The organism is Micromonospora sp. NPDC050397 (genome assembly GCF_044901685.1).
In the GTDB taxonomy this organism is placed as follows: domain Bacteria; phylum Actinomycetota; class Actinomycetes; order Mycobacteriales; family Micromonosporaceae; genus Micromonospora_G.
In genome coordinates this window covers 170,852-228,522 of record NZ_JBJDPS010000002.1, presented here as the reverse complement: position 1 = coordinate 228,522, position 57,671 = coordinate 170,852, and the positions used below count along the sequence as shown (strand labels likewise).

45 protein-coding genes and 1 riboswitch (2 of these 46 running past the window's edge) are annotated in these 57,671 nt (G+C 71.9%); of the genes, 14 read left to right on the top strand and 31 right to left on the bottom strand.

Translation table 11 applies throughout. From position 1 onward, the window contains the following. Nucleotides 1-2,174: the 5' portion of a putative bifunctional diguanylate cyclase/phosphodiesterase gene (locus tag ACI2K4_RS07115; protein ID WP_404509461.1), read on the bottom strand. It extends 130 nt beyond the left edge of the window; the window shows 2,174 of its 2,304 coding nt (coding positions 1-2,174); it begins with the start codon at nt 2,172-2,174; its stop codon lies beyond the left edge, outside the window. 258 nt (nt 2,175-2,432) lie between these two features. Here ACI2K4_RS07115 and ilvD point away from each other — a divergent pair, with 258 nt between their 5' ends. Continuing rightward, nucleotides 2,433-4,280 carry a dihydroxy-acid dehydratase gene (gene ilvD, locus ACI2K4_RS07110; RefSeq protein WP_404509460.1) on the top strand — a complete coding sequence of 616 codons (1,848 nt, stop codon included), beginning with the start codon at nt 2,433-2,435 and terminating at the stop codon, nt 4,278-4,280. Between the two features lie 552 nt (nt 4,281-4,832). Here ilvD and ACI2K4_RS07105 read toward each other — a convergent pair. Genes ACI2K4_RS07105 through ACI2K4_RS07090 form a run of 4 tightly spaced genes read right to left on the bottom strand, consistent with a single transcriptional unit; the run spans nt 4,833 to nt 10,578 of the window. Next, nucleotides 4,833-7,313 carry a glycoside hydrolase family 2 protein gene (locus ACI2K4_RS07105; RefSeq protein ID WP_404509459.1) on the bottom strand — a complete coding sequence of 827 codons (2,481 nt, stop codon included), beginning with the start codon at nt 7,311-7,313 and terminating at the stop codon, nt 4,833-4,835. 31 nt (nt 7,314-7,344) lie between these two features. Continuing rightward, nucleotides 7,345-8,247: a carbohydrate ABC transporter permease gene (locus tag ACI2K4_RS07100; RefSeq protein WP_404509458.1), complete on the bottom strand. Its 903-nt coding sequence runs from the start codon at nt 8,245-8,247 to the stop codon at nt 7,345-7,347. Continuing rightward, a complete protein-coding gene (locus ACI2K4_RS07095) occupies nt 8,244-9,254 on the bottom strand; it encodes a carbohydrate ABC transporter permease (RefSeq protein ID WP_404509457.1) in 1,011 nt (336 codons plus the stop codon). Before ACI2K4_RS07095 ends, ACI2K4_RS07100 begins: the two co-directional genes overlap by 4 nt. Nucleotides 9,255-9,288: 34 nt before the next feature. After that, complete coding sequence (locus ACI2K4_RS07090; RefSeq protein WP_404510286.1) at nt 9,289-10,578, bottom strand: extracellular solute-binding protein; 1,290 nt, start codon at nt 10,576-10,578, stop codon at nt 9,289-9,291. A gap of 467 nt (nt 10,579-11,045) precedes the next feature. On the opposite strand from ACI2K4_RS07090, the gene ACI2K4_RS07085 reads away from it, so the two are divergent. Together ACI2K4_RS07085 and glyA are read left to right on the top strand one after the other, a co-directional pair. After that, the gene (locus ACI2K4_RS07085; RefSeq protein WP_404509455.1) at nt 11,046-12,077 is read left to right on the top strand and encodes a LacI family DNA-binding transcriptional regulator; all 1,032 of its coding nucleotides are present in this window, start codon (nt 11,046-11,048) and stop codon (nt 12,075-12,077) included. A gap of 119 nt (nt 12,078-12,196) precedes the next feature. After that, nucleotides 12,197-12,281: riboswitch (ZMP/ZTP riboswitch) on the top strand. Between the two features lie 106 nt (nt 12,282-12,387). Next, nucleotides 12,388-13,656: a serine hydroxymethyltransferase gene (gene glyA / locus ACI2K4_RS07080; RefSeq protein ID WP_404509454.1), complete on the top strand. Its 1,269-nt coding sequence runs from the start codon at nt 12,388-12,390 to the stop codon at nt 13,654-13,656. Between the two features lie 663 nt (nt 13,657-14,319). Here the strand turns inward: glyA and ACI2K4_RS07075 are convergent. Then, nucleotides 14,320-16,989: a putative bifunctional diguanylate cyclase/phosphodiesterase gene (locus ACI2K4_RS07075; RefSeq protein WP_404509452.1), complete on the bottom strand. Its 2,670-nt coding sequence runs from the start codon at nt 16,987-16,989 to the stop codon at nt 14,320-14,322. Nucleotides 16,990-17,261: 272 nt separating this feature from the next. On the opposite strand from ACI2K4_RS07075, the gene ACI2K4_RS07070 reads away from it, so the two are divergent. Beyond that, nucleotides 17,262-17,657: a PH domain-containing protein gene (locus tag ACI2K4_RS07070; protein ID WP_404509451.1), complete on the top strand. Its 396-nt coding sequence runs from the start codon at nt 17,262-17,264 to the stop codon at nt 17,655-17,657. Between the two features lie 74 nt (nt 17,658-17,731). Here ACI2K4_RS07070 and ACI2K4_RS07065 read toward each other — a convergent pair whose 3' ends face one another. Continuing rightward, a complete protein-coding gene (locus ACI2K4_RS07065) occupies nt 17,732-18,658 on the bottom strand; it encodes a 2-hydroxyacid dehydrogenase (RefSeq protein ID WP_404509450.1) in 927 nt (308 codons plus the stop codon). Between the two features lie 118 nt (nt 18,659-18,776). Next, nucleotides 18,777-20,417 carry an ArnT family glycosyltransferase gene (locus ACI2K4_RS07060; RefSeq protein WP_404509449.1) on the bottom strand — a complete coding sequence of 547 codons (1,641 nt, stop codon included), beginning with the start codon at nt 20,415-20,417 and terminating at the stop codon, nt 18,777-18,779. 330 nt (nt 20,418-20,747) lie between these two features. Here ACI2K4_RS07060 and ACI2K4_RS07055 point away from each other — a divergent pair, with 330 nt between their 5' ends. Both ACI2K4_RS07055 and ACI2K4_RS07050 read left to right on the top strand, forming a co-directional pair. Next, nucleotides 20,748-21,935, top strand: coding sequence for a PQQ-dependent sugar dehydrogenase (locus ACI2K4_RS07055; protein ID WP_404509448.1), 1,188 nt, complete (start codon nt 20,748-20,750; stop codon nt 21,933-21,935). A gap of 285 nt (nt 21,936-22,220) precedes the next feature. Continuing rightward, entirely contained in the window at nt 22,221-23,864 is a 1,644-nt protein-coding gene (locus ACI2K4_RS07050; RefSeq protein WP_404510285.1) for a metallophosphoesterase, read from the top strand. 139 nt (nt 23,865-24,003) lie between these two features. On the opposite strand, the gene gatB is transcribed toward ACI2K4_RS07050, so the two are convergent. The 14 genes from gatB to ACI2K4_RS06980 all read right to left on the bottom strand — a co-directional run bounded on the left by gatB (nt 24,004) and on the right by ACI2K4_RS06980 (nt 40,672). Continuing rightward, the gene (gatB, locus tag ACI2K4_RS07045) at nt 24,004-25,497 is read right to left on the bottom strand and encodes an Asp-tRNA(Asn)/Glu-tRNA(Gln) amidotransferase subunit GatB (protein ID WP_404509446.1); all 1,494 of its coding nucleotides are present in this window, start codon (nt 25,495-25,497) and stop codon (nt 24,004-24,006) included. Nucleotides 25,498-25,547: 50 nt separating this feature from the next. Then, nucleotides 25,548-27,023 carry an Asp-tRNA(Asn)/Glu-tRNA(Gln) amidotransferase subunit GatA gene (gatA, locus tag ACI2K4_RS07040; RefSeq protein WP_404509445.1) on the bottom strand — a complete coding sequence of 492 codons (1,476 nt, stop codon included), beginning with the start codon at nt 27,021-27,023 and terminating at the stop codon, nt 25,548-25,550. Between the two features lie 5 nt (nt 27,024-27,028). Next, nucleotides 27,029-27,328, bottom strand: a complete 300-nt coding sequence (gene gatC / locus ACI2K4_RS07035; protein WP_329108173.1) for an Asp-tRNA(Asn)/Glu-tRNA(Gln) amidotransferase subunit GatC — start codon at nt 27,326-27,328, stop codon at nt 27,029-27,031. Nucleotides 27,329-27,396: 68 nt separating this feature from the next. Next, the gene (locus ACI2K4_RS07030; RefSeq protein ID WP_404509444.1) at nt 27,397-29,742 is read right to left on the bottom strand and encodes a putative bifunctional diguanylate cyclase/phosphodiesterase; all 2,346 of its coding nucleotides are present in this window, start codon (nt 29,740-29,742) and stop codon (nt 27,397-27,399) included. Between the two features lie 176 nt (nt 29,743-29,918). Then, complete coding sequence (gene ligA / locus ACI2K4_RS07025) at nt 29,919-32,060, bottom strand: NAD-dependent DNA ligase LigA (RefSeq protein ID WP_404509442.1); 2,142 nt, start codon at nt 32,058-32,060, stop codon at nt 29,919-29,921. A gap of 119 nt (nt 32,061-32,179) precedes the next feature. Beyond that, the gene (locus tag ACI2K4_RS07020) at nt 32,180-33,193 is read right to left on the bottom strand and encodes an ADP-ribosylglycohydrolase family protein (protein ID WP_404509441.1); all 1,014 of its coding nucleotides are present in this window, start codon (nt 33,191-33,193) and stop codon (nt 32,180-32,182) included. Nucleotides 33,194-33,270: 77 nt separating this feature from the next. Beyond that, on the bottom strand, nt 33,271-33,696 hold the full coding sequence (locus ACI2K4_RS07015) for a hypothetical protein (RefSeq protein ID WP_404509440.1): 426 nt from the start codon (nt 33,694-33,696) through the stop codon (nt 33,271-33,273). A gap of 118 nt (nt 33,697-33,814) precedes the next feature. Beyond that, nucleotides 33,815-34,840 (bottom strand): methionine synthase, encoded by a 1,026-nt coding sequence (locus ACI2K4_RS07010; protein WP_404509439.1) that lies wholly within the window; start codon nt 34,838-34,840, stop codon nt 33,815-33,817. A gap of 31 nt (nt 34,841-34,871) precedes the next feature. Beyond that, entirely contained in the window at nt 34,872-35,945 is a 1,074-nt protein-coding gene (mnmA, locus tag ACI2K4_RS07005; RefSeq protein WP_404509437.1) for a tRNA 2-thiouridine(34) synthase MnmA, read from the bottom strand. 49 nt (nt 35,946-35,994) lie between these two features. Next, nucleotides 35,995-37,173: a cysteine desulfurase family protein gene (locus ACI2K4_RS07000; RefSeq protein WP_404509436.1), complete on the bottom strand. Its 1,179-nt coding sequence runs from the start codon at nt 37,171-37,173 to the stop codon at nt 35,995-35,997. Nucleotides 37,174-37,416: 243 nt separating this feature from the next. Beyond that, nucleotides 37,417-38,376, bottom strand: coding sequence for an electron transfer flavoprotein subunit alpha/FixB family protein (locus ACI2K4_RS06995; RefSeq protein ID WP_404509435.1), 960 nt, complete (start codon nt 38,374-38,376; stop codon nt 37,417-37,419). Nucleotides 38,377-38,402: 26 nt separating this feature from the next. Continuing rightward, a complete protein-coding gene (locus ACI2K4_RS06990) occupies nt 38,403-39,194 on the bottom strand; it encodes an electron transfer flavoprotein subunit beta/FixA family protein (protein WP_404509433.1) in 792 nt (263 codons plus the stop codon). 207 nt (nt 39,195-39,401) lie between these two features. After that, nucleotides 39,402-39,788 (bottom strand): hypothetical protein, encoded by a 387-nt coding sequence (locus ACI2K4_RS06985; protein ID WP_404510284.1) that lies wholly within the window; start codon nt 39,786-39,788, stop codon nt 39,402-39,404. A gap of 32 nt (nt 39,789-39,820) precedes the next feature. Further along, nucleotides 39,821-40,672 carry a GNAT family N-acetyltransferase gene (locus ACI2K4_RS06980; RefSeq protein ID WP_404509432.1) on the bottom strand — a complete coding sequence of 284 codons (852 nt, stop codon included), beginning with the start codon at nt 40,670-40,672 and terminating at the stop codon, nt 39,821-39,823. A gap of 41 nt (nt 40,673-40,713) precedes the next feature. Here ACI2K4_RS06980 and ACI2K4_RS06975 point away from each other — a divergent pair, with 41 nt between their 5' ends. Genes ACI2K4_RS06975 through ACI2K4_RS06960 form a run of 4 tightly spaced genes read left to right on the top strand, consistent with a single transcriptional unit; the run spans nt 40,714 to nt 45,203 of the window. Further along, on the top strand, nt 40,714-41,106 hold the full coding sequence (locus tag ACI2K4_RS06975) for a YidH family protein (protein WP_404509430.1): 393 nt from the start codon (nt 40,714-40,716) through the stop codon (nt 41,104-41,106). Between the two features lie 31 nt (nt 41,107-41,137). Then, nucleotides 41,138-41,446 carry a DUF202 domain-containing protein gene (locus tag ACI2K4_RS06970; RefSeq protein WP_404509429.1) on the top strand — a complete coding sequence of 103 codons (309 nt, stop codon included), beginning with the start codon at nt 41,138-41,140 and terminating at the stop codon, nt 41,444-41,446. 27 nt (nt 41,447-41,473) lie between these two features. Beyond that, nucleotides 41,474-41,875 (top strand): PLD nuclease N-terminal domain-containing protein, encoded by a 402-nt coding sequence (locus tag ACI2K4_RS06965; protein WP_404509428.1) that lies wholly within the window; start codon nt 41,474-41,476, stop codon nt 41,873-41,875. Nucleotides 41,876-41,909: 34 nt separating this feature from the next. Next, nucleotides 41,910-45,203 (top strand): BTAD domain-containing putative transcriptional regulator, encoded by a 3,294-nt coding sequence (locus ACI2K4_RS06960; RefSeq protein WP_404509427.1) that lies wholly within the window; start codon nt 41,910-41,912, stop codon nt 45,201-45,203. Nucleotides 45,204-45,248: 45 nt separating this feature from the next. Here the strand turns inward: ACI2K4_RS06960 and ACI2K4_RS06955 are convergent, their stop codons facing one another. Together ACI2K4_RS06955 and ACI2K4_RS06950 are read right to left on the bottom strand one after the other, a co-directional pair. Continuing rightward, complete coding sequence (locus ACI2K4_RS06955; protein WP_404509426.1) at nt 45,249-46,067, bottom strand: ABC transporter permease; 819 nt, start codon at nt 46,065-46,067, stop codon at nt 45,249-45,251. After that, nucleotides 46,064-47,026, bottom strand: a complete 963-nt coding sequence (locus tag ACI2K4_RS06950; protein WP_404509424.1) for an ATP-binding cassette domain-containing protein — start codon at nt 47,024-47,026, stop codon at nt 46,064-46,066. Before ACI2K4_RS06950 ends, ACI2K4_RS06955 begins: the two co-directional genes overlap by 4 nt. A gap of 205 nt (nt 47,027-47,231) precedes the next feature. On the opposite strand from ACI2K4_RS06950, the gene ACI2K4_RS06945 reads away from it, so the two are divergent. Next, nucleotides 47,232-48,803, top strand: a complete 1,572-nt coding sequence (locus tag ACI2K4_RS06945) for a hypothetical protein (RefSeq protein WP_404509422.1) — start codon at nt 47,232-47,234, stop codon at nt 48,801-48,803. Here the strand turns inward: ACI2K4_RS06945 and ACI2K4_RS06940 are convergent. Then, nucleotides 48,786-50,432 carry an acetolactate synthase gene (locus ACI2K4_RS06940; protein WP_404509421.1) on the bottom strand — a complete coding sequence of 549 codons (1,647 nt, stop codon included), beginning with the start codon at nt 50,430-50,432 and terminating at the stop codon, nt 48,786-48,788. The two genes, ACI2K4_RS06945 and ACI2K4_RS06940, sit on opposite strands and share 18 nt — an antisense overlap. Nucleotides 50,433-50,573: 141 nt before the next feature. Then, nucleotides 50,574-51,347 carry an enoyl-CoA hydratase-related protein gene (locus tag ACI2K4_RS06935; RefSeq protein ID WP_404509420.1) on the bottom strand — a complete coding sequence of 258 codons (774 nt, stop codon included), beginning with the start codon at nt 51,345-51,347 and terminating at the stop codon, nt 50,574-50,576. Between the two features lie 92 nt (nt 51,348-51,439). Between ACI2K4_RS06935 and ACI2K4_RS06930 the strand changes: the two genes are divergently transcribed. After that, a complete protein-coding gene (locus ACI2K4_RS06930) occupies nt 51,440-51,913 on the top strand; it encodes a DUF6232 family protein (RefSeq protein WP_404509419.1) in 474 nt (157 codons plus the stop codon). A 48-nt stretch (nt 51,914-51,961) separates the two neighbouring features. Here ACI2K4_RS06930 and ACI2K4_RS06925 read toward each other — a convergent pair whose 3' ends face one another. Together ACI2K4_RS06925 and ACI2K4_RS06920 are read right to left on the bottom strand one after the other, a co-directional pair. After that, nucleotides 51,962-53,431 (bottom strand): PrsW family intramembrane metalloprotease, encoded by a 1,470-nt coding sequence (locus ACI2K4_RS06925; RefSeq protein WP_404509418.1) that lies wholly within the window; start codon nt 53,429-53,431, stop codon nt 51,962-51,964. Then, nucleotides 53,428-53,985, bottom strand: a complete 558-nt coding sequence (locus ACI2K4_RS06920) for a hypothetical protein (protein WP_404509417.1) — start codon at nt 53,983-53,985, stop codon at nt 53,428-53,430. Before ACI2K4_RS06920 ends, ACI2K4_RS06925 begins: the two co-directional genes overlap by 4 nt. Before the next feature lie 204 nt (nt 53,986-54,189). On the opposite strand from ACI2K4_RS06920, the gene ACI2K4_RS06915 reads away from it, so the two are divergent. Then, entirely contained in the window at nt 54,190-54,675 is a 486-nt protein-coding gene (locus ACI2K4_RS06915; protein ID WP_404510283.1) for a DUF6232 family protein, read from the top strand. Between the two features lie 63 nt (nt 54,676-54,738). After that, on the top strand, nt 54,739-55,440 hold the full coding sequence (locus ACI2K4_RS06910) for a hypothetical protein (protein WP_404509416.1): 702 nt from the start codon (nt 54,739-54,741) through the stop codon (nt 55,438-55,440). Nucleotides 55,441-55,498: 58 nt separating this feature from the next. Here ACI2K4_RS06910 and ACI2K4_RS06905 read toward each other — a convergent pair whose 3' ends face one another. The 3 genes from ACI2K4_RS06905 to ACI2K4_RS06895 form a co-directional block, all read right to left on the bottom strand. Then, nucleotides 55,499-56,305 carry a polysaccharide deacetylase family protein gene (locus ACI2K4_RS06905; RefSeq protein WP_404509415.1) on the bottom strand — a complete coding sequence of 269 codons (807 nt, stop codon included), beginning with the start codon at nt 56,303-56,305 and terminating at the stop codon, nt 55,499-55,501. 236 nt (nt 56,306-56,541) lie between these two features. Beyond that, nucleotides 56,542-56,952, bottom strand: a complete 411-nt coding sequence (locus ACI2K4_RS06900; RefSeq protein WP_404509413.1) for a YccF domain-containing protein — start codon at nt 56,950-56,952, stop codon at nt 56,542-56,544. Nucleotides 56,953-56,987: 35 nt separating this feature from the next. Next, nucleotides 56,988-57,671, bottom strand: partial view of a ribokinase gene (locus tag ACI2K4_RS06895; protein ID WP_404510282.1) — the 3' portion only. The gene runs 222 nt beyond the window's last position; 684 of the gene's 906 nt are visible here — the last part of the coding sequence; its start codon lies beyond the right edge, outside the window; its stop codon occupies nt 56,988-56,990.

Here is a 57,671-nt window from a genome sequence, read left to right as displayed (position 1 = left end):
GGCACCCCCCAGCCGAAGAGCTGTCCCTGGCCGAACCGGCAGCCGGCCTCGACCACCGCGGCCAGCTCCAACGGGTTGGTCACCCCCTCGGCGATCACCTCCAGCCCGAGCTGGTGACCGAGCCGCATCACCACGTCGACCATGGGCGCGAAGACCCGCCGCTCGCCGCTCTCCCGGGCCCGGATCGGCTCCTGCTCGGCGACCAGACTGTGGTCGATCTTCAGGATGTCGATCGGCAGTTTCCGCAACTGCCCGAGCGACGAGTAGCCGGCACCGAAGTCGTCCAACGCGATCCGGACCCCGGTCGCCCGCAGCGCGGCCAGCCGGCGGATCAGCTCGTCCAGGTCCGTCGCGACCGCGTGCTCGGTCACCTCCAGCACCAACCGCTGCGGCGGCACCCGGTGCGCCCGCAGCGCCTCGGCGACCTGGACCACATATTCCGGGGCGTGCAGCTCCTTCGGTGAGACGTTCACCGAGACCCAGACGTCGTGCCCGTCGGCCAGCCAGATCGACAACTGGTGGCACGCCTGGTGCAGCACCCAGGCGCCGAGCTGGGCGATCATGCCGCACTCCTCGGCCAGCGGGATGAACTCGTCCGGCCGGACACTGCCGAGTTTCGGGTGGTGCCAACGGAGCAGCGCCTCCGCGCCGACCGGGCGTACCGACGGGACGGCCACCACCGGTTGGAAGGCGAGGTGCAACTCGTCGCGCTCGATCGCGCCACGCATCTCGTGCTCCAGCGTGGTCCGGCGGCGCAGCAGGTGGTCGTACGCGATGTCGTAGCGCTCGACCCGGTTCTTGCCCCGCTGCTTGGCATAGCGCAGGGCCAGGTCCGCGTTGCGCAGCAACGACTCCACCTCGGGCGAGCTGCCCTGCCCGGCCACCCCGATGCTGACCGAGACGAAGATCCGGCCGACCGGGTGGTCGTAGGGGCGGCCGAGGATGCCGAGCAGCCGCTCGGCGACCCGCTGGGCCTCCGGCGGACGGGCCCACATCAGCACCGCGAACTCGTCGCCGCCGAGCCGGGCGGCCACGTCGCCGGGGCGCAGGTTCAGCCGCAGCCGCTGCGCAACCTCGGTCAGGATCGCGTCGCCCACGTCGTGACCGTGCAGGTCGTTGACGTTTTTGAAGCCATCGAGATCAAGACCCAGCAGTACGCACGGCGCGCCCGAATCCGACTCCTGTTGCAGGGCGCGCAGCAACCCCCGGCGGTTCGCCAACCCGGTCAACGGGTCGGTGTGCGCGAGCTCGCGGAAGTGCGCCTCGCGCTCGGCCAGCCGCCGCGCGTACGCCCGTACGTCACGCAGGGCGAGCGACTGGCGGGCGACCAGGGCGAACCCCTCCACGCTGCCGGCGACGATGCCGAGCATGGTGAAGTCGCCCATCCGGAGCAGGTGGTAGACCGCCGACACGGCCATCGCCAGCATCGGCAGGAAGGCGTAACCACTGCCGTTGCGGATCACGTCGGCGTCGACCTCGCCGACCGCCCCGGCCGGACGGAGCCCGGCGAAGATCAGGAAGAAGCCGACCGGCAGCACGGCCGCGCCGGTCAACGCCACTCCCGGACCGGCCTGGCAGATCCCGGCGGCCAGCCCGAGCCCGGCCGCACTCACCAGGACCACGCCACAGGCGACCAGGATCAGGGCCCGGCGCGGCCGGGCCGCCCGCACGCCGACCACCGAGACCATCCCGACGGCGGCGGCAGCAGCAGCCGTGGCGAGCAGGATCGCCGGGCAGCCCCTCGGGGTCGCGTCGCCGAGCAGGCGGGTCGGCTCGGCCACCAGCGTCCAGCCGACGAACCAGAGCGCGGCGCCGATCACCACCCCGTCCAGGACCAGGCGCAGCGCCGCCGACCTGCTCCGCGCGGTGCCGGGCAGCCACATCACCCCGGCGCAGAGCACCAGGGTGCTCACCGCCATGCCGATGGCGACCACGGTGGCCAGGTTCATCCGCTGCGGCTGGTGGTGCGCCCAGTGCCCGGCCATGGTGAGGACGCCGACCAGGCCGGCGATCGCACTCGCCGTGGCCAGGCCGGCTCCGCCCGCGACGAGCAGGTGGGCCTGGCGCCGCAGACCGGTTCGCCGAAGTGCCGAGAAGATCAGCACCGACGTACCGGTCACCGCCGCGAGCCCACTCACCGCGGCGACGACCACCACGCCCCAGGGGAGTTGCACGCATCCACTGTGCCGGATTCGGGCGGTCCCGTGGGGTACCGGGGGCACCCAGTTTGACCGGGAAAGACAAGTCGGGCGGGTGTGGGTGCCGTACCCGGGGCGGCGAATCGGACGGGAGTGATCAGCCAGGACTTAAGGGGCGGTCACCGCAGGCACGTCCGGTCGGCCGGGCGGCCGGGGAGGGTCGCGTGTCCCGAGTTCTGGACGCGCGACGCTGCGCCCCGGCCGGTACGGCGACGGCGGTGTAACACTGGTGCAATGCCTGACCTGCGGTCGAAGACCTCCACACACGGCCGGACGATGGCCGGGGCGCGTGCGCTCTGGCGGGCCACCGGGATGACCGACGACGACTTCGGCAAGCCGATCGTGGCCATCGCCAACAGCTTCACCCAGTTCGTACCCGGTCACGTACACCTCAAGGACCTCGGCGGCCTGGTCGCCGACGCGGTGGCCGAGGCCGGCGGGGTGGGCCGGGAGTTCAACACGATCGCGGTGGACGACGGCATCGCCATGGGCCACGGCGGCATGCTCTACTCCCTGCCCAGCCGGGAGCTGATCGCCGACGCGGTCGAGTACATGGTCAACGCGCACTGCGCGGACGCCCTGGTCTGCATCTCCAACTGCGACAAGATCACCCCGGGCATGCTGCTGGCCGCGCTGCGGCTCAACATCCCCACCGTCTTTGTCTCCGGCGGCCCGATGGAGGCCGGCAAGACGATGGCGATCGAGGGCATCGTGCACGACAAGATCGACCTGATCGACGCCATGATCGCCTCGTCGAACGACGCGGTCACCGACGACCAGCTCGGCGCGATCGAGCGCTCCGCCTGCCCGACCTGCGGCTCCTGCTCCGGCATGTTCACCGCCAACTCGATGAACTGCCTGACCGAGGCGATCGGGCTGGCCCTGCCGGGCAACGGCTCGGTGCTGGCCACCCACGCCGCCCGCAAGGCGCTCTTCGAGGAGGCCGGGCGGACCATCGTGGAGATCTCCAAGCGCTGGTACGACGGCGACGACAACTCGGTGCTGCCCCGCTCGATCGCCAGCCGGGCCGCCTTCGACAACGCGGTCGCGCTCGACGTGGCGATGGGTGGCTCCACCAACACGGTGCTGCACCTGCTCGCCGCCGCCCGCGAGGCGGAGCTGGACTTCGGCGTGGCCGACATCGACGCCATCTCCCGCCGGGTGCCCTGCCTGGCCAAGGTCGCGCCGAACTCGCCCAAGTACCACATGGAGGACGTGCACCGGGCCGGCGGCATCCCGGCCATCATGGGTGAGTTGGACCGGGCCGGTCTGCTCAACCGGCAGGTGCACTCGGTGCACTCGCCCACCCTCGACCAGTGGCTCGCCGACTGGGACATCCGGGGCGGCAGCCCCACCGCCGAGGCGGTCGAGCTGTTCCACGCCGCCCCCGGCGGGGTGCGCACCACCGAGGCGTTCTCCACCACCAACCGCTGGGCCACCCTGGACACCGACGCGGCCAACGGCTGCCTGCGGGACCGGGAGCACGCGTACACGGTCGACGGCGGGCTCGCCATCCTGCACGGCAACCTCGCACCGGAGGGCGCCGTGGTCAAGACCGCTGGCGTGCCGGCCGACCGGCTCAGCTTCCGTGGCCCGGCCAAGGTGTACGAGTCGCAGGACGACGCGGTCACCGCCATCCTGGCCAACGAGATCGTCGCCGGTGACGTGGTGGTGATCCGCTACGAGGGCCCGAAGGGCGGCCCCGGCATGCAGGAGATGCTCTACCCCACCTCGTTCCTCAAGGGCCGGGGCCTCGGCCGCGACTGCGCGCTGATCACCGACGGCCGGTTCTCCGGCGGCACCTCCGGCCTCTCCATCGGGCACATCTCCCCCGAGGCGGCCGGCGGCGGCCTGATCGCCCTGGTCGAGCCGGGCGACGAGATCGTCATCGACATCCCGACCCGCTCGATCGAACTCAACGTCCCGACCGAGGTCCTGGACGCCCGCCGCATAGCCCAGGAAAAGCGCGACAAGCCCTACACCCCCGCCAACCGCCAGCGCCCCGTCTCCGCCGCCCTGCGCGCGTACGCCTCCATGGCCACCTCAGCCAGCGACGGCGCCTACCGCCGCGTCCCCGAGTAAGGAAGGGCCCCTTGTTATCGCTTTCTGTATAGGAAGGGCCCCTTCCTAACCGCCCCGCTGGGCTGGTCGAGAGAGTACGGGGCCGCACCGGGCGAGCAGAACGAAGATCCGGCCCGGACCATAACGGTCCGGGCCGGATGTCGTCCCGCCTCGTCTAGTTGGCCGCGTCCACTCGCCGTCCAGCTCGGCACGCTCCGTACGGTGCTCACGAGCCCACGCCTCGATGTCGGTCGCCGCCCAGACATCGCCGGCCGCGATCTTGTCGATGGGCTTCGGGAAGTCCGCGCGATGCACGAGCTGCGTCAGGCTTGTCGGCCCTCTCCGACCCGTAGACCCTCGCTGCTCAACAACACTGCTAGCCGAGCAACACAGCCTGCGCCCGGATCTCGCCGGCCGCCTCCGTGATCGTGAAGACTTCGGCCGGCTATAGCGAGCCAAAATCTTCACGATCACGGGTTTGTCGAATGACCCACACCGGTGCTCCGCCGGAGACTTCCTTCTCCGGCGGAACATTTGAGCCGAGCCTCGTCACTTCACGCTACGGTGCTTCCCTCAGGCGCCCGTACGGTCGTTGACGCAGCGCAGTACGGGCCGACTGACCAGCGCTGACGCGTCGAGCGCGCCGGCCGAGTGGACGGTGAACGTCGCCGACTCCCCCGGCAGGAGCGTGACCAGGGCTTCGTCCACCTCGGCGGTCGGATCGAGCCGATCGGCCGCCAGCACCAGGTCCCGCAGGATCGTCCGAGCGGTGACCCGTACCCGGGTGACGTGGCCCGAGGCGACCTGCTCCGACTCCACGACCGTGTCGAAGCCAGCCGTCGGGTACGGGATGTCGCGGTCCTCGGCGAAGAACCAGAACGCGCGCTCGCCCGTACCGAGCGCCTCGAGAAGCAGCAGTTCGTGCAGGGGTTGGTCCGTCAGAACAACGTCGGCCGGGAGCGGAACCGTCTCGGCCGAGTGCGGTGCCACATCCAGGTCGATCGTGGTCTTGGCGGCCGGTTCGCCGCCCAGAGTCAACCGGGTCACGGTCACCGAGCTACGCCAAGCCGCCGGCCCGTCGTTCACCGCGACCACGTTCAGCCCGTCGTCGGCTGGCTGTACGGTCAGCAGCCGGTCGGCGTAGGCGCGGCGCAGCGCGTACCAGAGGGGTTTGCGCCGGCCGTCGCCGTCGACGGCGGCCCAGGAGGTGACCGGCCAGCAGTCGTTGAGCTGCCAGACGATGGTGCCCATGCAGATCGGGCGCAGGGAGCGGAAGTGTTCCACCCCGAGCGCGATCGCCCGTGCCTGGTTGAGCTGCGTCAAATAGTGCCAGTCGTCGAAGTCGACCGGGGCCGGCAGGTGGGCGTCGAGCCCGCGTCGCAGTTTCTCGTCGCCGCCGCCGGCCTTCTGGTGGTGGGCCATGCCGGGCGAGTCGGGGGCCAACGGTTCGTCACTGAGCGCCCGGCGCAGCGTCGAATAGGTGGGCGGCGCCTGGAAGCCGAACTCGGCCACGAAGCGTGGCCGGTAGTCCCGGTAGTGGGTGTAGTCGACCTGGTTCCACACGTCCCAGATGTGCATGCTGCCGTGGGTCGGGTCGTTCGGGTGGAGGTCGTGCCGGCCGGACCACGGACTGCCCGGCCAGTACGGCGTGCCCGGGTCCAACTCGGCCACGATCGCCGGCAGCAGCTCGAAGTAGTAGCCGGCGCCCCAGGTCCGGTCGCCCAACGCCTCCTGCCAGCCCCAGTCGTGCCAGCCCCAGATGTTCTCGTTGTTGCCGGTCCAGAGCACCAGGCTCGGGTGGCTGGCCAGGCGTACCACCTGCTCGCGGGCCTCGGCCTCGACCTCGGAGGCAAACGGCTCCTCCTCCGGGTACGCCGCGCAGGCGAACGGGAAGTCCTGCTGGACCAGGAAGCCCATCTCGTCGGCGAGGTCGTAGAAGTCCTCGGTCTCGTACAGTCCACCGCCCCAGACCCGGAGCAGGTTGACGTTCGCCTCGGCGGCCTGGGTGAACCGGGTGGCGAGCCGGTCCCGGGTGACCCGGGTGACAAATACGTCGTCCGGGATCCAGTTGACCCCCCGGACCACGATCGGCATGTTGTTGACCACGATGGTGAAGGCCGAGCCGTGCTCGTCCTCGCCGGTGTCGAGCAGCACGCCACGGAACCCGATCCGGCGCTGCCAGGTGTCGAGCGGCTGGCCGTCGGCGTCGCGCAGGGTCACGTCGAGCGGGTAACGGGGCTGGTCACCGTAGCCGCGCGGCCACCACAGCTCCGGGTCGGGCACGATCAGCTCCAGCGTGGCGACGGTCTCCCCGGCCGGGATGACCACCTCGGCGCGTACCCCGGCGACCGTGGCGTCGACGGTCAGCGGCGCGTCGGCGGCCCGTTCGACCCGGACCCGTACGCCGACCCGCCCGGTCCCGTCGACGACCGTGACCTGCGGGCGGACCTCGGCCAGCCGGGCGACCGCCCAGGTCTCCAGCGCGATCGGCTGCCAGATCCCGGCGGTGACCAGCGTCGGGCCCCAGTCCCAACCGAAGTTGCAGGCCATCTTCCGGATGAAGGCAAAGGGCTCCGGGTACGCGTTGGGCCGGTCACCGATCACGTCGCGCAACCCCTCGGCGTAGCCGTAGGCCGAGTCGAACCGGACCCGCAGGGTGTTCTCCCCCGGCCGCAACGCCGACCGTACGTCGAACCGGTAACTCCGGTGCATGTTCGCGGTACGCCCCACCTCCACCCCGTTGAGCGTGACGGTCGCGACGGTGTCCAGCCCGGCGCAGCTCAGGTCCACCCGTTCGGCGAGCGTGCCGTCCCAGTCGAAGGTCGTCTCGTAGACCCAGTCGGTCCGCCCGATCCAGGCCAACGCCAGCTCGTTGTCGTCCAGGTACGGGTCCGGGATCAGCCGCGCGGCGAGCAGGTCGGTGTGTACGCAACCCGGCACCGTCGCCGGCACCGGCTGCTCCGGCAGCGACCCGGGCAACTGCGGTCCGGGCAACTGCGGTCCGGGCACCGCCCGCAGCGACCAGTTCTCGTGCAGCAGACGCCGGGCGGTCACGACCGCTTCCCCTGGTTCACGTGCTGAAACGTCATGACTTGACCGCGCCTTCCATGATTCCTCGAACAATTTGCCTGCCCCCGATGAAGAGCATGATGAGCAACGGGATGGTGGCCACCAACGCGCCGGCCAGCACCCGTCGGTAGAGCACGTAGTTGCCGCTGGCCAGGTCGGAGATGGCGACCATCGACGTCGGATAATCGGTTCCGTTGAGGGTGATCAAGGGCCACTGGAAATCATTCCAGGTGCCCACAAAGGTGAGCAGACCCAGTACGGCGAGCGCCGGCCGGACCGCCGGGAGCACCACGCTGACGTAGATCCGCATGGTGGTGGCGCCGTCGATCCGAGCCGCCTCGACCAACTCGTCCGGCACCGCCTCCAGGGTGAACTGCCGCATGTAGAAGACCCCGAACGCGCTGACCAGGCCGGGCACGATGACGGCGAGCAGGGTGCCGTTCCAACCGATCTTGCCCATCACGATGTAGAGCGCCACCACGCCGAGTTGGTTCGGCACGGTCAGGGTGAGGATCACGACCACCATCAGCGCGTTGCGTCCCCGGAAGCGCAGCTTGGCGAAGGCGAACCCGGCCAGCGAGCAGAAGAAGAGCACCGAGACCGTGACGACCGAGGAGACGATCGCGCTGTTGGCCAGTGACTGAACAAAGTAGACGTCCTGGAGCGAGAAGACCTCGCGCAGGTTGGTCAGCAGCTCCCCGCCCGGGACCACCTGGGGCGGGAGCTTCGCCAGGGCGGCGTCGGTGCTGGTGGCGATGACCAGCATCCAGTAGAGCGGAAAGGCCGAGAAGATCAGGATCAGGGCCAGGAAGAGGTAGTTCCAGATGCTGCCGGGGGTGTCGGCCGGCGCCCGCCCGGTCAGCGCGGCCCGTTTCCGGCCGCCACGTTTCGACTTCGGCGGCAGCGTCGTGGCGCTCATCTCTTCCCTCCGCCGAGCCGGTTGGTGATCATCGCGTTGACCGCGGCCACCACCACGATGATCAAGAAGAGGGCCCAGGACATGGCGGCGGCGTACCCGAGGTTGAGGTCCTTCCAGCCGACCTTGTAGATGAGTTGGGCGATGGTCTGCCACTCGCCGTTCGCCCCGCCCCGGGCCGCCTGGGCGTTCTGTTCGAGCAGCATCGGCTCGGTGAAGAGCTGCAACCCGCCGATGGTGGAGAGCACCACCGTGAAGATCACCACGGGCCGGATCATCGGTACGGTGATCCGCCACAACTGGCGCCACACCCCGGCGCCGTCGACGGCGGCTGCCTCGTAGATGTCCTTCGGGATCGACTGCATCGCGGCGAGGTAGAGCAGCGCGTTGTAGCCGATCCACTTCCAGTTGACCATCGTGGCGATGACGAACCAGGACGACCACTTGGCGCTGCGCCAGTCGATCGGCTCCTCGCCACCGATGTGCAGCACCGAGAGCACCCAGTTGGCGACCCCGGTGTCCCGGGCGAAGACCGCCGCGAAGACCAGGGTGGAGGCGGTGATCGGGGTGACGTACGGCAGCAGCACCCCGACCCGGAACCAGGTCTGCGCCCGCAGCCGGCGGTTGAGCACCGAGGCGATGACCAGCGCCAGGGTGAGCTGCGGGACGGTGGAGAGCAGGAAGATGCCGAAGGTGTTGTAGAGCGCGTTCCAGAAGTCGTCGTCGGTGAGCAGTCTCTCGAAGTTGGCGAGGCCGGACCAGCCGGTCAGGGTCGGGTCGTCCAGCCGCCAGTGCCGCAGCGCCACCACCGCGTTGAAGATGATCGGGAAGACGCCGAACACCAGGAACAGCAGGAAGAACGGGGCGATCAGCAGGTACGGCGTGTAGCGGATGTCGAACCGGTGCAGCCGGTTACGCCAGCGGTGCGGGTCGGGCTCGCCCCGTACGGCGGAGCGCCCGTCCGACCCGGCGGCCGTCGTGGCCGCCGGGGTGGCTCGGGTTGTGGACATCGGACGGACCTCCAGGACCAGGGCGTACGGCCGGCTACGACTTGCTCGCCTTGTCGGCTTCCTTGAGCGCCTCGGGCCACGTCTCGGCGAGCGGCTTGCCCTTCAGGTCACCGGTCTGCATCCGGTTGAGTACGTTCTCCACCGCGACCCGGGTCGGTCCGTTCTTCCGGCCCAGGTACTGCGGGGTCAGCGTCTCCGCGGCCTTCGGGAAGATCTGCCCCACCGGGGCGTTGTTGAAGAACGGGTTCGTGAAGTCCCGGATCGCCGGGTCCTGGTAGAGCGCCGGCTGTGACGGCAGGTTCCCGACCTTCTTGAAGACCTCGATCTGCTGCTCCGGTTGGATCAGCCACTCCAGCAGCTTGTACGCCTCGTCCAGGTGCTTGCCCTGCTTGGGCACGGTGAGGAACGAGCCGCCCCAGTTGCCGCCGCCACCGGGGACCGCGGCCACGTCCCACTTGCCGGCGGTGTCCGGCGCGGTGTTCGTGATGTGCCCCTGCATCCAGGCCGGGCAGGCCAGCACCGCGAAGGCGTTCTGGGTGAAGCCGGCGTTCCACTCGGGTTGGAAGGCGGGCAGGTTAGCCGAGAGGTCCGCCGCGATCGCCTTGGCGGCGATCTCGAAGGCGACCTTGGGGCCGCCCTCCATCACCAGCGCGTCGTCGCCCGGGTTGTAGAAGCCGACCGGCTGCTGCCCCAGCACGGGGTTGAAGATGTTGGTGCCGGAGTCGATGAACTTCTTGCCGGTCGCCCTGGTGTAGATCTGGCCGGTGGCGATGAACTGGTCCCAGGTGGGCCAGAGCGCGGAGACCTTGTCCCGTTCGGTCGGCAGGCCGGCGTCCTTGAACAGGTCGGTGCGATAACACATGGCGAGGCCGCCGACGTCGGTGCCGAGCCCGATCTGGGTCTTGCCGTCCGGGGAGAGGGTCTGCTTCCACTTCCAGGGCAGGTAGCGGCTCTCGTACTGGGCGGCGCCCCGGTCGAGCAGGTTGACGAACTTGTCCGTCTGGGCACGGAACTGGACCACAAAACCCTCGTCGATGGCGGCGATGTCGGGTGCGCCGTTGCCGGCGATGAGCTTCTTCTGGAGGTCCTCGTGCTGGGCGTTGTACTCACCGGTGTTCACGCTGATCTTGATGTTCGGATTCGCGGCCTCGTACCGCGCCTTCAGATCGTTGATCCCGAAGTCACCCCAGATGCCGATCTTCAGGGTGACGGTGCCGTCGCCATCCGCGCCGCCGCCGGGGTTGCCACTGCAACCGGCGACCAGGAGCACACCCGCCGCGCCTGCGGCGACCAGCCGGACCCAACGGGCCCCGGACCCTCCCATGTTCATCCTCCACCTGGGGAAACGTTCCATACATCGAGGAACGTTGACTGAACCGGATAAGTGAAGCCACCGTACGGTTGGCCTCCGGCCATGTCAATGGCGTGTTAACGGCGTGGTCGTACCGATACCTGGAAGCGCTCCAGCTCCACCCAACCCCGCCAATTCACGCGCCACTCCACCTCTGCGGTACGCCGACCGAACCGTCCGGATCGTTATGCTTAACCGAGCAAGTGATCTGCCCGCTTCGGCTTCCTACTCCGATGGGTCGACCCTGCCGGCCGCTCACCCGGGATCGCCCGGGCACGACCGGTCCGGCACCATGGCGGTCGCGGGCCCGGAACGTTCCAGCCGACCCAGGCCGACCCGGTCCGGCCAACCAGTCCCGTCGACCAGTCCGGTCGACCAGTCCGGTCGACCAGTCCGGTCGACCAGTCCGGCCCCACCAGGCCGACCAGTGAGGAGTACCGGTGAAACGGCCCACGATCGCGGACATCGCCCGCCAGGCCGGGGTGTCCAAGGGCGCCGTCTCCTACGCGCTCAACGGCCAGCCCGGCGTCTCCGAGGCCACCCGGCAACGCATCCTCGCCATCGCGCGCGAGATCGGCTTCAACCCGAACAGCGCGGCCCGGGCGTTGAGCGGCGCCACCGCCAACGCGGTCGGGCTGGCACTGCGTCGACCGGCCCGCATCCTCGGCATCGAGCCGTTCTTCATGGAGCTGATCAGTGGCGTCGAGGCCGAACTCTCGGCCCGCTCGTACGCGCTGACCCTCCAGATCGTCGCCGACGCCGAGACCGAGATCGCCGTCCACCGACGCTGGTGGGGCGAACGCCGGATCGACGGTGTCTTCCTCTGTGACCTGCGCGTCGACGACGAGCGGGTGCCCGCGCTCGAGGAACTGGGCCTGCCCACCGTGGTGATCGGCGGCCCCGGGCACACCGGCCGCCTGGCCAGCGTCTGGGCCGACGAGGAGGCGGCCCTGGTCGAGACGGTGGAGTACCTGGTCGCGCTCGGCCACCGGCGGATCACCCGGATCGGTGGCCTGCCCGGACTGCTGCACACCGAGATCCGGACCAGGGCGTTCACCGAGGTCTGCCGGCGGCTCGACCTGACGCGTACGCGTACCGTGCCGTCGGACTACACCGGCGAGGAGGGGGCACGGGTCACCCGGCGCCTGCTCAGCTCCGCCGAGCGGCCGACCGCACTGGTCTACGACAACGACGTGATGGCGATCGCCGGCCTGGCCGTCGCGCAGGAGATGGGGCTCTCCGTCCCGGCCGATCTTTCCATCGTGGCCTGGGACGACTCCCCGCTCTGCCAACTCGTACACCCGTCGCTCACCGCGCTCAGCCGGGACATCCCCGCGTACGGTGCCCGCGCCGCCCGTCAACTCCTCTCCGCCATCGCCGGCCACCCCATCACCGCCTACCAAACGGAAACCGCCCACCTGACCCCCCGAGGCAGCACCGCCCCACCCCGCCCCCTCTCCCCGCCGATCTAGGGCAAATCCACCTGCCCCAGTGATCGACTCGCGTGGACCTGCCCTGGATCGGCGGGATGGGGCGGGTGGCGTGGGGTGGGTGTGGGGGGTGGGTGTGGGGGGTGGGCGGATAGGATCGGGGCGGTTAAGGCGACTGGCGCGGCGAGGTGGAACAGACCACCGGGGAGCGACCGAGATCGTGCACCGCGCGCCTGGGTGCACGTCAGCCGGCACCGCACGGATCGGCTCGGGCCGACCGGCGGGTCCGGTACCAGCCTTGCCCGTTCGCGCCCCGCAACCGGGCAAGCGCCGATCAGCCAGGAGGACGCTCGTGCACGTACCACCGATTTCCGCTTTGACCGCGGCCGACCCACAGCTCGCCGCCCTGATCGAGTCCGAGGCGCAGCGCCAGCACGACAAGCTGCGCATGATCGCCTCGGAGAACTACGTCTCCACCGCCGTGCTCGAAGCCAGCGGCACCGTGCTGACCAACAAGTACTCCGAGGGGTACGCCGGCAAGCGTTACTACGAGGGCCAGCAGTTCATCGACCCGATCGAGACGCTCGCCATCGAACGGGCCCGTGCCCTCTTCGGCGTGGACCACGCCAACGTCCAGCCGTACTCCGGCTCTCCCGCGAACCTCGCGGTCTACCTGGCGTTCCTCTCCCCCGGCGACAAGGTGATGGGGATGGCCCTGCCGATGGGCGGGCACCTGACCCACGGCTGGTCGGTCTCGGCCACCGGCAAGTGGTTCACCCCCGTGCGCTACCAGGTGTCCCGGGAGACCGGCCGGATCGACCTCGACGAGGTACGCGACCTCGCGCTCCGCGAGCGACCCAAGGTGATCTTCTGCGGCGGCACGGCGGTCCCCCGGACCATCGACTTCCCCGGTTTCGCCGAGATCGCCCGCGAGGTCGGCGCGATCCTGGTCGCCGACATCGCCCACATCGCCGGCCTGGTCGCGGGCGGGGCGCACCCCTCGCCGGTCGGTCACGCCGACGTGATCACCACCACCACGCACAAGACCCTGCGCGGCCCTCGCGGCGCCATGATCATGACGACCGCCGAGTACGCCAGCGCGATCGACAAGGCGGTCTTCCCCGGCCTCCAGGGCGGCCCGCACAACCACACCACGGCCAGCATCGCGGTCGCCCTCAAGGAGGCGTCGACCGACGACTTCCGGCGGTACGCCCACCAGGTCGTCGCGAACGCCCAGGCGCTCGCCGCCGCCCTGGTCGAACGGGGCTTCGAACTCAGCTCCGGCGGCACCGACAACCACCTGATCCTGGCCGACCTGACCAGCAAGGGCATCGCCGGCAAGCCGGCCGCACAGGCGCTGGACCGGGCCGGCATCGAGCTGAACTACAACACGGTGCCGTACGACACCCGCAAGCCGTTCGACCCGTCCGGCATCCGGCTCGGTGCCGCCGCGCTGACCACGCGTGGCCTGACCGAGCAGCAGATGCCCCAGGTGGCGAGCTGGATGGACGAGGCGGTCACCGCCGCCGTCAAGGACGACGAGGCGACCCTGGACCGGATCGCCGGCGAGGTGCGCGACCTGCTCGCCGCGTACCCGATGCCGGGCTTCGCCGCCGCCTGACCACCCGCCGACCCGGCCCCGGGTCCTTCCCTACCCCACACCCCCTCACGGCTGCGGGCGGGTCGGACCCGGGGCCGGGCGCTATCCCGGTCGTACCCGCTCAGTCCCGGTACGACCGGCCACCCGGGCAGATCCCCGGTATCGACGGTAGTGACGATGATGAGTACGGGCACCAGCGCCGCGGCGGACCCACCGTCCATCGGCCGACCGACCCGTGCTCACCCACCAGGCGCTTTCCGCGCCACCACGACAACCTCACGCCCCCACCAGAGCGTCAGCCCACCACCCAGCCAGATCATCCACACAGGACCCCCGAACAACCCCTCCCCCACCGAGGAGAGACTCACCACCCGCGACACCCCCCACCGTCCCGGGGCTCCACCGCCCGCGACAAACCCTCCACCGTGCGGAGGCTTCACCACCCGCGACAAGCTCGCCCACAGTCGTCCGGGAGGCGGCGTGCCCCACGACGGGATCAAGCTTGACCGCCCAGAGTGGGGTACGCCGCCCCCCCCCCCCCCCGGGGGGGGGGGGGGGGGCCCCCCCCGCGGTCAACCTCGTGCCCCCCCCGGGGGGGGCCCCCCCCCCCCCCCCCCCCCCGGACGACCACCGGAACCTGCCCCCCGGGGTACGCCGCCCCCGGACGACCCCCCCGAAACAAGCTCAGTGCGAAGGAGAAGGAAACTCCTCCAGGAAAGCCTCGACCCGCTCCGCCGTAGCCGGCCGGGCGAGCACGAACCCCTGACCGAACCGACACCCCGCCACCCGGGCCTGCTCGACCTGGTCGACCGACTCCAGCCCCTCGGCGACGATCTCCATCCCGAGCCGCCGGCCGAGGCTCACCACCACGTCGATGACGGGCTTGCCCTGCCCCTGCCAGCCACTCGGGTCCGAGACCAACGAACGATTGATCTTGAGGATGTCGACCGGCATCCGCCGCAGGTGTGCCAGGGAGGCCGGACCGAGACCGAAGTCGTCCAGCGCCGTACGCACCCCGAGCGACCGCAGCTTGCCGAGCTGGCTCACCACCGCGAGGATGTCCACCTCGCCGCTCGGCTCGGCGATCTCGATCAGCAGCCGGTCCGGCTCGAACTGGTGCAGGGTGAGCGCCGCGGCCACCCGGCCGACAAACTCCGGACCGGTCAGTTCGCTCGCCGAGACGTTGACCGACATCCAGAGCCGGCGGCCACCCCGCGACCACTCGGCCGCCTGGCGACACGCCTTGTGCAGCACCCACTGACCCAGCTCGTCGAGCAGTCCGAGATCCTCGGCCACCGGCACCAACTCCGCCGGCAGCACCGTACCGAGCGACGGGCTGCGCCAGCGGACCAGTGCCTCCGTGCCGACCGGGCGCTGGGTGTGCAGGTCGAGCACGGGCTGGTAGACCAGGTCGAACTCGCCGCGCGCGGCCGCGCCGGGCAGCTCCCGTTCGAGGTCCATCCGGCGTACGAGCTGCTCCTCCAGGTAGTTGTCGTACCACTCGATCCGGTTCCGACCGAGCTGCTGCGCCCGGCGTCGGGCCATCTCGGCCCGGCGCAGCACGTCGTCCACGCCACTGCCGCCGCAGAGCTCGGCCAGGCCGATGCTCGCCTGGATGCTGACGATCGCCCCGGGCAACTGGTACGGCTCGGTCAGCGCCCCGATCAGCCGGATGCCGAGCGCGTACGCCAGCATCGAGCCGTCGACGGTGACCACCGCGAACTCGTCACCGCCCAGCCGGGCGACCACGTCGTCCCCGCCGACACCGGCCCGCAGCCGCCGGCCGACCTCGACCAGCACCGCGTCGCCGACCGCACGTCCCCGGCCCTCGTTGATCGCCGACAAGCCGTGCAGGTCGATCACGAGCAGCGTGCCGGTGTGGCCGGCCAGCGACCGCTGCGTGACGATCGCGCGCATCAGGTCACGCCGGTTGGCCAGCCCGGTGAGCTGGTCGGTGAAGGAGAGTTGGTGCACCCGGTGTTCGAGCTGCCGGCGTTCGCCCACGTCGCGTACGTGTACCACCAGCGCGGCCACCTCCGGTACGCCGCGCTGGTCGCTGACCGTCGACTCGGTGTCCCGCCAGAGGCCGTAGCCGTCCCGCAGCCTCGCGGTGACCAGCGGTGACCGTCCGGTGGGCGACGCCGGTCCGGTCAGTACGCCGGTGAGCAGCGCGGTGACCGAGGCGGCGTCGTCCGGGTGCATCAGGTCGGCGAACGCCCGCCCCAGCACGTCGGCGTCGGCGAGGCCGAAGAGCCGGGCCGCGGCCGGCGACTGCCACCGGACCAACAGGTCGGCGTCGACCACCAGGGTGAGGTCGTTCGCCCCGGTGACCAGGGCACGGAAGTGCGCCTCCTGACTGACCAGCCGCCGGGCGTACGAGCGGATGTCGAGCACCGCGAAGACCTCGCGGACCACCAGGGTCGGGATCACCGCGAGCCCGAGCACGATCGAGGTGTGGTCGAACTCGCCGACCACCACCAGGTGGTAGACGGCGGCCAGGGTGGCGACCACGGCCGGCACGGTGAGCAACGGGTACGCGGAGAGGTGCGTCTCCGGCTCGCCCGGTGGCGGCGGCTGGGCGCCCGGATTGGCGTACCGGGTGCCGGCGGCGGCCAGGATCGGCCCGACGACCAGCGGAACCGCCGCGATCAGCGACGCCCAGTCCGGTACGTGATAGTTGAGCAGTACGCCGAGCGCCGCAATCCCGAGCACGCAGGAGCCGGCACCGGCACCGCAGAGCACCGACGCCCGGCGGTAGTTGGCCGAGCGGAGCGCGGTGACCGCGATGATCGACAGCCCGCCCGCGGCAAGCAGGGCCACGGCGAGGGCAGCCGGTGGCATCCCGCCGGTCGGCGGCATCAGCCAGCCGGCGAAGGCCAGACTGACGCCGAGGCTCAGCCCGTCGAAGCCACGACGGAACCGCATCGACACGGTGCTGGCGGCGCCCGGCAGCAGCAGCACCCCGAACAGGTGGAGCGGAAGCGCGACCAGCAGCCCGAACAGGACCAGCAGCGGGCGTCCGGTGGCGGGCACCAGCGGCAGGGCGAGCGTGGTCAGCCCGCTCGCCACCACGCCGGCACCCAGGAACCCGACGCCCCGGCAGGGCCCGAAGCTCCGTTTGGCGGCGTGGATCACCAGAGCCAGCCGGATCAGTCGGGTGGCGGCGACGGTCGAGACCACGCCCACGGCGACGGCCAGGGCGACGTACGCGGTAAGGAGGCCGGTGGAGCCGGCGAGCAGGGTGGCCGCCGCCGCCAATCCGGCGACGACTTCCGGTTTCTGGGTGGTGCGCCGGTGAGTTCCGGCGCGCGGGAGCGCCACGGACACGGCGAGGTCGCCTTCTGCAGGGGACACGGGGACGGGTGGTACGGGGTGGGGCACGTACTCGGCAGGCGCGCCCGGCAGGGGGTCGAGTCACACCTATCAACCGTCAACGATCGAGATCGTGCGGGGTTACGTCCGGGTTCGAACATTCCGAAAAGCTCCTCACTTTCGGTAATCGATCATGCACTCGATCAGTCGCCGCCGGTCACTACCCGACTACCAGGCGCTCAACGGATCTGGGTCCGCCGTCGCATGGCCGCCCGTCCGCCACCGTCGCCGTGCCGGGGTGCGAAACTAGGGGGGTGAGCAGCACCGAAACCGTTCATTTCCGGTACAGCCAGGCGATCTGGGTGGCCGCCGTGATCGCCTTCATCGGCGCCCTGCCGCTGGCCAGCGCCGCCTGGTACCTCACGCCGGTGCTCATCGTCCCGCTGCTGATCGGCATCTGGGCCTGGCGGGCCGGCACCGACGCCGACCGCGCCGGGATGAAGATCCGGGCACTGTTCGGACAACGGCTGATCCCCTGGCACGAGGTGGTCGAGCTCGGCATCGACGAGCGCCGCCGGGTGATCGCCTCGCTCACCGGCGGACGGGTCGTGTCGCTGCCCGCCGTACCCGCCGCCGACCTCCCCCGGCTCGTCGCCGCCAGCGGTCAGCACGTCCTCGGCGCTGACGACCAGCCGCCCTCGGCGCACTGACCGCCCGACCAACCCACTGCCGGCCTCCATGGCGGGGGTAGCCCGCCACCGGCCTCGGGGGCGCGGCGGCTCGTTCAGTAGCCGTCGATCACTTCGTTGACCAACGGCTCGCCCGCCGCCAGACGGCGTAACTGCTCACCGGCGAGTCGGTAGGCGCGCGGCAGCAGTCCCCGTACCGAACCACCCACGTGCGGCGTGATCAGCACGTTCGGCAGGTCCCAGAGCGGATGCCCGGCGGGGAGCGGCTCCGGATCGGTCACGTCGAGCGCGGCTGACAGTCTCCCCGTCTTCAGCTCGGCCACCAGCGCGTCGGTGTCGACGACCGGACCCCGGGCCGCGTTGACCAGCAGTGCGCCGTCGCGCATCAGAGCCAGGATCCGGGCGTCAACCAGCTTCCGGGTCAGGTCGGTGAGCGGCACCAGCAGCACCACGATGTCGGCGTCGGGCAGCAGCGAGGGCAGCTCCGCCACGCCGTACACCCCCTCGTCCGGACGCGCCGTCCGGGCCACCAGGGTCAGCTCGACCTCGAACGGCACCAGCCGGGCGACCAGGGCCGCGCCGACCGATCCGGCCCCCACCAGCAGCACCCGTTTGCCGGCAAGCTCGTCGGTCGGGGTCGCCTCGGCGTACGCCCAGCGGTGGTCGGGCTGGGCGCGGGCGAAGAGGGGGAAGGCGCGCAACTGGGCGAGGATCGCGGCGACCACCCACTCGGCGGTCGACGAGTCGTGCACCCCGCGCGCGTCGCAGAGCAGCACCCCGTCCGGCAGCCGGCCCGCCCAGACCTCCGCACCGGCGGTGAGCAACTGCACCACCCGCAGGTCCGGCAGTGCCGCCGCGAGGCCCACCACCTCGGCCGGGGCAAGGAACGGCGGCACCCAGAACCGCACCCCGGACGGGTCCGGGGGAAGCTGGTCCGGACCGGGGGCGATCTCCAGGCGTACCCCGTCGGGGATCTCCCCGAGCATCGACGGGCCGTGCTCGTGCGGAATCCATGCCCTCACAGGCGCCGACCCTAGCCGCCCGGAACGCTCAGCGCACCGGCAGATCGATCCGTTGCGCTCAGCGCGGTGGCAGATCGACCCGGGCCGCTCAGCGCGGTGGCAGATCGACCCGAGCCGCTCAGCGCACCGGCAGATCGACCCGGGCCGCCGGCTGGTAGACGTCGTAGCCGGCGACGGTCGTGGTGCGTACCGGCACACCGGTCGAGGCCAGGTGGTTGGCGACCGCCGCGCTCAACGGCGTCCCGGCGGGCAGCACGTACGCCGGGCGTTCGGCTCGCCCGACCAGGTCCCGGTACGGCTCGTACCGGTCCCAACCGGCCTCCAGGTCGTCCCTGATCACCGCGCAGACCAGCCGTTCCCGGGTGACGAAGGTGATGTTGTTGCAGGTCCAGTACTCGCTGTAGAACCGGTCGACGCCGAGTGAGTCCAACTCCGCCACCAGCTCGCGCCGCCGGTCCGCCTCCCGGCCCGACTCCGGCGCCCGCCCGACCAGCGTCGCACTGGCCGCCAGCATGCTCACCACGAGCGCACCGAACACCGCCGCGCCCACCCACCGCCCCGCGCCACCCCACCGGTAAGGAAGGGCCCCTAGTACAACGGAATCCGATAACAAGGGGCCCTTCCTTAACAGGGGCCAGAGGAGGGCGGGGGTGGAGATGAGTAGGCAGGAGAGGTAGCGGGCGCTCTCCACCGGAGTGTTGCCGGCCGCGCTGCTGGTCGCGTACGCGGCCAGGGTCAGCGCCGCGCCGACCACCAGGACCAGCCGACCGCCCTGACGTACCTGCTCGACGCCGGTGGCGGCCCGCAGCGCCCGTACGGCGAGCACGCCGGCCAGGAGCAGCAGCACCGGGTAGACCGCCCCCCACCAGAGCTGCCAGGGCGCGCACCGACCCGGCTCACAGAGCCCGGTTCCCATCGGTACGCCGAACAGCACCCCACCGTGCAGCCGGTCGGCCCAGGAGGCGGTGGTGTCCCCGCCGAGGGTGGCGTAGACGGCCAGTGATCGGTGGGCCGGCGCGGCGGTGAGGTTGTGCGCCACGATCGGCACCAGCCCGGCCAGCAGGCCACCGCCGAGCGCCCATCCCGCCCGGCCGCGCAGCTCCCGCCAGTTGGCCAGGAGCAGCAGCAGACCGGCGGCGCCAACGTACGGCAGCACCAGCCAGTCGTCCCAGAGGGTGAGGCCGCCGACCAGCCCGAACCCGGCGTACGCCAGCAGCCGCCGCCGGCCGGTGGTGACGCCGAGGCCGAGGTTGACCGCGAGCAGCACCAGCAGGGTGCCGGCCGGGTTCATCTCCGGGTAGCCGCCCCCGGCGATGAGCTGGTTCTTCAACACCCGGTCCGAGCCGAGCGCCAGCAGCCCCACCGTGGCGGTGGCCAGCCACGGGCTGTAGAGCCGGCGGGTGAGCCGCCAGACCAGGAGCAGGAAGACGGCGTACAGGGCCAGGTTCGGCAGCCGCAGGGCGAGCACGGAGGGGCCGAAGAGCGCGAAGAGCGGCGCCGCGAGGTACGACTCCAGCGCACCCATGTAGTACTGCCCGTAGAAGAAGAGCGGGAACTCCCGGCCCTGCGCGACGTGCATCGCCACCAGGCCGCTGGTCGCCTCGTCGCTGTTCGTCGGCGGCACCTCGGTCAGGAGCAGGACCAGCCGGTAGAGCAGGCCCGACAGGCCGAACGCGATCCCCACCCGGACCGCGAGCCGGTCACGCCGTCCGCCGGCTTCGACCGGGCCGGGCGAAGCCGTCAATGTCCCGATCACCATGGCCGGCAGTTTGGCACAACAACCTCCGTACCGACCTGTGCGACTCCCCGCACGACACGGAACCGGTGACCGTCCTCACGACTCAACCACCGGAGGCACGGCGAGCCGCCGGCGGACGGGCACGGCGAGCCACCGGACGACAGGCACGGCGAGCCACCGGACGACAGGCACGGCGAGCCACCGGACGACAGGCACGGCGAGCCGCCGGACGAGATCGAGCAGGCCAACCGCCTGGTCTGCGGCGGAACCGAGCCCGGGTACGCGAAGGAGAGTGCGTTCGTGAACGCGCGTGGCAAGGGTTATCCCACCGGTACGGCTAGGCTGGGGCGGGTGAGCGTTCGCCCCCCGTACCCGCGCCGCGCCCGGACTCGCGCGGCGGTCGCGTTCTGCGCGGCGGCCGTGCTGGCGACCAGCGGCTGCGCCTTCGGCGAGCCGGAGCCCGACCCCGCCGGTGAACCACCGAGCTTCCCCACCCCGTCGGTGACCGCCTCCCCGCGCACCGGCGGCATCGACCAGCAGGTCGCGGCGTCGGTGCTGGCCACCGGCCTGCGGGTGCCGTGGGGGATCTCGTTCCTCCCCGACGGCGGCGCCCTGGTCACCGAGCGGGACACCGCCAAGATCCTGAAGGTCGGGCCGGAGTCCGGGCCGGACGGGCTCAAGGTCAGCACGGTGCAGACCCTCGACGAGGTGGACGCGGCCGGCGAGGGAGGGCTGCTCGGCATCACCGTCTCCCCCGGCTACGAGCAGGACAAGACCGTCTTTGTCTACTACTCGACCAGTCAGGACAACCGGGTCGCGAAGCTGGTGCTCGGTGGTGAGCCGACCCCGATCGTGACCGGCATCCCGCTCTCCGGCATCCACAACGGCGGCCGGCTCGCGTTCGGTCCGGACGGTTTCCTGTACGCCACCACGGGCGACGCGTCCGAGCGCGGCCTCTCCCAGGACCCGAAGAGTCTCGGCGGCAAGATCCTGCGGATGACGCCGGACGGCAAACCGGCGGCCGGCAACCCGCTGCCCGACTCCCTGGTCTGGTCGCTCGGCCACCGCAACGTGCAGGGGATCGCCTGGGACGCGAACAAGCGGCTCTACGCCAGCGAGTTCGGCCAGAGCACCTGGGACGAGATCAACCTGATCGAGCCGGGCAAGAACTACGGCTGGCCGGAGGTGGAGGGCGAGGGCGGCGCGGAGACCGACGCCAAGTTCACCAAGCCGCTGGCCGTCTGGCGCACCGGCGACGCGTCCTGTTCCGGGGTTGCCGTGGTGGAGAACCTGCTCGCCGCGGCGTGCCTGCGCGGCGAACGGATCTGGCTGCTCGAGCTGACCTCCGCCGGTGGTGTCCTCGGACAGCCGCGATCCATCCTCAACGGCGAGTACGGCCGGCTCCGCACCGCCGTGACCGCCCCCGACGGCTCACTCTGGATCTCCACCTCGAACCACGACGGGCGGGGCGAACCCGCCGCCGACGACGACCGGATCATCCGCCTGGTCTTCTCCGGCGGCGGCGCCGGCCGGAGCTGACCCGACGCGTGGACGCCGGGGTCGGCAAGGCACGTGGGCGAGGGTCGGCAGGACACGTGGGCGGGGGTCGACCGGCCGCGCCGTGACCGGCGACCGGGTCGGTGCGGACGGAGTTAATCGGTCGGCCTGACCGGGTTTCCCGAGAAGCTCGGCCGGGCAGGTCATGATTTGCACATGGACAGGCACGGGGACGACGAGGAGCGGACGGCCGGCACCGATCAGGTCCCGGAGGTCCGGAAAGGGTTGGGCTCCACCTTGCGCACCACCGCCACCCGGGCCAGCTCGATGCTGCGTCGGACCGGCCGGGCCTTCCGGCCGGCGCTGCGCCTCACCGGCCGGGCGCTCCGGTCCACCCTCCGTTTCGCCGGCCGGGCGCTGACCTCGAACGGAAGCCGCCGGACCGGGATCGCCCTGAGCGTCGTCCTGGTCGCCCTGGCCGGTGTGGTCGGCGGCGTACTGCTCGCCGGCCGGATGAACGTCGACATCGGCCCGTTCCGCGCCGAGATGGCGATCACCCCCACGGTGAGCGGCGGCACCAGCGTCGACATCCCGCCGCTCGGCTCGCTCCAGATCGACAGCCACGCCGGACCGGCCCACCTCTCGGTCCAACTCGGCTCGCTCGACCTGCGACGTACCGAGGCGCTGATCGACGATCCGGCCGGCATCGCCCGGGCCAGCCAGTCCGCCGTCTCCGACGTGACCAACGGCGTCGTACGCGTCGCGCTCCGAACGATCGCGGTCGCCCTGCTCACCACGCTGATTCTCGCCCTGCTGGTGTTCCGCGACACCCGCCGGGCGGCCTGGGCCGGCGGGCTGGCGCTGTTGATCACCGGTGGCAGCCTCGGCATCGCCGCGCTCACCGTACGGCCCGAGGCGATCGAGGAACCCCGCTACGAGGGGCTGCTGGTCAACGCCCCGGCGGTGGTCGGCGACGCCCGACGCATCGCCAACGACTACGGCAAGTACGCCGACCAGGTACAACGGCTGGTCGGAAACGTCAGCAAGCTCTACACCACGGTCTCCGCGCTCCCGGTCTTCGAGCCCGCCCAGGGCACCACCCGGGTCCTGCACGTCTCCGACATCCACCTGAACCCGACCGGGTGGCAGGTGATGCGGACCGTGGTCGAGCAGTTCGACATCGACATGGTGATCGACACCGGGGACATCACCGACTGGGGCAGCGAACCGGAGGCGTCCTTCCTCGGCTCGATCGGCGTGCTCAAGGTGCCGTACGTCTTCATCCGGGGCAACCACGACTCCGCCGCCACGGCCGCCGCCGTGGCCCGGCAGCCGAACGCCATCGTGCTGGACAACACCGTCACCACGGTGGCCGGGCTGACCATCGCCGGCATCGGCGACCCCCGGTTCACCCCGGACAAGGAGACCTCGCCGAACGGGTCCGGCGCCACCCCCCAGGTGATGGAGCAGGTCACCGGCGCCGGTGAGAAGCTGGCCGCCACCGTACGGGCGACCACTCCGAAGGTCGACATCGCGCTGGTCCACGACCCGTCGTCCGGGCAGGCGCTCAACGGGGCCTGCCCGCTGGTGCTGGCCGGTCACGTACACCATCGTGAGATCGACCCGCTGCCGCAACTGCCCGGCCAGCCGCCCACCCTGATGCTGGTGCAGGGGTCCAGCGGCGGTGCCGGCCTACGCGGGCTGGAGGGCGAGAAGCCGCTGCCACTGGCGCTCTCGGTGCTCTACTTCGACCCGCAGCGGATGCTCCAGGCGTACGACGACATCCAGGTCGGCGGCACCGGCCAGGCCCAGGTGAGCCTGGAGCGGCACCTGGTCCAACCGCCGCAGCCGACCCCCACCACCAGCGCCACCCCGACCCCCGGCGCCACCATCCCCGGCCCCTCCCTGCCGGGCACCCCTCCCCCGGTCATCCCGCCGACCCCACCGCCGCCGCCCACCCCCACCCGCTGACCCCCGCGCCCCCTCCCCCGCGCCACTTCCGTGATCGCGAAGAGTCCGGCTCGCCATGACCGGCCGGACTCTTCGCGATCACGGAAACAGAACGGCGACCGTCCCCGGGGGGACGGCCGCCGTGGTGAAGTGCCGGGGGCTAGCTCAGGCGCTCCAGGATGAGTTCGCGTACGGTCTTCGCGTCGGCCTGGCCACGGGTGGTCTTCATGACCGCGCCGACCAGGGCACCGGCGGCGGCGACCTTGCCCTCGCGGATCTTGGCGGCGATGTCCGGGTTGGCGGCGATCGCCTCGTCCACGGCCGCGGTGAGCGCGCCGGTGTCGGAGACGACACCGAGCCCCCGGGCGGCCATGATCTCGGCCGGGTCGCCCTCGCCGGCCACCACGCCCTCGAGCACCGTGCGGGCGAGCTTGTCGTTGAGCTTGCCCTCGTCCACCAGCCGCTGGAGCTCGGCCACCTGGGCCGGGCTGGCCCCGACGGCGGCCAGGTCGACGCCGGACTCGTTGGCCCGCCGGGAGAGTTCGCCGAGCCACCACTTGCGGGCACTGGCCGGGGTCGTGCCGGCGGCCACGGTCTGCTCGATCAGCTCGACCGCGCCGGCGTTGAGCACCGACTGCATGTCGAGGTCGGAGAGGCCCCACTGCTCCTGGAGCCGCTGCCGGTGGACCCGGGGCAACTCGGGCAGGGCGGCCTTCAGCTCCGCGACCCAGGCCCGGTCCGGTGCGATCGGCACCAGGTCCGGCTCCGGGAAGTAGCGGTAGTCGGTGGCGGTCTCCTTGGACCGGCCGGGCCGGGTGTCGCCGGTGTCCTCCTGGAAGTGCCGGGTCTCCTGGAGGATCTTGGTGCCGGCGTCGAGCAGGGCCGCCTGGCGCAGCATCTCCGACCGGACCGCCCGCTCGACCGAGCGGAGCGAGTTGACGTTCTTGGTCTCGGTACGGGTGCCCCACTCGTCACCGGGGCGGTTGAGCGAGGTGTTGACGTCGCAGCGGAGCGACCCCTCCTCCATCCGTACGTCGGAGACGCCGAGCGAGCGGAGCACGTCGCGCAGCTCGGTGACGTACGCCCGGGCGATCTCCGGGGCGAGCGCGCCGGTGCCCGGGATGGGCTTGGTGACGATCTCCACCAGCGGGATGCCGGCCCGGTTGTAGTCGACCAGCGACTCGGTCGCGCCGTGGATGCGGCCGGTGGCGCCGCCGACGTGCAGCGACTTGCCGGTGTCCTCCTCCATGTGCACCCGCTCGATGCCGATCCTGACCGTCCGGCCCTGGACCTCGACGTCGAGGTAGCCGTCGACGCAGAGCGGTTCGTCGTACTGGCTGATCTGGAAGTTCTTCGGCATGTCCGGGTAGAAGTAGTTCTTCCGGGCGAACCGGCACCACTCGGCGATGGAGCAGTTGAGCGCGAGGCCGATCCGGATGGTCGCCTCGATGGCGGCCTTGTTCGCCACCGGCAGCGAGCCGGGCAGGCCGAGGCAGACCGGGCAGACCCGGGTGTTCGGCTCGCCGCCGAAGTCGGTCGGGCAGCCGCAGAACATCTTGGTGTTGGTGCCCAGTTCGACGTGGGTCTCCAGGCCGATCACCGGCTCGTACCGCTCGACGACCTCGTCGTACGAGGGCAGGACGATCGCGCTCATCAGTACTCCAGCTCTCGAGCGGTATCCGGGCAAATCATGTTCGAGCGTACTCAGAGGGCCGGCGGGGTGAAGGTGCCGACGGCGGACTCCAGCGCGGCGGCGACCCGGTACATCCGGTCGTCGGCCATCGTCGGCGCCATGACCTGGAGACCCACCGGCAGCCCCTCGGAGAGCCCACAGGGCACCGAGATCGCCGGACCGCCGTAGAGGTTGGTCGGGATGGTGAACAGGTCGGCCAGGTACATCTGGTACGGGTCCCCGGTGCGCGACCCGAACGGGAACGCCACGAACGGGGTGGTCGGCGAGATCAGTACGTCGACCCGCTCGAACGCCGCGTTGAAGTCGCGGGTGATCAGGGTCCGGACCTTCTGCGCCTGCCCGTAGTAGGCGTCGTAGTAGCCGGACGAGAGGGCGTAGGTGCCGAGGATGATCCGGCGCTTCACCTCGGGGCCGAAGCCCTGGTCACGGGTGAGCGACATCACCTCTTCCAGCGACTTCACCCCGTCGTCGCCGACCCGCAGCCCGAACCGCACCCCGTCGAAGCGGGCCAGGTTGGACGAGCACTCGCTCGGCGCGATCAGGTAGTACGCCGGCAGCGCGTACTGGAAGTGCGGGCAGGAGACCTCGACGACCTCCGCGCCGAGCTTGGTCAGGGTCTCGACCGAGTCCCGGAAGGCGGCCAGCACACCCGGCTCGGCGCCCTCGCCGGAGAACTCGGTGACGATGCCGAGCCGGACCCCGGTCAGGTCACCGGTGGCACCGAGCCGGGCGGCGGCGACCACGTCCGGCACCGGCTGCGGGATGGAGGTGGAGTCGCGCGGGTCGTGGCCGCCGATGACCGAGTGCAGCAGGGCCGCGTCCTCGACCGTACGGGCGCACGGCCCCGGCGTGTCCAGCGACGACGAGAAGGCGATCAGCCCGTAGCGGGAGGTGCCGCCGTAGGTCGGCTTCGCGCCGACGGTGCCGGTGACCGCGCCCGGCTGGCGGATCGAGCCGCCGGTGTCCGAGCCGATCGCCAGCGGCGCCTCGTAGGCGGCGATCGCGGCGGCGCTGCCACCACCGGAGCCGCCCGGGATCCGGGTCAGGTCCCACGGGTTGTTCGTCGGCCCGTACGCGGAGTATTCGGTGGAGGAGCCCATCGCGAACTCGTCCATGTTGGTCTTGCCGATCGGCACCGTGCCGGCGGCGCGCAGCCGGGACACGATGGTCGAGTCGTACGGCGGGCGCCAGTTCTCGAGGATCTTCGAGCCGGCGGTGGTCGGCACGCCCTTGGTGGTCAGCACGTCCTTGACCGCGACCGGCACGCCGGCCAGCGGACCGAGCGGCTCACCGGCCGCCCGGCGGGCGTCGACGTCGCGGGCGGCGGCGAGCGCGCCGTCGGTGTCGACGTGCAGGAAGGCGTGCACCCGGTCCTCGACCGCCGCGATCCGGTCGAGGTGCGCCTGGGTCACCTCGACCGCGGACGCCTCGCCACCGGCGACAAGGGCCGCGACCTCCGTCGCGGTCATCCTGGTCACGTCACTCATGCCGGTCAGGCCTCCTCGTCCAGGATCCGCGGTACGCGGAAGCGTTGTTCCTCAACGTCCGGTGCACCGGAGAGTGCCTCGGCCGGGGTCAGGCAGGGCACCACGACGTCCTCGCGGAGCACGTTGGTCAGCGGCACGGAGTGTGAGGTGGGCGGGATGTCGGCGGCGGTCACCTCACCGACCCGGGCCACCGACTGGAGGATCACGTCGAGCTGGCCGGCGAAGGTCTGCAGCTCCTCCTCGGTGACGGCGAGCCGCGACAGCCGCGCCAGGTGCGCGACCTCCTCGCGGGAGATGGCGGCCATCGGTGCCCCCTTCGTGCCTAGACGTGTTACCGGCGCAGCGTGACACGCGCGCCGTGACCCGAGCGAGTCTATTTGTCAGCCGGAGACGCGGCGTCTCCGACTCCCCCCGCGTCCACTTCCCGCGCCACGACACCCCCGGCGGCCGGAGTTTCGGCGGGCGGGGTGATCATCGAGGGCTCGACCGACGGCGGTTCGGGCAGGAACGAGCCGTCGTCCTCGTACGGCGCCACCGCGTACGGTCCGGGGGTGGTCGACGGCTCCGGGTCGACGGCCGCCGTCGCCGGGTCGGTCGGGCCGCCCTCGACCACGATCGACGCCCGGGAGCGGTGCCGCCCGCTGTTGTCCTGCACCGGGCCGGGGACCAGCGGACGGTAGCGGGCCAGCCAGGTGTTGAGTTCCTCGGCGGGCATCGGCCGGGCGTAGAACCAGCCCTGGGCCACGTCACAGCCGGCGGCGTGCAGCAGCCGCCAGGTCCGCTCGTCCTCGACCCCCTCGGCGACCACCCGCAGGCCGAGCGCGCCGGAGAGGTCGATCACCGACCGGACGATGGCGGCGTCGTCGGCGTCGGTCGCCATCCCGAGGACGAACGAACGGTCGACCTTGACCTCGGCCAGCGGCAACCGGCGCAGGTGCTGCATCGAGGAGTAGCCGGTGCCGAAGTCGTCCAGGGCGATCGCCACACCGAGCTTGTCCAGCCGGGCGATGGTGGCGAGCACCCGGTGCGGGTCGGCCATCAGCGCACCCTCGGTGATCTCCAACTGGATCCACGACGGCGGTACGCCGTACCGGCTGAGCCGGTCGGCGATCTGGTCGGCGATCTCGCCGGTGTGCAGGTCACGGACGCTGACGTTGACCGCCGCGCGTAGCCCGATGCCGGCCGCCGACCACTTCGCGAGCTGCTCCACCACGTCGTCGATGACCCGACGGGTCAACAGGCGCATCACCGCGCTCTGCTCGGCCACCCGGATCAGCTCCTCCGGGTCGACCATGCCGCGCTTCGGGTGCCGCCAGCGCAGCAGTGCCTCGACCCCGACCACCTCGCCGGTCGCGATGGCGATCTGCGGCTGGTAGTACATGGTGATCTCACCGACCTCGGCACCGGCGGTGCCCCGGTCGAGGACCCGGCGCAGGTCGGCCAGGAGGTTCAGCCGCTCGGGCGAGTTGTGGTCGGACTCGGGCGCGTACAGGGCGACGGTGTCCCCGCGGTGCTTGGCGTCGTACATCGCCACCTCGGCGTGCCGCATCAGGGTGGCGAAGTCCACGCCGTGGTCGGGGTGGAGCGCTACCCCGATGGAGCCGCTGACGTCGAGTGGCAACCCGTCCAGGACGACCGGTTCGGCCAGCGTGTTGACCACCCGCTCGGCGAGCGTACGGCCCTCGTCGGCGTCGCGCAGGCCGGTGGCGAGCACGGCGAACTCGTCCCCGCCGAGGCGGGCCACCAGGTCGCCGGGGCGGACCGTGCCGGTGAGCCGTTCGCCGACGCGTACCAGCAGGCGGTCGCCGACCGCGTGCCCGAGGGCGTCGTTGACGTTCTTGAACCGGTCCAGGTCGAGCAGGAGCAGGGCGAGGTGGCGTCCGTGCGCGCCCTTGGCCGCGTGTTCGGCGTGGATGGCGATCTGGTCGGCGACCTCGGCGAGCAGGGCCTTACGGTTGGCCAGCCCGGTGAGTGGGTCGAGGCGGGCGAGCTGTTCCTGCTCGGTGGAGAGCCGGGCCATCCGGTAGACCGCGTAGAGCGGCACCAGCACCAGCGGGATCAGCGCCGGGCTGACCCGGGCGGCGGCCACCACCACCGGGCTGAGCAGCAGCAACGATCCGGTGGAGAGCAGTTCGAAGCCGAGGCCGTGTTGGAACGCCGGCCACCACGGGCTGGCGAAGCGCAGCCGTACGGCGAGCGTGACGGAGCCGTACTTGACCGCGAACCAGGCGGCTGCCGCGCCGGCCACCATCGCGACGTCGAGCCAGGTCGGATGCGGACGGGCCCCGAAGGCGGCCTCGGCACCGAGCCGGGCGACCAGGTGGGCGGCGGAGAGCGCGCAGGCGTACTGGGCGATGTTGAAGACGGTCCGCCAGGCGGCGTGGCGCATCCGGAAGCCGGAGACCAGCACCGCCACGGCCTGTACGGCGATCGCCGGCCCGAGCCCCCAGCCGAGCAGGATGGCGAAGGTGAAGCAGATGGAGGGGAAGACGGCCGAGCTCTGGCGGCGGCCCGGCGGGGTGAAGGGTCGCGCATCGCTCAGGGTCGCGAGCGCGGCCATCACCCAGAATGCCGGCGGCAGTTGCGGAATCTGGTCGGGCAACCCGGTCAGCGGTACGACGGAGAGTCCGGCCGCCAGTACGACGACCGCCCAGACGAAACCGAAGAACGCGGTTGCCCGCCCAGGAGGAACGGAGTTCCGCAGCGCTGCGGCCTCCATGTGACCTCCCGACCCGTGGTCCCGGGGCGCGGCCACCTGCCGCGCTGTGCACACATCAAACGCCTTCCGCGTGCGGATGTGGGGGACGACAGACGCGAATCGGTTGTAGTCGTGACTAACTTGAAATACGCGGCATCTCGCCAGGGGACGACTTTAACTCAGAGCCGATCAGTCGCTTACTCTTCGTCATTTCCGGTCGTCTGTGCCGCCACCTCGGCCGCCGCCTCCGGCCCTTCGGCCAGCAGGATCTCGAACCCGGCCTCGTCCAGGACCGGCACCTTGAGCGACATCGCCTTCTCCGCCTTGCTGCCCGGGTTGTCACCGACGACCACGAAGTGTGTTTTCTTCGAGACCGAACCGCTGACCTTGCCACCGCGCGACTGCACCGCCTCCGCCGCCCGGTCCCGAGAATAGGTGGCGAGCGTGCCGGTGACCACCACCGTGATCCCCTCCAGTGGACGTGGGCCCTGTTCGACCCGTTCCTCCACCATCTCCACGCCGGCCTCGGTCCACTTGCGTACGACCTCCTGGTGCCAGCCGACGGTGAACCACTCGCGCAGGCTCGCGGCGATGGTCGGACCGACCCCGTCCACCGAGGAGAGTTCCTCCTCGCCCGCCCGCTCGATCCGCTCGACCGAGCCGAAGTGGCGGGCCAGCGCCTGCGCGGCGGTCGGCCCGACGTGCCGGATCGAGAGTGCCACCAGCACCCGCCAGAGCGGTCGGTGCCGGGCCGCGGCGAGGTTCTCCAGCAGCTTGACCGCGTTGCTGCCGAGCTTGCCGTCCATGTTCACGAAGAGCGGCACCCGGGCCAGCTTCTCCGCGTCCAGCGTGAACAGGTCCCCCTCGTCGACGATCGCCTCCGCGTCGAGCAGGGCGGCGGCGGCCTTCTCTCCCAGCCCCTCGATGTCGAGCGCGTCCCGACCGGCCAGGTGGAAGACCCGCTCGCGCAACTGCGCCGGGCAGGACCGGGCGTTCGGGCAGCGGATGTCGATGTCGCTCTCCTTGGCGGGAGCGAGCGGGGTGCCGCAGGCCGGGCACTGGGTCGGCATCTCGAACGGGTGGGCGTCGGCCGGACGCAGGTCGACGACCGGGCCGAGCACCTCCGGGATGACGTCGCCGGCCTTGCGCACCACCACCGTGTCGCCGATCAGCACCCCCTTGCGCGCCACCTCGCGGGCGTTGTGCAGGGTCGCCAGCGCCACCGTGGAGCCGGCCACGCGGACCGGCTCCAGCACCGCGAACGGGGTGACCCGACCGGTACGCCCGACGTTGACCTCGATGTCGAGCAGCTTGGTGGTGACCTCCTCGGGCGGGTATTTGAAGGCGATCGCCCAGCGCGGTGCCCGGCTGGTGGAGCCGAGCCGGCCCTGGATGGCGACCGGGTCCACCTTCACCACCACACCGTCGATCTCGTGCTCGACGTCGTGCCGGTGCTCGGCGTAGTAGTCGACGTAGTCCCGCACCCCGGCCAGGTCGGGCACCACCCGCCAGCGGTCGCTGGTCGGCAGTCCCCAGGCCCGCAGGGTCGCGTACGACTCCGACTGGGCCACCGGCTCGAAGCCTTGCCGGGCGCCGATGCCGTGCACCACCATCCGCAGCGGGCGCGACGCGGTGATCCTCGGGTCCTTCTGCCGGAGGCTGCCGGCGGCGGCGTTGCGCGGGTTGGCGAACGGCGGCTTGCCCTGCTCGACCAGGGACGCGTTGAGGTCGGCGAACTCCGCCACCGGGAAGTAGATCTCCCCGCGCACCTCCAGCAACTCCGGCACCTCGGCACCGTCGGCCAGCCGCTCCGGCACGCTCCGGATGGTCCGTACGTTCGGGGTGACGTCCTCGCCGGTGCGGCCGTCGCCCCGGGTCGCGGCCCGGACCAGCCGGCCGTTCTCGTAGGTCAGGTTGATCGCGAGGCCGTCCACCTTCAGCTCGCACAGGTAGCTGACCGCCCCACCGGCGTCCCGCTCGACCCGCTCGGCCCAGGCGGTCAGCTCCGCCGGGTCGAAGGCGTTGTCCAGCGACATCATCCGCTCGGCGTGGGTGACCGGGGTGAACAGGGTGGAGAAGGTGCCGCCGACCCGCTGGGTGGGCGACTCCGGGGTGCGCAGCGACGGGAAGCTTTCCTCCAGCCCCGCCAACTCGCGCAGCAGCCGGTCGAAGTCGGCGTCCGGGATGCTCGGCGTGTCGAGCACGTAGTAGCGGTACTGGTGCTCGGTGATCTCGGCGCTGAGCGCGGCGTGCCGCTCCCGGTCGGCCGGACCCGGATCGGCGCCGGCCGCCGCCTCCTGAGCCGCGCTGACCTGCTGCGGGATCGCTTCGTCTGACACCAGTTGACCTCCGGGCTCGTGTTACCCCCGCACCGTATCGGGCCGGGCCGACATCGTGGGTCCGGGGCGCCGGAGTCGGCGTCGGCGCAGGTGACCGTCGCGCTCACCCCGTCGGCCGGTCAGTCCCAGGTCACCCCGAGGGCGGCGAGTTGGTCGGCGTACTCGATCCGGTCGAGCCAGCCGGCCGGGAAGATCGCCAGTCCCCCGGCCGCCCCGAGGAAGGCGCCGGTCAGGGCGGCGATCGAGTCCGAGTCCCCCGAGGTGGTCGCCGCGCGGGCCAGCGCCGCCACCGGGTCGCCCGGGTGCCGCAGGGCGCAGAGCAGGGCGGTGGCCAGCGCCTCCTCGGCGATCCAGCCCTCACCGGTGGCCAGACAGGGGTCGCCGCCGTCGTCCGGTCGGGAGAGCGCGACGTCGAGCCGGTGGAGCGCGTCCAGGCACTCGTCCCAGCCCCGGGCGACGAACTCGGCCGGGCTGCCGATGCCGGGCCGCTGCCACAGCCAGCCCAACCAGTCGTCCCGGTAGACCGCGCGTTGCCCGATCGCCCGGCGCCGCAGCAGGTCCGGCAGGTCGGCCAGCGCCGCGCCGTCACACAACACCCGGACCGCGTACGCGGTCAGCTCGCTCGCCGCCAGCGCGGTCGGGTGCCCGTGGGTCAGCCCGGCCTGGAGTTGCGCCACCCCGGCGAGGGTGTCCAGGTCGTAGCCGGGGACCAGGCCGACCGGGGTGACCCGCATGTTCGCCCCGCAGCCCTTCGAACCGGCCACGGTCGCGGCCTGCCACGGGCCGCCCTTGGCCAGTTCACCACAGGCCCGCAGGCAGGTCATGCCCGGCGCCCGGTTGTTGTCGGGGCTGGCTGCCCAGTCGAGGAAGCGGGCCCGCAGCAACGGCTCCAGCGCCTCCGGGGTGGCGTCGGGTGCGTCGTGGAGCGCCCAGCCGACCGCGAGCGCCATCTGGGTGTCGTCGGTGACCAGCGCGGGGTTGCCGGGCAGGTCCCGGGGGCCACCGGGGCCGTAGCGCGTCTCGATCTCGGCGACCGTCATGAACTCGGTCGGTTTGCCGAACGCGTCGCCGTACGCCAGCCCGAACAAGGAACCCGAAGCCACCGCCGACCGAGCCGGCCCTACAACGTCCATCCGATGATCATCCACGGAGGAGTCAACGCGTTCACGTTTTGTCGGCGTTCGGTCAGTGCCGCCCGCGCCCGCTGGGGTCAGACGTCCTGCAGCTCCCGGATTACCGGACTCTTCGGGATGAACTCGGGCCATCCGGCCGTGCTGCATCCGGCAGCGTGCAACGCGGCACGGAGATCTGGCAGCAGCAACGAGAGTGCCCCTTCGATCTCATCTGCCTCGATCGTGGCGGCGAAGTCCGCGACCCGGTCAGCGAGCCGCGCCGCGAGGCTGACCTCACGACCTATCCGGTCCAACTGATCGATCACTTCATCGAGGAACGCCTCGAACTGCTCATCCGAGCCATGCGGGTTGCTTTCGAAGGTCAGCTCGACTCCCAGGTGGACGACTTTCACTTCGCCTCCCAACACGTACTCCGCTTCAACTGGGCCCGAACTGTCACAGTGCTGCTGCGATTCGACGGCATCGATGAGACGATCAAAACACATTTGCAGTCGTATGGACACTTCGCCTTGAAGTGTTTACCGCCTCGGCCGATCGTCCAACCCTGCTCTTCCAGTTCCCTGAATAGGTCTCTGTACTCCTTGTACGTCGGCCGCTCTGCGAACTACGGGACAGGCGAACTCAGACCTCGTAGAGGCGGGTGCCGGCCTCGCGGGCGGCGGTGAGGGCGGCACGGGCGTACTCCGGGCTGGCCCCGCCGAGGCCGCAGGTGGGAGTCACCACCACCTGCTGGGCCAGCCGGGGGCGGGGAAAGCCGAGCCGGTCCCAGAGAGTGCGTACCCGGTCGGCGACCTTCTCCGCCGACGGGCCCCGGCCAGCCGCAGACGGTCCCCGCCCGGCCGGCGGCGGCGTCGACGGGACGGCACCGACGAGCAGGCCGAGACCGGACTCGATCGCCTCACCGAGCGGGTCGAGCTGGGTGATCAGGTTGAGGTCGAAGGCGGCCCCGGTCGCCCCCGCGGTCCGGAACAGCTCCAGCGGCACGTCCGGGGCGCAGCAGTGGAGCAGCACCGGGGTGTCGACCGCGTCCACCACGACCCGGAGCAGGTCGCGGGCGGTGCCCGTCTCGACCGGCCGGTACGCGCCGAAACCGCTCTCGGTCGGCACCCGACCGGCGAGCACCTGCGGCAGCGACGGCTCGTCGAGTTGCAGCAGTACGGTCGCCCGGGGCAGCCGGCGACGTACGTCGGCCACGTGGGCGCGCAACCCCTCGGCGAGCGAGCCGGCGAGGTCACGTACGGCACCGGGGTCACGGAGCAGCCGGCCGCCGATGGCCAGGTCGACGTTGGCGGCCAGGCTCAGCGGCCCGGCGGACTGGATCTTGATTGATCCGGTGAACCCGTCGGCCTGCTCGGTGAGCTGGTCCAGGTCCCGCTCCATCAGGTCGTGCGCGCGGCGCAGCTCCCGGCCGGCGCGGGCGGCCACCCGCCACCGCCCGGCGTACAGCTCGATCGGCAGGTCGACCAGGAACCCGCCGGTACGGCCGATCAGGTCGGCACCCGGTCCCCGGTCGGGCAACTCCGGCAGGTGCGGCAGCGCCGGCAGCTCGCCCAACACGATCCGCTGCGCCTCCGCGATGTCGGTGCCGGGCAACGAACCGATACCGGTGGCCGAACCGGGGGGCCAGGGCCAAGACTGATCGCTCACAGGCCGAAGGCTAGTGCACGGCCGGGGTGTCTCAGCCGGTGATGGTGGCGGAACCGAGCACCACGTCGCCGGCCGGGTCGGGCCGGTAGGCGACGATCGCCTGACCTGCGGCGACGCCACGGACCGGGCGATGCAGTTCGGCCCGGAGCGTGTCGCCGGTGACCCGTACGGTGGCGGGCACCACCTCGCCGTGCGCCCGGAGCTGGACCTGGCACTCGGTCGCCTCGGTCGGCAGCGCGGCACCGGTCCACACCGGACGTCGGGCGTCGACCGCGCTCGCCTCCAGCGCCTCGACCGGGCCGACCGTCACGGTGTTGGTCTTCGGGGTGATCGAGAGCACGTAACGCGGCTTGCCGTCCGGCGCCGGCACGCCGAGCGAGAGCCCCTTGCGCTGCCCGACGGTGTACGCGTACGCACCCGCGTGGGCGCCGACCACCGCACCGGTACGGGCGTCGACGACGTCACCGGGGGCCTCGCCGAGCCGGTCGGCGAGGAACTTGCGGGTGTCGCCGTCGGCGATGAAGCAGATGTCGTGCGAGTCCGGCTTCTCCGCCACCGAGAGCCCACGCTCGGCCGCCTCGACCCGGACCTGCGCCTTGGTCGAGTCGCCGAGCGGGAACACCGCCCGGTCGAGCTGCTCGCGGTTGAGCACCGCGAGCACGTACGACTGGTCCTTGGCCAGGTCGACGCTGCGCCGCAGCAGCCCGTCCGCGCCCCGGCGGGCGTGGTGGCCGGTGACCACGGCGTCGAAGCCCAGGGCGATCGCCCGGTCCAGCACCGCGGCGAACTTGATCTTCTCGTTGCAGCGCAGGCAGGGGTTCGGGGTACGACCGGCCGCGTACTCGGCCACGAAGTCGTCCACCACGTCCTCGTGGAACCGGTCGGCCATGTCCCAGACGTAGAACGGGATGCCGATCACGTCGGCGGCCCGCCGGGCGTCCCGCGAGTCCTCCAGCGTGCAACAGCCGCGCGCCCCGGTCCGGTACGTCTGCGGGTTGCGCGAGAGCGCCAGGTGCACGCCGGTCACGTCGTGCCCCGCCTCCACCGCCCGCGCGGCGGCGACCGCCGAGTCGACGCCACCGGACATAGCTGCCAGTACCCTCACCGGGAAACCCCCTTCAACCTGTTCGAGGGTAGCTCTGCCGTCCGCACGCTCAGCGCCGGGCGGACCTGGTCGCGCCGGCCCGGCGGGCCCGCTCGACCACGGCGGGCAGGGCCTCGATCAGCGCGTCGACGTCGCGCTGGGTGGAGGTGTGCCCGAGCGCGAAGCGCAGCGACGACCGGGCCCGGTCGTCGTCGGCCCCCATCGCGAGCAGCACGTGCGAGGGCTGGGCCACCCCGGCCGAACAGGCCGAGCCGGTCGAGCAGGCGACGCCCTGGGCGTCCAGCAGCATCAGCAGGGCGTCCCCCTCGCAGCCGGGAAAGGAGAAGTGCGCGATGCCGGGCAGCCGTTCGGCCGGGTCGCCGTTGCTCACCACGTCCGGGACCACCTCGACCAGCCGCTTGGCCAGGTCGTCGCGGAGGGCGGAGACCCGGGCGGCGTACTCCCGCTGACCGGTCACGGCGGCCTCGACGGCGACCGCGAAGGCCACGATGCCGGCCGCGTCGAGGGTGCCGGAGCGGACGTCGCGTTCCTGGCCGCCGCCGTGCAGCAGCGGGGCGCACGGTACGTCCCGGCCGAGCAGCAGCGCACCGACGCCGACCGGGCCACCGAGCTTGTGCCCGGTGAGGGTGAGCGCGGAGACCCCGCTCGCGGCGAAGTCGACCGGCACCTGACCGACCGCCTGGATCGCGTCGGTGTGCAGCGGGATGCCGCGCTCGGCGGCGAGTTTGGCCAGCGCGGCGACCGGTTGCAGGGTGCCGACCTCGTTGTTCGCCCACATCACGCTGACCAGGGCGGTCTGCTCGCCGTACGCGTCGAGTTCGGCGGCGAGCGCGGCCGGGTCGATCCGACCGGCGGCGTCCACCGGCAGCAGCGGGGTCTGCGCCCCCTCGTGCTGGCCCAGCCAGTGCAGCGGGTCGAGTACGGCGTGGTGCTCGACCGCACTGGCGACCACCCGGTTCCGGCTGGAGTCCGCGCCACGACGCGCCCAGTAGATGCCCTTGAGCGCGAGGTTGTCGCTCTCCGTACCGCCGCCGGTGAAAATCACCTCGGAGGGGCGGGCGCCGAGCACGGCGGCGACCCGTTCCCGGGACTCCTCCACCCGACGACGGGCCGAACGGCCGGCGGCGTGCAGCGAGGAGGCGTTGCCGACCTCGCGGGCCGTGGCGACGTACGCCTCCAGCGCCACGTCGAGCATCGGCGTGGTCGCGGCGTGATCCAGGTAAGTCATCGCCCCAAGCCTATCCGCACCAGTAAGGAGCGCGCCGCCGGCCGCTCCACTCTTCTCGGCCCAGTTTCGGGCGATCGGCCCGTCGCCCGGTTCGACGTGAGTTGGGATGAGGAGTCGGATATCCCATCGTCGGAACCGCTGGGCGCGTACGCCGAAAGTGGCCGCCCGGATCCGGACGGCCACCCTTCGCGAACCAAGACCCGCTCCTTACCTCGGCTGTCGAGGCCGGTCGGAGCGGGGCCGCTACTTCCGCTTGCGGATCTCCTCGGCGGCCTGCGGTACGACCTTGAACAGGTCCCCGACCACGCCGAAGTCGGCCAGCTCGAAGATGGGCGCCTCGCCGTCCTTGTTCACCGCGACGATGGTCTTCGAGGTCTGCATGCCGGCCCGGTGCTGGATCGCGCCGGAGATGCCGAGCGCCACGTAGAGCTGCGGCGAGACCGTCTTGCCGGTCTGTCCGACCTGGAACTGGTGCGGGTAGAAGCCGGAGTCGACCGCGGCCCGGGACGCGCCGACCGCGCCGCCGAGCAGGTCGGCCAGCTCCTCGACCAGCTTGAAGTTGTCCGCGTTGCCGACGCCGCGACCGCCGGAGACGACCACCGACGCCTCGGTCAGCTCGGGGCGCGAGCCCTTCTGCTCGGCCACCCGGCGGACCACCTTGGTCAGCGTGTCGGCCGCGCCGAGTTGGACCTCGATCCGCTCCACCTCGGGGGTGGCCGGGGCCGGGCTCGGGGTGACCGAATTGGGACGCAGGGTGACCAGCGGCAGGCCCCTGGTGACCTTCGACTTCACGATGGTGGAGCCGGCGAAGGCGACCTGGGTGGCGGTCCCGTCGGCGGCCAGTTCGACCACGTCGGTGAGGATGCCGTTGTCCAGCTTGACCGCCAGCCGACCGGCGATCTCCTTGCCCTCCTGGGTGGAGGGGAGCAGCACGGCGGCGGGCTGCACCCGCCGGACCAGGTCGGCCAGGACGGTGGCCTTCGGCGCCACCAGGTGACCGTCGATCTCCTCGCTCTCGGCGGCGTAGATCTTCGCGGCGCCGTACTCGCCGAGTTTGGCGGCGAGCGCGTCGGCGGCACCGGGACCGCCGAGGACCACGGCGGAGGGCGTACCCAGCTCGCGGGCCAGGGTGAGCAGTTCGAGGGTGACCTTCTTGACACCGAACGTTGTGGTGGCCTCGACCACGACAAGCACTTCAGCCATGACCGTCTCTTCTCTCTCGACCCTGCTCAGACGAACTTCTCGGTGGCGAGGTACTCGACCAGCGCGACGCCGCCGGAGCCCTCGTCGGTGACCTTGGCGCCACCCGAGCGCGCCGGCCGCTTGCTGTGTTCGAGCACGACGCTGGTCGCGCCGGCCGCGCCCACCTCGTCCGGGGCGACCCCGAGGTCGGCCAGGGAGAGCGTCTGCACCGGCTTCTTCTTCGCCGCCATGATCCCCTTGAACGAGGGGTACCGGGGCTCGTTGATGGTGTCCCAGACCGAGACGACCGCGGGCGTGGTGGCGCTGACCACCTCGTAGCCCTCCTCGGTCTGGCGCTCGGCGGTGAGCACGGCGCCGTCGGCCCCCGGCTCGACGGTCAGCTTGCGCGCGCCGGTCAGGGCGGCGACACCGAGGCGCTCGGCGAGCATGTGCGGCAGCACCTGGACCCGGCCGTCGGTCGACTCGGCGCCACAGATCACCAGGTCGGCGTCGAGGGTGCCGAGGGCGGTCGCGAGCACCCGGGAGGTCGCGACGGCGCAGGACCCGTGCAGCGCGTCGTCGAGCACGTGTACGGCCTTGTCCGGCCCCATCGACAGCGCCTTGCGGATCGACTCGGTGGCCCGCTCGGGGCCCATGGTCAGCACGGTGACCTCGCCGCCGTGCGCCTCCTTGATCCGCAACGCCTCTTCGATGGCGTACTCGTCCATCTCGTTGATGACGTTGTTTGCCGACCCCCGGTCGGTGGTGTTGTCGTCACTGCGCAGGTTGCGGTCCGCGCCCGAGTCGGGCACCTGCTTGACGAGTACGACGATGTTCATCGCGCTTCGACGACCCTCCTGTTGGTGTTGCCGGCCTCGCCCGGTTCCGTGGCGCAGCGTCCCGCGATCCTTAACGATCGGTCAACCGTGGCGCGCTGTGGGGTTGCCCACCCGGCTATGTTACCTGCCAGTAGCATTGCTTTCCCGGGCACTCAGAGTGACACAGCTCACCGACGTGGGATCGGTCCGGGTCGGTCGCGCCGCCGTTCAGGAAGCGTGTAACGCATCCCTGATCTTGTCGAGCATCGCCGCCTCGGCGCCGCTCACCCCGTCGGCGGCCCGGGCCACCTCGTCCCCGGCCCGCAGCACCGTGTTCCGGTAGTTCTCCACCTCGCCCGGCACCTTGGCCCGCAGGATCTCCACCGCGCGACGCAGCGCCGGCAACGCCACCGCCTCCACCTCGCCGGGTTTCACCTCGGTCGAGTCGGTCGAGAACCGGGGCAGGCCACCGGTGGTGAGCACCTCGCGGACCAGGCCGGTGCTGTCGGCGATCGCGCTGGAGGCGGCGAAACTTTCCCTGACCATGGAGAGGACGCCGGGATCGGCGTTGGAGACCAGGAAGACCGCGCCGAACGCCGCCCTCTTGAGGGTCATCCTCTCCTCGTCGGTGAGCGGCTCGGACACGGTTAAGGAGTGTAGACGTACGGGGTGGTCGAGGTGACCGCGACAAACCCGAGTCGCTCCAGGATCGGCCGGCTCTCCGCCGAGGCGTCCACCTGCAACAGGGTGAACCCCCGGGCGTCGGCGAGCCGGGCCCGGTAGGTGACCAGCGAACGGTAGATCCCCCGGCTGCGCCACCGGGGCAACGTCGAACCGCCCCAGAGGGTGGCGAAACCGGTGCCGGCGACGTACCGGACCCAGCCGGCGCTGACCACCCGGCCGGACTCGACCTCCTCGGCCACCACCACGGTCAGCGCCTGCGGCCACACCTGCGAGCCGTCCGCGCCCGCCGCGACGTGCGACACGGCCGGGTCCGCCGCCAGCTCCCGCTCCAGGCCGTCGGCCAGCCAGTCGCGCGGCTCGTCCCAGACGATCGACTCCATCTCCGCGATCCGGTCCAGGTCCGCGCGGGCGGTCACCTCACGCAGCCGTACGCCCGGCGGTGGCACCGGCAGCGTCGCCGCCAGCGCCGCGACCGGCCCGATCAGGACGGTCTCCTCCTCCTCGGGCACGAACCCGGCGGCCCGCAACCGCTCCGGCAGGTCGGCCGGCTCGTCGTGGCCGTGCAGCTTCCACTCCACCGGCTCGCCGCGGGCGGCGAAGATGTCGCGCTGCCGGGCGATCAGCTCGTCCAGCGCCGCACCGGTCAGGCCACCGAGGGTGCGGTAACCGAGAAAGCCGCCGTGGTCGAGACCGAGCATCCGCACCAGCGGACCGTCCCGCTCCACCGTCACCCCGGCCGGCAGCGGATCGGGCACCCGGTCCCGGAGCTGGTTGTCGTACGCGGTCCGCAGGGTGGAGACGTCCAGATCAGTCACCCACCCAGGCTACGGGCGGCGTCGACCGGATAATTCGGGTCGTGCGCGAAAGAATCCGGCAGTGGTGGAACCCAGGACGGTTGCAACGGGTGGGCACCCGACCCGACTACCGGTTCTCCCTGGCCAACGAACGGACCTTCCTGGCCTGGCTGCGTACCGGGCTGGCGCTGATCGCCGGCGGCCTCGCCATCGCCCAGTTCCTGCCCCCGCTGCCCATGACCCACCTGCGCGAGGCACTCGCCGTCGCGCTGCTGCTGCTCGGCGGCGCGGTCGCGCTGCACGCCGTCGACCGCTGGGTACGCACCGAGCGGGCCATCCGGCTCGGCACCGAACTGCCACCGTCCCGTTTTCCCGCCCTGCTCGCCCTGGTGGTCGCCCTCGGCGCCCTGCTGCTCGTCGCGACGGTGCTGCTCAGAACCGGCGGAGCCGGATGAACCCGGTGCTGTCCCGGACAGGCGGAGCCGGATGAACCCGGACCGGGACCCGGGCCTGCAGCCGGAGCGGACCCGGCTGGCCCGGCGGCGTACCGGACTGGCGATCGCCGTGGTCGCCGTCCTCTCCGTACGGTTGGCGCTCGCCCCGGGCTCGGTGGCCGCACTCGCGTTCGGTGCGGTGGTGGCGGTCGGGCTGCTGCTCGTCGGCGGCACGGTCATCCGGCGGGCGACCCGGGCCGGCGCCCGTCCGGTCGGTGGCCGGACCATGCCGCTGCTGGCGCTGGTCGCGGTCGGCTACGCCGGACTCGGTGTGCTGCTGGTGCTCGGCGCACTAGGTTGAGTCCATCGCGTGGGTCATCATTGCCCCATGGCCCGCCTGATGATATTCGTCTTCGTCGCGCAGATCATTCTCGCCGCTTGCGCGCTGATCAGTTGCCTGTCGGCGGACAAGAGCGACATCCGCGCCCTGCCCCGATTCGTCTGGGTGCTGATCATCCTCTTCTTCCCGCTGCTCGGCTCCATCGCCTGGTTCTTCGCCGGCCGCCCGGTCGCCACGCCGCCGGGCGGACGCGCCGGGCGGGGACCGGACCGGTACCGGCCGGTCGCCCCGGACGACAATCCCGAGTTCCTCGGCTCTCTCGCCGCCGAACAGGCGAAGAAGGACCGCGAGCTGTTCGAACGCTGGGAGGAGGACCTGCGACGCCGGGAGGGCGAGATCCGGCGGCGTGAGTCCGACCCGCCGATCGAGGAGAAGCGGCCCGAGGCGTAACCAGCCGGCGGTGTCGGCGGGGCAGAATCGCGGTGTGCGGATCGCGCTGCTCGGCCCCCTGGAGGCACACGCCGACTCCGGCGTGCCCCTGGCGCTGAGCGGCACGCGACTGCGTCGGCTGCTGATCCTGCTCGCCCTGGACGCCGGTCGGGTGGTCAGCACCCGGCGACTGATCGACGGGCTCTGGGCCGGTGAGCCGCCGGCCGGCGCGCACAACGCACTCCAGGCCCTGGTCTCCCGGTTGCGGCGGGCGATGCCGGAGGCACCCGTCGAGTCGCACCCGACCGGCTACCGGCTGGCCGTACCGCCGGAGATGGTCGACGCCCACCGGTTCGAACGGCTCGTCGGCGCCGCCCGGGTCCTGCGGCCGACCGAGCCGGCCCGGTCGCTGGCCCTGCTGCACGAGGCACTCGACCTGTGGCGTGGTCCGGCACTGGCCGACGCCACCGACGCCGACTTCGCCCGGGTGCCGGTCGCCCGGCTACAGGAACTCCGGCTGGCCGCGACCGAGGAGCGGATCGAGGTCCAACTCGGCCTCGGCGCGGCCGACGAAGTCGTACCGGAGCTGCGAGCACTGGTCGCCGCCCACCCGGTCCGCGAACGCCTCACCGGACAGCTCATCAGGGCGCTGCGTGCCGCCGGGCGCGAGGCGGAGGCGCTGGTCGCGTACGAACGGTTGCGCGGCACCCTCGCCGACACCCTCGGCACCGACCCCTCGCCGGAACTCGCCGCGTTGCACCTCGCCCTGCTCCTCGACCCCTCGGTCGGATCGACCGGGGGCGGATCGACCGGGGGCGGATCGGCCGGGGGCGGATCGACCGGGGGCGGATCGACCGGGGACGGGCCGCACGCGGGCGGGCTGGAAGGGGGCGGGCCGGCGCGGGACAATCTGCCCGCCGCGCTGACCAGTTTTGTCGGGCGGGAGTGGGCGGTCGAACGGGTCGGCGCGCTGGTCTGCGACTCGCGGCTGACCACGCTGACCGGGCCGGGCGGCGCGGGCAAGACCCGGTTGGCGATCGAGTCGGCCCGGCGGTTGGTGGACCGGCAGCCGGACGGGGTGTGGCTGGTCGAACTCGCCCCGGTCACCGATCCCACGGAACTGGCGCAGAGCGTGCTGACGGTGCTCGGGCTGCGCGAGCACGCGCTCGTGCTCGGGGCCCGCAACCATGCCTCGGCCGAACCACCCGACCCGAGCACGCGCCTGGTCCGGGCCCTGGCCCACCGCCGCGCGCTGCTGGTCCTGGACAACTGCGAGCACCTGGTCGGTGCCGCCGCCACCCTGGTCGACCGGCTGCTGACCGCCTGCCCGGGACTGCGGGTGCTGGCCACCAGCCGGGAACCGCTCGGCATCACCGGCGAGGCGCTCTGGCCGGTCGAACCGCTCGGGCTGCCGCCGCGCGACGCCGACCCGGTGACCGCGCTGACGTACCCGGCGGTGCGGCTGCTGGCCGACCGGGCCGGGGCGGTCCGGCCCGACTTCGCCGTCGACGGTGGCACGGTCGCCGACGTGGTAGGGATCTGCCGGTCCCTGGACGGTCTGCCGCTCGCCATCGAGCTGGCCGCCGCGCGGCTGCGTACGCTCACCGCCGGTCAGTTGGCGGCCCGGCTCGACGACCGGTTCCGGCTGCTCACCGGCGGCAGCCGGACGGCCCTGCCCCGGCACCAGACGCTCCGGGCGGTGGTCGACTGGAGTTGGGAACTGCTCGACCAGCCGGAGCGGGCACTGTTGCGCCGCCTGGCGGTCTTCACCGGCAGCGCCGGCCTGGCCAGCGTGGAACGGGTCTGCGCCGGCCCCGGCCTCGACCCGACCGAGGTCTTCGACCGGCTCTGCGCGCTGGTGGACAGGTCGCTGGTGCTGGTCGTCGGCGACGGCGGCGAGCCGCGTTACCGGATGCTGGAGACGATCCGGGCGTACGGGTTGGACCGGCTCGCCGAGGCGGACGAGACCGGGACGGTCCGGCGGGCGTACGTGACCGAGTTCCTCGACCTCGCCGAGGCGGCGGACGCCCGGCTGCGCGGCCCGGAACAGTCGCCCTGGCTCGGCCGGCTGACCGCCGAGCACGACAACCTGCACGCCGCGCTGCGCTGGGCGATCGGCACCGGCGACGCGCTCACCTCGATCCGGTACGCCGCCGCGCTCGGCTGGTACTGGTGGCTGCGCGGGCACCGGACCGAGGGGGCCGAGCTGGCCGAACAGGCACTCGCCCTGCCCGGGGCCGCCTCGACACCGGCCGGTTTCCGAGCCGTGGCGTACGCGACCGGGGCGCTGAACGTCCTCGCGGCGCGGGCCGACGTGGGGCGGGGCGGTGCCTGGATGGCCCTGGCCGGGCAGCTCGCCGACCGGCACGGGCACGACCACCCGATGCTGCGGTTGGCGACCCCGCTGAGCCTGATCTTCGAGCACGACCCGGAGGCGTCGGCAGCGCTACGAACCCGCTTCGACGACCCGGACCCGTGGGTACGGGCGGTGGCGCACGCCTTCCACGCCGGCACCGAGAGCAGCCTCGGCCAGCCGAACGAAGCCGTACGGGCCGACGCGCTCGCCGCCCTGGCCGCGTTCCGCGAGGCGGGCGACCGCTGGGGTACCACCCTCGCCCTCACCTCGGTGGCGGGGCTGGCCGCCCGGGACGGTGACCACGCCGGCTCGGCCGCCGGGTACCGGGCCGCGCTGGCCGAGATCGAGCCGCTCGGCACCTCCGAGGACAAACCGGAGATCCAGGTCCTGCTCGCGCTCGAACTCTGGCAACTCGGCGAGCGGGAGGCGGCGCTGGCCACCCTCGCCGAGGCGGAACAGATCGCGGTCCGCCTCGGCTCGGCGTCCTGCCAGGCCGCGGTCTCGCACCGGTGGGGGGACCTGCTCCGGGCCGAGGGCCACTGGGCGGCGGCCCGGGCGCGCCTCCAGCGGACCGTCGACCTGGGCGCCGGGGTGCCGGTGCCGCCGCAGTGGCACGCCATCACCGCCACCTCGATGGGCTGCGTCGACGCCGCCGAGGGCGACTTCGCGGCGGCCCGCGCCCAGCACGACCGGGCACTGGGCCTGGCGCTGGGGTCGCGCGACGCACCGATCGTCGCCGTGGCCCTGGTCGGTTTCGCCGACCTGGCACTGCTCACCGAGAACCCCTCGGCGGCGGCCACCCTGCTCGGCGCGGCGGCCGACGTACGCGGCGGACCGGACCGCACCGTGCTGGACGAGCAGCGCGTCGGCCGGGCCGCGCGCGACGCACTGGGCGAGGTCGACTTCGCCGAGGCGTACGCGCGCGGCGCCGGCACGAAGCTCGCGAGCACCCCCGAACTGGTCCGCCGCCTGCTCGACGGGCTGACCGGCTGACCTCCCGACCGGCTGAGCGCCGACCGGCTGGGCGGCGGCGGTCGCTCAGGTTCGCCGTTTGAAGGCCCGCAGCGACAGCGGCGCGAATACCGCGGTGAGCACAAGCCCCCAGAGCACCGACTGCCAGACCGGTCCCGCCACCGGCCCACCCACCAACAGGCCCCGGACGGCGTCGGCGAGCACGGTGACCGGGTTGACCTCGACCCACGCCTGGAGCCAGCCGGGCATGGTGTCGGTCGGCACAAAGGCGTTGCTGGTGAACGAGAGCGGGAAGATCACGACGAAGCCGAAGATCTGCACCTTCTCCGGCTCCCTGGCCAGCACCCCGACCAGCACCGAGATCCAGGACGCGGCCAGGGAGAAGAAGAGCAGCAGCAGGAACGCGCCGAGCAGCCCGAGCGCCCCGTTGCCGAGCCGGAACCCGAGCACCAGCCCGACCCCGACCAGCAGCGCCATCGACCAGACCTGCTTGACCGTGTCGGCCAGGATGCGACCGGCCAGCGGGGCCCAGCGGGCGATCGGCAGCGCCCGCAACCGGTCGAAGACCCCCTTGGTCAGGTCGACGTTGAGCCCGAAACCGGTGCTCATGGTGGCGAAGAGCGCGTTCTGTACGACGATCCCGGCGAGCGCGAACCGCAGGTACTCGCCCGGGGAGCCGGAGATCGCCCCGCCGAAGACGTACGTGAAGAGCAGCACGAACATCAACGGCTGGACGCTCAGGTCGAGCAGTTCCAGCGGGTTGTGGCGGATCTGCACCAGGCTGCGCCAGGCCAGGGTGAGGGTGTGCCGCAGGCCGGCGACCGGGCCGACCCGGCGGGTCGGTGCCAGGACCGGGCCGGGGCGGGTGGTGGCGACGGCGGTCACGACAGACTCCCCTGGTTGTTCGCCGACTCGGGCCGGTGACCGGTCAGGGCGAGGAAGACCTCGTCCAGGCTGGAACCGCGCAGGGCCAGTTCGCCGACGTCGACGCCGGCCTCGTCGAGGCGCCGCACCACGGCCGGCAGGAGCGCCCGGTCGCGTACCGGGACGGTGGCGCCGCCCTGCGCCAGGTCGGGTTCGACCCCGGCGGTCTCCCGCAGCAGCGAGCTGAGCAGCGGCAGGTGCGCCGGGTCGGCCGGCCGGACGGCCAGGACCTGTCCGCTGGTACGTGCCTTCAGCACGTCCGGGCTGCCGGTCGCGACCACCGTCCCGTGGTCGACCACGGCGATCTCGTCGGCGAGATGGTCCGCCTCCTCCAGGTACTGGGTGGTCAGCAAGACCGTCACCCCCTCCTCCGCGACCAGGCTTCGGACGATCTCCCACAGCTCGGTCCGGCTGCGCGGGTCGAGCCCGGTGGTGGGCTCGTCGAGGAAGAGCACCTGCGGACGCCCGACCAGGCTCGCGGCCAGGTCCAACCGGCGGCGCATCCCACCGGAGTAGGTCCTGGCGGGCCGGTCAGCGGCGTCGGAGAGGTGAAAGTCGGCGAGCAGTTCCCCGGCCCTGGCCCGCGCGGTGGCCCGGCGCAGGCCGAGCAGCCGGCCGATCAGCAGCAGGTTCTCCGCCCCGGTCAGGGTCTCGTCGACCGAGGCGTACTGACCGGTCAGGCCGATGAGCTGACGAACCTGGTGGGCCTGGCGGAACACGTCGTAGCCCCCGACGCTGGCCCGACCCTCGTCCGGCTGGAGCAGGGTGGCGAGCACCCGTACCGCGGTGGTCTTGCCCGCCCCGTTCGGCCCGAGCAGGCCGAACACGGTGCCGGTCTGGACCACGAGGTCCACCCCGGCCAGGGCGGTTGTCGCCCCGAAGCGTTTCACCAGGCCGTCGGCCTGGATCGCATAACTCATCACGATCTCCCTCATCCGATCTCGAGCCGAGCCTGCCGGCGGCCACTGATCCGGGCCTGACATCCGCCGGCTCACGCTGACCGGGCGCTGACACGCCGAGGGCTGCCCGGAATACGCCTGCCCGTACCATGACGCCTGGTCCGCGTCCGGCACCGGCCGTACGGGGGTCCTGTTGCCCGCACGACGCGCTGGAGAGACGGCGGAGATGGACGACGAGGCACCGGTCGAGACCCGTACCGCCAGCGCACCGGCTGGCCCACCCCCGGCCGATCCACGCCCACGCCGGCTGCCCGTGCTGGGGCTGGTCACGTACGCCGCCGCGCAGCTCGTGCTGCTCTTCTGGTGGGTGGCGTACTACCCGGGCCTGTTCAGTCCCGACTCGCTCAACTACATGTGGCAGTCGACGACGGGCAACTGGAACACCCACCACCCGGTCACGTACACGGCTTTGGTCTGGCTGTCGCTCCAGTTGACCAACGGGGTCGGGGCGCTCACCCTGTTGCAGACGGTCGCGCTGGCCGCCGGGCTGACGTACGCGGTGACCGGTCTGCGGCGGCTCGGCGGACCCGCCTGGCTCTGGACGGCCTCGGCCGTCGTGCTGGTCGCCCTTCCCCCGATCGGCTCGTTCACGCTGGCGGTGTGGAAGGACGTTCCCTTTGTCATCTGCCACGTCTTCCTGCTCGGCACGGTGGCCCGCCTGGTCGCCCGACGCCGCGAGGGCCGCACGCCGACGTTCTCCCGTGGCCTCTGGCTCGCCCTGCTGGCCGAACTGACCCTGCTCTGCCTGTTCCGGCAGAACGGGTTCATCGTGACGGCGGTGCTGATCGCCGTCTGTGTGCTGCTGCTGCGCGGTGTCGCGGTACGGATGATCGTCGCGGGAGCCACCGCGATCGCGATCGCCCTGCTGACCAACTGGCTCCTGCTCCCCGCGCTCGGGGTGAAGGACTCGGGTTCCCTGGTCGCGCTGGAGACCCTCTTCGGTGACATAGCGGTCGGTTACGCCGACGACCCGGCGAGTTTCTCGGCGACGGAGACGGCCGTGATGGCCCAGGTCGCGCCGCTGACCCACTGGCGCGACTCGGCGGACTGCTACTCGGTCGACCCGACCGTCTGGGACCCCATCTTCGTCCGTCCGAACGCCGCCGAGCACAAGTCGGAGCTGGTGTCGATCTGGGTACGGCTGTTGCAGCGGTCGCCCGGCACGGTGCTCCAGGCCCGGTTCTGCCGCAGCTCGATCGCCTGGCAACCAGCGTCGACCGGAAACGTCGCCCGCAACCCGAACCCGTGGTCGGTGCGCACCTACGTCCAGCGGGACCCGCTGTTCCAGGCCAGCCCGGCCCGGCACGCCGCGTACTCGGACCCGCTGAGCCGTCGGGCCGGCGACCTCGCGGTCAAGTTGAGCGGTTACACGGTCACCCCGGAGTGGCTCTGGTGGCGCGGGGCAAGCTGGGCGTACGTCGCGTACCTGGTGGTCGGCCTGGTGGCCTGGCGCCGTCGGGACCGTACGGTGCTCGCCCTGGCCGGGCTCTCCGCCGGCAACCAGCTCTCCGTCCTGGCGATCAACAACATGCAGGGCGCCCGGTACATGTTCGTGCCGTACGTCCTCGGCGTCATCCTGCTGCCGCTGCTCGCCACCGCCCGCCGCCCGGCCGAGGTCGTGGCGACTCCGGCCGAGGTCGTGGCGAGGGACGAGCCGGAGTCGACGCCGGCCGTGGCGCCGGAGGCCGCGCCCGGGGCGGACACTCCGGCGCGGGCCGGATCAGGCCAGGTTGGATGAGCGCGGGTACGCGTCCGCCGGGTCGGTCAGCACGTTGACCAGGTAGGGCACCCCGGAGTCGAACGCCCGCTTCAGCGCGGGACGCAGGTCGCCGGCCTTGGCCACGGTCTCGCCCGCTCCGCCGAGCGCGGTCACCACGTCGTCGTAACGCAGTTCGGGTTGCAGGTCGGCGGCGACGTCGTAGCCGTACATGGCGTTCATCGGGTGCTTCTCCAGCCCCCAGATGCCGTTGTTGCCGACCACGATCACCACCGGCAGTTTCTGCCGGGCCAGCGACTCGACGTCCATCAGCGAGAATCCGGCCGCCCCGTCGCCCATCAGCACGCAGATCTGGCGGTCCGGGTGGGTCACCCTGGCCCCCATCGCGTAACCCATGCCGGTGCCCAGGCAGCCGTACGGACCGGGGTCGAGCCAGGTGCCGGGGATCGACGGCTCCAGGTAGCGGCCCGCGTACGAGACAAAGTCGCCGCCGTCGCCGATGGTGACCGCGTCGGGGTCGAGCACCTTGCGCAGTTCGCCGTAGACCCGGGCCGGTCGGATCGGGTCGGACTCGGCCGCCATCTCGTCCGCGTCACGCTTGCGCGCGGCGCTCTCGACCGAGCGCAGGTCGGCGATCCAGGAGCTGTGGTCCTCCCGGTCGCCCTGGTGGTCGGCGAGCATGCCGAGGATCAGCCCGAGGTCGCCGGTGGGGGTGGCGGCCGGCTGGACGTGGGTGGCCCGCTGGCTGGGCGCGTCCACGATGTGCACCACCTGCGCGTCGCCGAAGTCGCCGAAGCCGAGCCGGAAGTCGAGCGGGGTGCCGATCACCACCACCAGGTCGGCGCCGTTGAGCGCGGTCCGGCGGGCCTTGGCGAAGGCAAGCGGGTGCTCGGGCGGGAGCGAGCCGCGACCCATGCCGTTGGTGAAGACCGGGACCTGGAGTGCCTCGGCGGCCTCGCGCAGCGCGGCGGTGGCGTCACCGGCGTAGACGTCGGAACCGGCGATGATCACCGGCCGCTGGGCGCTGGCCAGCAGCCGGGCGGCCTTGTTCACCTCGTCGGGGTCCGGTTCGAGCGGGTTGATCCGCCCGGCCTCCGGTGCGGTCGCCTCGGCGGAGGAGAAGACCACCTCCAGCGGCAGGTCGAGGAAGACCGGCCCACGGTGCGGGCTGAGCGCGGCGGTCAGCGCGGTGCCGATCGCCTCGGGGATCTCGTCGGTGCTGGTCACCGTCGCGGCGTGCTTGGTGACCGGCGTGACCAGGGGGAGGTGGTCGATCTCCTGGAGGCTGCCCGAGCCCCAGCGGAACGCGGGCGCCCGGCCCCCGATCACCATCACCGGCGAGCCGTTGAAGTGGGCGCTGGTCAGCCCGGAGATACCGTTGGTGACACCCGGTCCGGCGGTGAGCACGGCCAGCCCGGGTCGCCGCCGCAGCTTGGCCACCGCCTCGGCGGCGAAGACCGCGGACTGCTCGTGCCGTACGTCGACGATGCGCATCGGCGGACGGCCCGCCGCGTCGGTCTCGGTGCGGTGAGCGGCGTCGTAGAGCGGGAAGACGTGGCCGCCGGAGAGGGTGAACATCTCGGTGATGCCGTACGCCCGCAGCGCCGCCAGCGCCAAGTCGCCGCCGTGACCTTCTATCCGCTCCGTCATCGCCGCTCCCTCGTCGTCGTGGTGGGTGCACAGGCTATCGGCCGATCCGGAAAAGATGAAAGAGACTCGCCTATGTCCGGTACGGTCCGCCACGCCCCGCTGAGCCCGACCACCACCCGCTCCGCCGCCCCGACCCTCGGGTCAGCGGCCGGTGAAATCGGGCTTCCGCTTGGCGACGAAGGCGGCCATGCCCTCGCGTCGGTCCTCGGTCGCGAAGAGCGCCGCGAAGAGCTGACTCTCCCAGGCCAACCCCGAGGCCAGGTCCATTTCCAGGCCGCCGTCGACCGCCAGCTTCGCCGCCCGCAGCGCCTGGGCCGGGCCGGAGAGGTACGGCCGGACCATGGCCACCGCCTCCGCGTACACCTGGTCGGCCGGCACCACCCGGTCGACCAGCCCGATCCGCAGTGCCTCCGCCGCGTCGACCATCCGCCCGGACATGATCAGATCCTTGGCCCGCGCCGGTCCGACGAGCCGGGCCAGCCGCTGGGTGCCGCCCGCGCCCGGGATGATGCCGAGCTTGATCTCCGGCTGACCGAGCTTCGCGTCCTCCGCCGCGATCCGCCAGTCACAGGCGAGCGCCAGTTCGCAGCCGCCGCCGAGGGCGTAGCCGGTGATCGCCGCGACCACCGGCTTGGGGACCCGGGCGAGGGCACCGAGCGCGCTGGAGAGCTCGACCGCGCGCGCCGCCATGTCCACGTACGACATGTCGGCCATCTCCTTGATGTCCGCGCCAGCCGCGAAGACCTTCTCGCCGCCGTAGACTATGACCGCGCGGACGTCGTGGTCCGTGGCAGCCGCCGTCGCCGCGGCCCGCAGCTCCTCCTGGACCTGGGTGTTCAGGGCGTTCATCGGCGGGCGTTCCAGCCGGATCGTGCCGATACCGTCGCTGATCTCCAGCCGGACGAAGTCGCCCACACTCCACCTCCACATCGAAGTCCGCGTACCCACACTACGATGCCGCTCGTTGGGTATGTTGTCTGGTGTCCCCGTGACCAGGACGTGAAGAAATGATCACCTATTACGACGACCGGTCCGTACGGGTCACCTCCGAGGCGATCCGGGTTGCCGGGCGGGCGTACCCGTTGGGGGAACTGGCCGAGATCTGGCACCAGCGGGGCGATCGGTCCTGGCGGGTGCTCGCCAACCGGGGCGCACTCGGGATCGGTCTGGTCGGACCGGTGGTCGCCGCCCTGATCGGCATCGCGCTGGCAATCCGCTTCCACTCCTCGATCACGGTCACCCTGGCGATCGTCGGCGCCTCGTGCCTGGTCGGTTTTGCCGTCGGCCCGGTCGCCGACCTGCTCCTCGAACACCTGGACCGGTCGTACACCAGGGGCTCGCACCGGCTGGAAATCTGGGTACGCTGGCACGACGAGCCGGTCCGACTGCTCCAGACCACCGACGCGCTCCGGTTCGGCCAGATCTACCGGGCACTGCAACGCGCGGTGGAGCAACGCCAGCGCACGCCACGCCTGCGCTGACCAGCCCCTGACCAGCCAGATCAGGCGCAGATCGGGCGCCGACCAGGCTCAGATCAGGTCGGGGTAGATCCAACGGACCAGCAGGTCGACCAGCCACGGATAGGCGCTCAGCGCCACCGCCAGGGTGGCCAGCCACAACTCGCGCGCCACCGGCCCACGTCCCCGCGCCACCACCGTCAGCAGCCACGCCACGAGCAGTCCGGCGGCCAGGGCGGCCGGCCAGAGCACCAGTCCGAGCACGGCCAGCCCGATCGCGGACCGGGTCAGCAGCACCGGCACCGGGGCTGGCCCGGCCACCACCGCGGGCACCTCCGGCGAGCCGGTCAGCTCCCAGAACGCCACCCGGGCCTCGGCAAGCTCGGCCGCCACCCGCTGCCTCCTCGTCAACCTCCGGATCGTCCAACCCGGTGCCGGCCAGCCGACCGGCGCCCCGACCCCGTACGGGGACGGCGGGACCGGTAGCTCGGGTGGCAGGTCGACCAGGCGCAACTGAGACCGTTGGACCCGACGCGCGACGCCGGCCGTCGACCGACCGTGTGCCCGACCGACCGCCCTCGCCGCCCGGCCACGACCGCCCAGGGTGGCAAACGTGGCGGCCTCGGCTCCCGTCGCCAGGGCGGCACCACCCGCACCGAGCCGATCGGCGAGCGCGGCCGCGTCAGCGCGCCGGAACCGGACCAACCAGTGGATCGAGGCGGCGGCGGGAATGCCGATCACCAGCAGGTAGCCGGTGAAACCCGAGAATCCCGGCAGGCCGTCGAGCGCCTCGGTGACCGTGACAGCCACCGGCGAGTTCACCGCGGCATGCGTCAACCAGGCCAGCGCCGAGGCGCCGACCAGCACCGCCACCCGCCGCGTCCGGGTCCGGTCGGTGCGCACCACGAAGTACGCGACCCCGGCGCCCGCCACCGCGGTGAAGAGCGGATGACCCACCGCGCCGGGAAGGGCGAACCGGAGCGCGAGCATCCGTAACGCCGCGCCGACGTGGTCGGGCAACGTCTCGTCGGCGGCGATGACGGCGTAACCGAGGTCCTCGACGGCGGCGAAGCCGACACCGATCACCGCACCGTAGACCGCCCCGGCGAAGACCGTACGCAGATGGGGGCGGGCGGCCAGGAACAGGAACACCACCCCGGCGACCTTGGCCAGTTCCTCGGCCGGCGGGGCGACCACCGCCGCACCCCAGACACTGGCGAAGTCCGGCGTGAAGAGCCGTCCGAGCAGGTTGTCGATCGTGTAGCCGGCACCACCGCCGACGCCGACCGAGACCGTGGCACCCCAGAGCAATGCCAGCGCCACCAGCCACCAGGGTCGGTGGCCGAGCCGGTCGAGCCACCGGATCAGCACCAACCACCCGATCGCGTACGCGGCCACGAGCGGGAGGCTCACCAGCGCCGACCGGGGCGCGGTCAGGCCGACGAACACTCCGGCCAGCAGCAGGAGCGCGCCGGTGCTGCCGGTGACCGCGAGCAGCAGCCAGAAGCTCGGCGTACGGACCGCCGACCACGGGCGGCTCACGAGGCGTCCGGTTCGACCGCGATGCTGGTCACCGCCGCCCAGACCGGTTCCGGCAGCTCGGCGCAGCTCTCCGCCGGAGTCGCCAGCACCACCACGCCGACCAGGTGCCCGGTGAAGACCGCGTAGCAGCCGGGCCGGACGTCGTCCGCGACACCGCGCAGCGAACCGCGCTCGCCGGAGAGCCCCGAGGTGGTGCGGACCCGCTCCGGCGCGCCCGCCGGCAGCAGCCCGTCGTTCCGGTCGAGCTTGTGCCGGGCGTGCGCGACGTACGGCTCGACCGGGCCGGTCACCTGCTGGGCGGTGACCCGGAGGCGTACCGTGTCGGCCTGGAACGTGACGGCCCCGCTGCCCGGTCGCGAGTCACCGAGGTCCAGTCGCGCCCCGGTCGGTGGCACGATCGTGGCGCCGAACCCGATGTCCAGCCGATCGGCCGGCAGTGGCGGGCCCTCCTGCGGCAGCGGCAGGGCGACCAGCGCGGGCACCCCGACCAACGCACCCAGACCGGCGAGCAGCAGCAGCGCGGCACCGGCGTTTTTCCAGCCCGTCAGGCCCACGGCACCCCTCGTCGTACGTCCGCTGCCGGTCGCGGTCCGGGCATCGGACGTACGCGCGCGGCGTGATCCGCCCACGTTACCGATCGCCGTCAATCCCGATCCGCGGCCGAAACCGACTCGATCGACCATCTTCTCTGCCATGGTCGCCGTCGCCCCGCCCGGAACTGCGGCTGGCCCTGTTGACAGGCAGGTTTTGCTTGAGTGGTGACGGTCTATTACCAGGACGACACCGTACGGGTCACGTCCGAGTCGGTGTACGCGGGCGGCCACCGGGTCCCGGTCGCCGAGCTGACGTACGTCTGGCACACCCGCGGCCGTGGCTCGCTGCGCTCCCGCTCCCGGCTCCTCGGACGCGGTGCGCTGATCTTCCTGCTCTCGGTCCCGCCGCTGGTGGCGATGGTCTGTGTGCTCTCCCTGGTGTACGCGGCCCAGGATCGCGGCAACTGGCCGCTCGCCGCGACCATCCTCGGGGTCTGCGTGGTGGTCGCGCTGGCGCTGACCCCGTTCCTGGAGCTTCCGCTGGGCTGGTTGGACCGTTCCTACGACCGGGGCTCCGGCGTGTACGAGCTGTGGGTACAACGCCAGGGCCAGGAACTGATGCTGTTGCAGATCGCCGACGCGATGCGGTTCGGCCAGATCTACCGTGCCGTGCAGCGCGCGGTGGAGCAGCACGGCGGCGACGCTCGCTGAACCGTCGCGCGGTGGCCGATCACCCGTCGGGCGGCTTTGGCCGGCGCGACGCACAATTGCGGCATGCCGCTCCCCCTCCCCGGCCCCGCCGCCCTCGTCGCACTCACCAGGACCGCCGTCGGCCAGACCGCCGGCGCCGTGACCACGCTCGCGGGCGTGCCGGCCCGCGCCTTCGACCTGGTTGACGCCGCCGAGACCCTGGTACGCCGAATCTCCACGGTGCTGGACCGGGTCGAGAACGCCCTCGACCGGGTCGAGTCCACACTGGACCGCACGGACCAGGCCGTCACCCGGGCGGAGCAGACCATCGACGAGGTCCGCTCGGTCACCGCCCGCACGGCCGCCCCGATCGAGGAGGTCACCCGGATCACGACCGCCGCCGGACTGCTGGTCGCCGAGGCGAAGTCGGTGACGGACCGGGCAGCCGCCACCGTGTCCCGGGCCGAGGGGACCATGACCACCGTCGACGAGTTGCTCGCCGCGTACGCGGGCACGCTGCGCAAGGGCGCGCCGATGGCGAGCCGGTTCGTCGACCAGCTCACCCCCGAGGAGGTGGACGCGGCGATCCGGCTGGTCGACGAGTTGCCCCGGCTTACCGGACACCTCACCTCCGACGTACTGCCGATCCTGGCGACCCTGGACCGGGTCGGACCGGACATCCACGACCTGCTCAACGTCACCCGCGACCTGAAGCTCGCCATCGCCGGCATCCCGGGGCTGGCGATGCTGCGCCGACGGGGCGAGGGTCGTACGTCCGACGAATGATGCCGTCCGGAAGCTGTTGCCGGCCGACGAGTGACGCCGGCCGCTGGCGCGGGTTCGGTCAGCGGACGTAGTCGCCGAGCGGGGCGGGCGTCAGGCCGGCTGCGTGGATGGCGTCGAGCGCGGCGATGAAGTCGTCCACGAACCGCTCACGGAAGTGCATCAAGATGATGTCGCCGGGGTGGATCCGGTGCTCACCCTGGTAGCGGACCTTGCCCTTGTCCACCGACTCGGTCCAGAAGAACGCCGCCTTCATCCCGCAGTCCCGGCTCGCCCGAAGCGTGGTGGCGTCCTTCTCGCCGAACGGGGGCCGGAACAGGACGGGACGGCGTCCGTACAGTCTGCCGAGTTCGTCGGCGGACCCGCAGATCTCGCGACGCTGGGCCTGGTACGACCGACCGCGCAGCAACGGGTGGCTGATGGTGTGCGCCTCGATCGCCACGTTCGGCGCGGCGAGTTGAAGCTGACGGAAGTAGTCGGGGTCGTCCCGGATCGCGTTGACGGTGAGGAAGAGCGTCACCGGCACCCGGGCGTCGGCGAGCAGTTGACGCGCCTCGGGTCGCTTGACCCAGCCGTCGTCAATGGTGATGAACGCCACCGGCTGGGTGGTCGGGATGCGGCTGTACCAGCCCGCCGCCGGACCACCCGGTACGCTCACCGGCTCCGCTGCCGGCGGCGCCGGAAAACGCGGCACCCGGGCCGCGTACGGTCCGCTCGGGGTGCGTTCGGCGGTTGGGTGCGGGTCGAGGGCGGGCGCCGGTGCCGGCGCGGCGACCCGGGCCAGTCGGGCGACCGCCCGGCCACCGCCGAGGATCGGCCCGGAGAGGGTGAGCAGCAACGCCACCACCAGCGCGACCGGTACGGCCACCCGCCACGCCCTCGGCCTCGGCAAACGCGCCAGCCACGTCGATTTCCACTGTGGAACACTCCGGCTCGACGCGCCGTTGCGTCCGCCTTCTTCGCTCACGTCGGGTGAGCGTAGACCACCCCGGCCGACCAACGGCCCAGCGGCCCGATGTCCCTGTCCGGTGGTCCCGAAGCCCGATGTCCCCGTCCGGTGGTCCGGCGTCTGGTCCGTCGTCCGTCGCTGGCCGACCCGCGACGCTAGGCCACGGCGGCACCGGGGCGGCGGAGGTCGTCGATCTCGACCACCTCCCGCCCGAGCGGCCAGAACGCCGCCGGCACGAGCTTGAAGTTGGCGATCCCGAACGGGATGCCGATGATCGTCACACAGAGCGCAACCCCGGTGACCACGTGCATCAGCGCCAGCCACCAGCCGGCGAAAACCACCCAGAGTACGTTCGCCAGTCCGGACCCGATCCCGGCGCCCGGCTTCGGCACGAGGGTGCGGCCGAACGGCCAGAGCGAGTAGTAGGCCAACCGGAGCGACGCTACCCCGAACGGAATCGTGACGATGAGGACGAAGCAGATCAGCGCCGCGATGCCGTACCCGATCGCGAGCACGATGCCGCTGCCGAAGATCAGCCAGAGCAGATTGAGGATGAACCGCACCATGTCCCCATAGTGCCCACCGCGTACAAGCGGTGTGGTCAGTTCCCGGCAGCGGTGGCGTAGAGGGCGTCGATCTCGTCCCGACGGGGCAGGGACGCGGAGGCACCGACGTGCCGGGCGCAGGCCGCCCCGGCGGCACACGCCCAGCGCACGGCGTCGACCAGTTCACGCCCCTCGCCCCAGGCCACCGCGAGCGCGCCGGTGAACGCGTCACCGGCCCCGGTCGAGTCGACCGCCTCGATCGGGAAGGCCGGGATCTGCGCGGTGGTGCCGTCCCGGTCGCCGTACCAGGCGCCTCCCGCGCCGAGGGTCAGAACCGCCCGGGGTACGGAGTCCAGCAGCGCCCCCGGATCCTCCCGCCCGACCCCGCTGACCGCCCGCGCCTCCCCCTCGTTGACCACGAGCAGGTCGACCAGTTCGAGCAGTTCGGCCGGCAGCTCGCGGGCCGGGGCGGCGTTCAACACCACCCGGGTTCCGGCGGCCCGTGCGGCACGGGCCGCTTCGAGCACCGTTTCGAGCGGGATCTCCAGTTGTGTCACCAGCACGTCCGCCCGGCGTACGGCGGAGAGCTCGGGCTCGGTCAGCCCGGTGAACGCGGCGTTCGCGCCCGGCGCGACCACGACCGTGTTCTCCCCGACCGCGTCGACCGTGACGACGGCGACACCGGAGGCGCCGTACACCACCCGCAGTTGCCCGGTGTCGACGCCGGATGCGGAAATCCG

Coding starts and splice junctions, on each gene's coding strand:
- gatA (WP_404509445.1), bottom strand. CDS start 27,023: ATGAGTGACGTGACCAGGATGACCGCGACGGAGGTCGCGGCCCTTGTC.
- gatC (WP_329108173.1), bottom strand. CDS start 27,328: ATGGCCGCCATCTCCCGCGAGGAGGTCGCGCACCTGGCGCGGCTGTCG.
- ACI2K4_RS07020 (WP_404509441.1), bottom strand. CDS start 33,193: ATGGACGTTGTAGGGCCGGCTCGGTCGGCGGTGGCTTCGGGTTCCTTG.
- ACI2K4_RS07100 (WP_404509458.1), bottom strand. CDS start 8,247: ATGAGCGCCACGACGCTGCCGCCGAAGTCGAAACGTGGCGGCCGGAAA.
- ACI2K4_RS06910 (WP_404509416.1), top strand. CDS start 54,739: ATGCCGCTCCCCCTCCCCGGCCCCGCCGCCCTCGTCGCACTCACCAGG.
- ACI2K4_RS06900 (WP_404509413.1), bottom strand. CDS start 56,952: ATGGTGCGGTTCATCCTCAATCTGCTCTGGCTGATCTTCGGCAGCGGC.
- ACI2K4_RS06930 (WP_404509419.1), top strand. CDS start 51,440: ATGATCACCTATTACGACGACCGGTCCGTACGGGTCACCTCCGAGGCG.
- ACI2K4_RS07095 (WP_404509457.1), bottom strand. CDS start 9,254: ATGTCCACAACCCGAGCCACCCCGGCGGCCACGACGGCCGCCGGGTCG.
- ACI2K4_RS06950 (WP_404509424.1), bottom strand. CDS start 47,026: ATGAGTTATGCGATCCAGGCCGACGGCCTGGTGAAACGCTTCGGGGCG.
- ACI2K4_RS07090 (WP_404510286.1), bottom strand. CDS start 10,578: ATGGGAGGGTCCGGGGCCCGTTGGGTCCGGCTGGTCGCCGCAGGCGCG.
- ACI2K4_RS07000 (WP_404509436.1), bottom strand. CDS start 37,173: ATGACTTACCTGGATCACGCCGCGACCACGCCGATGCTCGACGTGGCG.
- ACI2K4_RS07060 (WP_404509449.1), bottom strand. CDS start 20,417: ATGGTGATCGGGACATTGACGGCTTCGCCCGGCCCGGTCGAAGCCGGC.
- ilvD (WP_404509460.1), top strand. CDS start 2,433: ATGCCTGACCTGCGGTCGAAGACCTCCACACACGGCCGGACGATGGCC.
- ACI2K4_RS06995 (WP_404509435.1), bottom strand. CDS start 38,376: ATGGCTGAAGTGCTTGTCGTGGTCGAGGCCACCACAACGTTCGGTGTC.
- ACI2K4_RS06945 (WP_404509422.1), top strand. CDS start 47,232: ATGGACGACGAGGCACCGGTCGAGACCCGTACCGCCAGCGCACCGGCT.
- ACI2K4_RS06990 (WP_404509433.1), bottom strand. CDS start 39,194: ATGAACATCGTCGTACTCGTCAAGCAGGTGCCCGACTCGGGCGCGGAC.
- ACI2K4_RS06940 (WP_404509421.1), bottom strand. CDS start 50,432: ATGACGGAGCGGATAGAAGGTCACGGCGGCGACTTGGCGCTGGCGGCG.
- ACI2K4_RS06965 (WP_404509428.1), top strand. CDS start 41,474: ATGGCCCGCCTGATGATATTCGTCTTCGTCGCGCAGATCATTCTCGCC.
- ACI2K4_RS07050 (WP_404510285.1), top strand. CDS start 22,221: ATGCTGCGTCGGACCGGCCGGGCCTTCCGGCCGGCGCTGCGCCTCACC.
- ACI2K4_RS07030 (WP_404509444.1), bottom strand. CDS start 29,742: ATGGAGGCCGCAGCGCTGCGGAACTCCGTTCCTCCTGGGCGGGCAACC.
- ACI2K4_RS06970 (WP_404509429.1), top strand. CDS start 41,138: ATGAACCCGGACCGGGACCCGGGCCTGCAGCCGGAGCGGACCCGGCTG.
- ACI2K4_RS06985 (WP_404510284.1), bottom strand. CDS start 39,788: ATGACCCTCAAGAGGGCGGCGTTCGGCGCGGTCTTCCTGGTCTCCAAC.
- gatB (WP_404509446.1), bottom strand. CDS start 25,497: ATGAGCGCGATCGTCCTGCCCTCGTACGACGAGGTCGTCGAGCGGTAC.